Annotated in this window: 47 protein-coding genes (1 of these 47 running past the window's edge); 32 read left to right on the forward strand and 15 right to left on the reverse strand. The window is 39.4% G+C overall.

The features are described from left to right. The 7 genes from ABD009_RS06935 to ABD009_RS06965 form a co-directional block, all read left to right on the forward strand. A partial coding sequence (locus tag ABD009_RS06935) for a VCBS domain-containing protein (protein ID WP_343823948.1) occupies nucleotides 1-3,089 on the forward strand: 3,089 nt, incomplete at its 5' end. A 48-nt stretch (nucleotides 3,090-3,137) separates the two neighbouring features. After that, complete coding sequence (locus tag ABD009_RS06940; RefSeq protein WP_343823950.1) at nucleotides 3,138-5,285, forward strand: type I secretion system permease/ATPase; 2,148 nt, start codon at nucleotides 3,138-3,140, stop codon at nucleotides 5,283-5,285. After that, nucleotides 5,285-6,661, forward strand: a complete 1,377-nt coding sequence (locus tag ABD009_RS06945) for an HlyD family type I secretion periplasmic adaptor subunit (protein ID WP_343823952.1) — start codon at nucleotides 5,285-5,287, stop codon at nucleotides 6,659-6,661. The genes ABD009_RS06940 and ABD009_RS06945 overlap by 1 nt, the downstream gene beginning before the upstream one ends. Before the next feature lie 17 nt (nucleotides 6,662-6,678). After that, nucleotides 6,679-7,998: a TolC family outer membrane protein gene (locus ABD009_RS06950; protein ID WP_343823954.1), complete on the forward strand. Its 1,320-nt coding sequence runs from the start codon at nucleotides 6,679-6,681 to the stop codon at nucleotides 7,996-7,998. Nucleotide 7,999: 1 nt separating this feature from the next. Next, entirely contained in the window at nucleotides 8,000-9,190 is a 1,191-nt protein-coding gene (locus ABD009_RS06955) for an OmpA family protein (RefSeq protein WP_343823956.1), read from the forward strand. 15 nt (nucleotides 9,191-9,205) lie between these two features. Further along, nucleotides 9,206-9,868 carry a transglutaminase-like cysteine peptidase gene (locus ABD009_RS06960; protein ID WP_343823957.1) on the forward strand — a complete coding sequence of 221 codons (663 nt, stop codon included), beginning with the start codon at nucleotides 9,206-9,208 and terminating at the stop codon, nucleotides 9,866-9,868. A gap of 8 nt (nucleotides 9,869-9,876) precedes the next feature. Next, nucleotides 9,877-11,829, forward strand: a complete 1,953-nt coding sequence (locus ABD009_RS06965; RefSeq protein ID WP_343823958.1) for a bifunctional diguanylate cyclase/phosphodiesterase — start codon at nucleotides 9,877-9,879, stop codon at nucleotides 11,827-11,829. A gap of 155 nt (nucleotides 11,830-11,984) precedes the next feature. On the opposite strand, the gene ABD009_RS06970 is transcribed toward ABD009_RS06965, so the two are convergent. The 8 genes from ABD009_RS06970 to cysZ form a co-directional block, all read right to left on the reverse strand. Continuing rightward, entirely contained in the window at nucleotides 11,985-12,389 is a 405-nt protein-coding gene (locus ABD009_RS06970) for a type 2 periplasmic-binding domain-containing protein (protein WP_343823960.1), read from the reverse strand. A 9-nt stretch (nucleotides 12,390-12,398) separates the two neighbouring features. Further along, on the reverse strand, nucleotides 12,399-13,583 hold the full coding sequence (locus ABD009_RS06975) for a hypothetical protein (protein WP_343823962.1): 1,185 nt from the start codon (nucleotides 13,581-13,583) through the stop codon (nucleotides 12,399-12,401). 213 nt (nucleotides 13,584-13,796) lie between these two features. Beyond that, a complete protein-coding gene (locus ABD009_RS06980; RefSeq protein ID WP_343823964.1) occupies nucleotides 13,797-15,041 on the reverse strand; it encodes a glutamate-5-semialdehyde dehydrogenase in 1,245 nt (414 codons plus the stop codon). Further along, complete coding sequence (gene proB / locus ABD009_RS06985) at nucleotides 15,041-16,150, reverse strand: glutamate 5-kinase (RefSeq protein WP_343823966.1); 1,110 nt, start codon at nucleotides 16,148-16,150, stop codon at nucleotides 15,041-15,043. The genes ABD009_RS06980 and proB overlap by 1 nt, the downstream gene beginning before the upstream one ends. Nucleotides 16,151-16,481: 331 nt before the next feature. After that, nucleotides 16,482-16,955, reverse strand: a complete 474-nt coding sequence (locus ABD009_RS06990; protein ID WP_155694125.1) for a MarR family winged helix-turn-helix transcriptional regulator — start codon at nucleotides 16,953-16,955, stop codon at nucleotides 16,482-16,484. A gap of 34 nt (nucleotides 16,956-16,989) precedes the next feature. After that, a complete protein-coding gene (gene putP, locus ABD009_RS06995; protein ID WP_343823970.1) occupies nucleotides 16,990-18,480 on the reverse strand; it encodes a sodium/proline symporter PutP in 1,491 nt (496 codons plus the stop codon). A 281-nt stretch (nucleotides 18,481-18,761) separates the two neighbouring features. Continuing rightward, the gene (locus ABD009_RS07000) at nucleotides 18,762-19,694 is read right to left on the reverse strand and encodes a hypothetical protein (protein WP_343823972.1); all 933 of its coding nucleotides are present in this window, start codon (nucleotides 19,692-19,694) and stop codon (nucleotides 18,762-18,764) included. A 117-nt stretch (nucleotides 19,695-19,811) separates the two neighbouring features. Further along, nucleotides 19,812-20,558 (reverse strand): sulfate transporter CysZ, encoded by a 747-nt coding sequence (gene cysZ, locus ABD009_RS07005; protein WP_343823973.1) that lies wholly within the window; start codon nucleotides 20,556-20,558, stop codon nucleotides 19,812-19,814. A 149-nt stretch (nucleotides 20,559-20,707) separates the two neighbouring features. Here cysZ and smc point away from each other — a divergent pair, with 149 nt between their 5' ends. Then, nucleotides 20,708-24,169, forward strand: coding sequence for a chromosome segregation protein SMC (gene smc / locus ABD009_RS07010; RefSeq protein WP_343823974.1), 3,462 nt, complete (start codon nucleotides 20,708-20,710; stop codon nucleotides 24,167-24,169). A 33-nt stretch (nucleotides 24,170-24,202) separates the two neighbouring features. Then, complete coding sequence (gene zipA / locus ABD009_RS07015) at nucleotides 24,203-25,162, forward strand: cell division protein ZipA (RefSeq protein WP_343823975.1); 960 nt, start codon at nucleotides 24,203-24,205, stop codon at nucleotides 25,160-25,162. Nucleotides 25,163-25,234: 72 nt separating this feature from the next. On the opposite strand, the gene flgN is transcribed toward zipA, so the two are convergent. From flgN to flgA, 3 genes are all read right to left on the reverse strand, one after another. After that, a complete protein-coding gene (gene flgN, locus ABD009_RS07020; RefSeq protein ID WP_343823977.1) occupies nucleotides 25,235-25,654 on the reverse strand; it encodes a flagellar export chaperone FlgN in 420 nt (139 codons plus the stop codon). 22 nt (nucleotides 25,655-25,676) lie between these two features. After that, a complete protein-coding gene (gene flgM, locus ABD009_RS07025) occupies nucleotides 25,677-26,003 on the reverse strand; it encodes a flagellar biosynthesis anti-sigma factor FlgM (protein WP_343823979.1) in 327 nt (108 codons plus the stop codon). Between the two features lie 68 nt (nucleotides 26,004-26,071). Further along, a complete protein-coding gene (gene flgA / locus ABD009_RS07030; RefSeq protein ID WP_343823981.1) occupies nucleotides 26,072-26,782 on the reverse strand; it encodes a flagellar basal body P-ring formation chaperone FlgA in 711 nt (236 codons plus the stop codon). A 148-nt stretch (nucleotides 26,783-26,930) separates the two neighbouring features. Between flgA and ABD009_RS07035 the strand changes: the two genes are divergently transcribed. The 6 genes from ABD009_RS07035 (at nucleotide 26,931) to flgE (ending at nucleotide 31,793) form a co-directional block, all read left to right on the forward strand. Then, a complete protein-coding gene (locus ABD009_RS07035; RefSeq protein ID WP_343823983.1) occupies nucleotides 26,931-27,863 on the forward strand; it encodes a chemotaxis protein CheV in 933 nt (310 codons plus the stop codon). 31 nt (nucleotides 27,864-27,894) lie between these two features. Then, nucleotides 27,895-28,716 (forward strand): CheR family methyltransferase, encoded by an 822-nt coding sequence (locus ABD009_RS07040; protein ID WP_343823985.1) that lies wholly within the window; start codon nucleotides 27,895-27,897, stop codon nucleotides 28,714-28,716. A 69-nt stretch (nucleotides 28,717-28,785) separates the two neighbouring features. Further along, nucleotides 28,786-29,184 (forward strand): flagellar basal body rod protein FlgB, encoded by a 399-nt coding sequence (gene flgB / locus ABD009_RS07045; RefSeq protein ID WP_155694106.1) that lies wholly within the window; start codon nucleotides 28,786-28,788, stop codon nucleotides 29,182-29,184. Nucleotides 29,185-29,186: 2 nt separating this feature from the next. Beyond that, nucleotides 29,187-29,600 (forward strand): flagellar basal body rod protein FlgC, encoded by a 414-nt coding sequence (gene flgC / locus ABD009_RS07050; protein ID WP_343823988.1) that lies wholly within the window; start codon nucleotides 29,187-29,189, stop codon nucleotides 29,598-29,600. An 11-nt stretch (nucleotides 29,601-29,611) separates the two neighbouring features. Then, on the forward strand, nucleotides 29,612-30,295 hold the full coding sequence (locus tag ABD009_RS07055) for a flagellar hook assembly protein FlgD (RefSeq protein ID WP_155694102.1): 684 nt from the start codon (nucleotides 29,612-29,614) through the stop codon (nucleotides 30,293-30,295). A gap of 22 nt (nucleotides 30,296-30,317) precedes the next feature. Continuing rightward, on the forward strand, nucleotides 30,318-31,793 hold the full coding sequence (gene flgE / locus ABD009_RS07060) for a flagellar hook protein FlgE (RefSeq protein WP_343823991.1): 1,476 nt from the start codon (nucleotides 30,318-30,320) through the stop codon (nucleotides 31,791-31,793). 187 nt (nucleotides 31,794-31,980) lie between these two features. Here the strand turns inward: flgE and rsgA are convergent, their stop codons facing one another. Continuing rightward, nucleotides 31,981-33,039 (reverse strand): ribosome small subunit-dependent GTPase A, encoded by a 1,059-nt coding sequence (gene rsgA, locus ABD009_RS07065; protein WP_343823993.1) that lies wholly within the window; start codon nucleotides 33,037-33,039, stop codon nucleotides 31,981-31,983. Between the two features lie 359 nt (nucleotides 33,040-33,398). Between rsgA and ABD009_RS07070 the strand changes: the two genes are divergently transcribed. Both ABD009_RS07070 and trhO read left to right on the forward strand, forming a co-directional pair. After that, nucleotides 33,399-34,964 carry a SulP family inorganic anion transporter gene (locus tag ABD009_RS07070; protein WP_155694096.1) on the forward strand — a complete coding sequence of 522 codons (1,566 nt, stop codon included), beginning with the start codon at nucleotides 33,399-33,401 and terminating at the stop codon, nucleotides 34,962-34,964. A gap of 214 nt (nucleotides 34,965-35,178) precedes the next feature. After that, nucleotides 35,179-36,165, forward strand: coding sequence for an oxygen-dependent tRNA uridine(34) hydroxylase TrhO (gene trhO, locus ABD009_RS07075; RefSeq protein ID WP_343823996.1), 987 nt, complete (start codon nucleotides 35,179-35,181; stop codon nucleotides 36,163-36,165). A 102-nt stretch (nucleotides 36,166-36,267) separates the two neighbouring features. On the opposite strand, the gene hemW is transcribed toward trhO, so the two are convergent. From hemW to ABD009_RS07090, 3 genes are all read right to left on the reverse strand, one after another. Next, entirely contained in the window at nucleotides 36,268-37,488 is a 1,221-nt protein-coding gene (hemW, locus tag ABD009_RS07080; RefSeq protein WP_343823998.1) for a radical SAM family heme chaperone HemW, read from the reverse strand. A 1-nt stretch (nucleotide 37,489) separates the two neighbouring features. Beyond that, a complete protein-coding gene (locus ABD009_RS07085; protein ID WP_343824000.1) occupies nucleotides 37,490-38,119 on the reverse strand; it encodes an XTP/dITP diphosphatase in 630 nt (209 codons plus the stop codon). Nucleotides 38,120-38,255: 136 nt separating this feature from the next. Then, nucleotides 38,256-38,837: a Fe-Mn family superoxide dismutase gene (locus tag ABD009_RS07090; protein ID WP_155694092.1), complete on the reverse strand. Its 582-nt coding sequence runs from the start codon at nucleotides 38,835-38,837 to the stop codon at nucleotides 38,256-38,258. Between the two features lie 223 nt (nucleotides 38,838-39,060). On the opposite strand from ABD009_RS07090, the gene ABD009_RS07095 reads away from it, so the two are divergent. The 15 genes from ABD009_RS07095 to ABD009_RS07165 form a co-directional block, all read left to right on the forward strand. Then, entirely contained in the window at nucleotides 39,061-39,405 is a 345-nt protein-coding gene (locus ABD009_RS07095; RefSeq protein ID WP_343824002.1) for a Grx4 family monothiol glutaredoxin, read from the forward strand. A gap of 184 nt (nucleotides 39,406-39,589) precedes the next feature. Beyond that, nucleotides 39,590-41,218, forward strand: coding sequence for an Lcl C-terminal domain-containing protein (locus ABD009_RS07100; protein ID WP_343824004.1), 1,629 nt, complete (start codon nucleotides 39,590-39,592; stop codon nucleotides 41,216-41,218). Nucleotides 41,219-41,261: 43 nt separating this feature from the next. Further along, entirely contained in the window at nucleotides 41,262-41,804 is a 543-nt protein-coding gene (locus ABD009_RS07105; RefSeq protein ID WP_343824006.1) for an Lcl C-terminal domain-containing protein, read from the forward strand. Nucleotides 41,805-41,887: 83 nt separating this feature from the next. After that, nucleotides 41,888-42,664 (forward strand): DUF2884 family protein, encoded by a 777-nt coding sequence (locus ABD009_RS07110; RefSeq protein ID WP_343824007.1) that lies wholly within the window; start codon nucleotides 41,888-41,890, stop codon nucleotides 42,662-42,664. Nucleotides 42,665-42,691: 27 nt separating this feature from the next. Beyond that, nucleotides 42,692-43,075 carry a diacylglycerol kinase gene (locus ABD009_RS07115; RefSeq protein ID WP_343824009.1) on the forward strand — a complete coding sequence of 128 codons (384 nt, stop codon included), beginning with the start codon at nucleotides 42,692-42,694 and terminating at the stop codon, nucleotides 43,073-43,075. A gap of 9 nt (nucleotides 43,076-43,084) precedes the next feature. Continuing rightward, nucleotides 43,085-45,103 carry a sulfatase-like hydrolase/transferase gene (locus ABD009_RS07120; RefSeq protein WP_343824011.1) on the forward strand — a complete coding sequence of 673 codons (2,019 nt, stop codon included), beginning with the start codon at nucleotides 43,085-43,087 and terminating at the stop codon, nucleotides 45,101-45,103. A 134-nt stretch (nucleotides 45,104-45,237) separates the two neighbouring features. Further along, a complete protein-coding gene (locus tag ABD009_RS07125; protein WP_343824013.1) occupies nucleotides 45,238-46,734 on the forward strand; it encodes a peptide MFS transporter in 1,497 nt (498 codons plus the stop codon). Nucleotides 46,735-46,997: 263 nt separating this feature from the next. Further along, nucleotides 46,998-49,799, forward strand: a complete 2,802-nt coding sequence (locus ABD009_RS07130; protein WP_343824015.1) for an SLBB domain-containing protein — start codon at nucleotides 46,998-47,000, stop codon at nucleotides 49,797-49,799. A gap of 42 nt (nucleotides 49,800-49,841) precedes the next feature. Beyond that, nucleotides 49,842-50,855: an NAD-dependent epimerase gene (locus ABD009_RS07135; protein WP_343824017.1), complete on the forward strand. Its 1,014-nt coding sequence runs from the start codon at nucleotides 49,842-49,844 to the stop codon at nucleotides 50,853-50,855. After that, nucleotides 50,855-52,033, forward strand: a complete 1,179-nt coding sequence (locus ABD009_RS07140; RefSeq protein WP_343824019.1) for a nucleotide sugar dehydrogenase — start codon at nucleotides 50,855-50,857, stop codon at nucleotides 52,031-52,033. Before ABD009_RS07135 ends, ABD009_RS07140 begins: the two co-directional genes overlap by 1 nt. After that, nucleotides 52,033-53,064, forward strand: coding sequence for a UDP-glucose 4-epimerase GalE (gene galE / locus ABD009_RS07145; RefSeq protein WP_343824021.1), 1,032 nt, complete (start codon nucleotides 52,033-52,035; stop codon nucleotides 53,062-53,064). Before ABD009_RS07140 ends, galE begins: the two co-directional genes overlap by 1 nt. Before the next feature lie 16 nt (nucleotides 53,065-53,080). Then, complete coding sequence (locus tag ABD009_RS07150) at nucleotides 53,081-54,166, forward strand: Wzz/FepE/Etk N-terminal domain-containing protein (protein ID WP_343824023.1); 1,086 nt, start codon at nucleotides 53,081-53,083, stop codon at nucleotides 54,164-54,166. 1 nt (nucleotide 54,167) lies between these two features. After that, nucleotides 54,168-55,286 carry a non-hydrolyzing UDP-N-acetylglucosamine 2-epimerase gene (wecB, locus tag ABD009_RS07155; RefSeq protein WP_343824025.1) on the forward strand — a complete coding sequence of 373 codons (1,119 nt, stop codon included), beginning with the start codon at nucleotides 54,168-54,170 and terminating at the stop codon, nucleotides 55,284-55,286. A 43-nt stretch (nucleotides 55,287-55,329) separates the two neighbouring features. Next, a complete protein-coding gene (wecC, locus tag ABD009_RS07160; protein ID WP_343824027.1) occupies nucleotides 55,330-56,601 on the forward strand; it encodes a UDP-N-acetyl-D-mannosamine dehydrogenase in 1,272 nt (423 codons plus the stop codon). Next, a protein-coding gene (locus ABD009_RS07165) for an O-antigen ligase family protein (protein ID WP_343824029.1) crosses the window boundary here: on the forward strand, nucleotides 56,601-57,671 show its 5' portion. 117 nt of this gene lie beyond the right edge of the window; 1,071 of the gene's 1,188 nt are visible here — the first part of the coding sequence; the start codon lies at nucleotides 56,601-56,603; its stop codon lies off the right edge, out of view. The genes wecC and ABD009_RS07165 overlap by 1 nt, the downstream gene beginning before the upstream one ends.

A 57,671-nucleotide genomic window follows, 5' to 3' on the forward strand; every position in this document is an offset into this window, starting at 1 on the left:
TTGTCGCCGGCACCATAAATGGTACCTACGGTGACTTAACGGTGGATGCCAACGGCGTTTGGAGTTACTCCTTAAATGCCAACGCGGAAGTACTAGCGCAAGGTGAAACGGGCACCGATGTCATTACTATCACCTTGAATGACGGCAGCACCACATCAGTCACCATTACCGTCACAGGCACCGACGACCTACCGGTGATCAGCACGGGCGTTGGTGAACTAACAGAAGATTTACAAACCGTACTGGCTGGTAAATTAGAGGCGACGGACCCGGATAACTCCGGTTTATTATTTGTCAGTGGCACAATTGCCGGATTGTATGGTGATTTGTCAATTGATGTGAATGGATTGTGGGTATATACGCTAAATGCAAACGCACAATTGCTCGGAGCTGGTGAGCAACAGAATGATGTGTTCTTAATCACTCTCAATGATGGCAGCACGACCAATATTACCCTTACAGTTAATGGTACCGATGATTCACCTATAGTGAGTTCAGGTTCGGGAAGCATATCGGAAGATGCAGTAGGAGCCTTAAGCGGATTGTTAACTGCCACTGATAGCGACAACTTAGGTTTAACTTTTGAGCCTCAGACTGTTAATGGACTATTTGGAACATTCATATTGAGCGCCGGTGGTAGTTGGACTTATAGCGTAAACACATCAGCGCAATTCCTGAAAGCAGGAGAAACGGGTACCGAAGTGTTTATGGTCACACTTAGTGATGGTTCAACAACTCAAGTTTCGGTAGATGTTATAGGCTCTTATGACAGCGCACTTACGTTGAGTGTTCTTGGTCTAGTAAATTCGGTACTGGGTATTACAGTAGATGGAATAAACAGTTTAACAACTGCACTGGGCACAGTAATTACAGACGCACTATATACAGTGGCTGGCGAACTACCAGACCCGAACGCTGGAGATGGTAGTATTTTATATGTTGCTACCGAAATCACAGGGGAATATGGAACTTTAATTATTGATGCAAGTGGAGCTTGGAACTTTATTGTACGTGCCGGGGCCAATTTATTAGGCGTTGATGAAACTCAGCTCGAAGTATTCTCGTTGCCGCTGAGTGATGGCAGCTTTGCAAGCATTCAACTTTCTGTAACCGGTACGTTAGATGTGCCTGTGGTAGGAACTGCAGTTTCAACACTGGTTGAAGATATTCTACCCAACCTAACCGGTGAAGTTGAGGTTAACGATCCAAGCAATGGAAGTTTAGCAGTTGTTGCAGTAACTTTGACAGGCTTGTATGGCACTCTAATCTTAGCTTTGGATGGAACTTGGGATTATACATTACACGCTGGTGCGCAAGTTCTTAAAGAGGGGGAAATTGGCAACGAATTATTTAATATACCATTGAACGATGGTAACACTATGGAGCTTGCCATCAATGTACTAGGTAAAGATGACGCTCCTATTATTAGTTTAGGAGTTGGCTCTGTAATAGAGGATACTCTAGACACGGTAACTGGAGTTTTAACCGCTAGTGATATAGATAATGATACGTTAGCTTTTATAGCCTGCACAGTGGCGGGTAATTTTGGTGACCTTACGATAGATGCATTAGGGGCATGGACTTATGTTCTAAATGATAATGCTCAAGCATTGGAAAATGGTGAGATTCAGCAAGATGTTATTGTTTTAACGTTAAGTGATGGTAGTCAAACAACGGTTACAATCAACGTTACGGGTACCGCGGAAGCGCCTGTTGCAATTGCTCCTGTAATTATGGATGAAGACTCAGGGCCATATACATTGGATGTGTCCAACAGTTTCGCTGATATATTGTTAACTGGAAACTCTTTAAGCGTCACAGTTCTTGGCTCAACTAATTTAATTGTTAATGTGGATGCGTTCGGAATCGCAACAATTACTCCGATACTCGCTGATTGGAACGGCTCAGAAAATATCACTCTTGAAGCGACAACCCCTTTAGGCTTAACCATCAGTCAAACGTTTAGTATAACCGTTAGGCCTGTGGTTGATATTACAGATAATAACATCAGCATAAACGAAGACACTCCCACAATATTTAATGTATTGGCCAATGATAGTTTTGAAAACGTACTACCAATAGTCACAATTTCGAGTTTACCTAATCATGGAATTGTCGTTGTTAACATAGATGGGACAATCTTATACACGCCCGATTTAAATTATGCAGGGCCAGATAGTTTCGAATATACAGTTACTTCAGGTGGCGTAACGGAAACAGCTACCGTCAATGTAGATGTTCAACCAGTGAACGATCCGATAGTTGCATTGGCAACTTCTATTAGCCTGAACGAAGACTCTACCCATATTTTCTCAGCAGGAGATTTTCTTTATACCGACACCGAAAATGATTTGTTAGCGGTTGTTAAAATCACGGTGTTGCCAGTTAATGGTTTGTTAACACTAAACGGAATTGCAGTCGCATTAGGGGCAGAGATATCGATAGTCGATATTAATGCCGGGCTATTAATATTTACACCCGAGCCTGATCAATTTGGTCTAGCGTATGCGCAAATTGGTATAGAGCTGAGTGACAATGGAATAGATTTTAGTGCAGGGGTTTTGGTTACTTTAAATGTTAACGACGTTGCCGACGCTGTCTCCTCAATAGATGAAAACATAGCCAGTAATCTCGCATCGGTCAGTAATTATTCGGAGGTAGATAGCGAGACTTCAAATGTTAATGCAGATTCTAATTTATCGACTAAAGTTATTAACTTAGTTACTCCAAATGAATCTATATCTATTAATGACCAAGCCGAGATTTTCAAATTTGTTTCTGCTGATACGGGAGATGTAAATAACTTTGTGATTAACGATCTGAGCAACGAAGTGAATATAGATGAAGCTTTGGAGAAGTTTGACCTTAGTGATCTACTTCAAGTTGAAAATAGCAGTAGCAATGACCCTTTAAGTAGTTACCTAAAGGTCTCATCAGATGGAAGCGATACAAAAATTTCTGTAGACGCAAACTCTAACGGTCAGACAGATTCTGAAATTACACTGAAAGGAGTCGACTTAATGGGACTTTATGGAAGTGAAGACATTATAAAGTCGCTCTTTGATCAAACAACAACTAAAGACTTTTAAATCTAATTAACGCTCGAGGTCATAACATTGATCAGGGTTGAGGTGTGAATGGTAGAAAAGAAGCAGGTCGTTGAGGAGCTAGAGCTTTTGCAAGAAAAAGACGATGCTCTTTTGAATTGTATTATATTTATGGCGAAACACTTCGCAAAGCCATTCTCCACTCATGCTTTAACCGCTGGGTTGCCGTTAGAAGATGGAAAATTAACAGTAAAATTGGTAACACGTTCAGCCGCTAGGGCCGGCTTAGACGCTCATTTATCTAAAAAGCATTTAGATGATATTCCAGATCTTCTGTTGCCTACTATTCTAATTTTGAAAGATGGTAAAGCTTGTGTACTTTTATCAAAAGGTGAAGACAGTGCAACCGTAGTGTGGCCAGAATCTAACGGCGGTGAAGATACAATTGAGCTTTCAGAGCTTGTTGAACTCTATAGCGGGTTTTGTTTTTTTGTACGTAAAATGCATCGCTTTGACGGTAGAAGTACGGAAACACTAACTAAAGCTGAGGGGCATTGGTTTTGGTCAGTCATCAAGAAGTCATCGCCTTTGTATCGTGATGTTTTGATAGCATCTTTTTTTATTAATTTATTTGCGATTGCCCAACCTTTATTTGTCATGAATGTTTATGATCGCGTTGTTCCAAATTTAGCATTTGATACACTCTGGGTATTAGCAATTGGCATGTTGATAGTCCTTACGCTTGATTTCTTTTTAAAAGAAACTCGTGCTTATTTATTGGAGTTGGCCGCAAAAAAATCAGATGTTTTGTTATCTTCTGAAGTCTTTTCTAAAGTTATAAATCTAGAGTTGGCAAGCCGGCCTCAATCAGTTGGAGCATTTGCGAGAAACGTACAAGAGTTTGACTCAATTCGAGAGTTTATTACGTCTGCAACAATCGCAGCACTGGTAGACGTGCCATTCGCTTTAATTATTCTTTTCATTATATTCATAGTAGCGGGCCCTATGGCCTTTATACCTATTGCAATGATTGTAATAGTACTTGCTTATTCACTTTGGATGAAAAAGCGAATTAGATTGGAAGTTGAAAAGGGCGCTCGGTTTTCAATGCAAAAAAATGCCCATCTAATAGAGACCCTAACCGGTGCGGAAACCATTAAAATTAATGGTGCAGAAAGTCAATTTCAAAGCAAGTGGGAAGCTTTAGTTGGGCATATCGCAGCCTGGAACATCCAAATAAAGCGTTATACATCTTCAGTATCAAGCGTCACTACCTTTCTTAATCAGTTTACATCGGTTGTTATCATAGTTGTTGGTGTATACCAAATAATGGATGGCAACATTAGCATGGGAGCACTTATAGCATGTGTCATGTTAACAAGCAGAGCACTTGGGCCTTTTAGCAGTGTAGCGTTGCTTGCAACCCGTTATAACCAAGCGGAGTCTGCATTCAAAACCCTTGACGAAATTATGGCAATGCCAAGTGAAAGTTATGATAAATATTTACATAGGCCATTTTTAGATGGTGCCGTGCGATTTAATCACGTCAGTTTTAGTTATCCCAATAGTGATCATAACGTATTGCATAACATTTCGTTTACGTTAAACCCTAAGGAAAAAGTAGCAATTATTGGTCGCATTGGCGCAGGAAAGTCATCAATCGAAAAAGTATTGTTGGGAATGTACAAGTTAAAAGAGGGCAATATAAAAGTTGATAACATAGACATAAATCAGATTAATCCAGCGGACTTAAGACAAAAAATCGGATGTTTACCTCAAGATATAAACCTGTTTTATGGGTCAATAAGAGACAATATTACTTTGGGCGTACCGCATGTGGATGATGAATTAGTACTCAGAGCAGCTCGTCATGCAGGAGTGACTAACTTCACAGATGCTGAGAGTAGTGGCCTTGATAGACAGGTTGGAGAGCGGGGAGCATATTTGTCAGGTGGTCAAAGGCAAGCCGTGGCGCTAGCACGAGCTCTTTTATTCAACCCTCCGGTTTTAGTGCTAGATGAACCTTCTAGTAATATGGATAGCTATACCGAACAAAAACTAAAATCTCATTTAGCTTCATTGGTCCAAGAAAAAACATTCATATTAATTACTCATAAATTTAGCATGCTGGACTTAGTCGATCGCGTCATAGTTATTGAACAAGGGCGCATAGTGGCAGATGGACCAAAAAATATTGTTTTGGACAAATTAAAAAATGCGACGAGTAAGGAGGTGTAATGCTTTCATCTGATATCAAACAAAAAGAACTAAAATATATAGATGATATTAACGCTGCTTTGCTATTAGCCAGTGCGAAGAAACCTAGGTACGTGCTCTATCTAGTTGTATTGACAATTATATTGGGCGTTACTTGGGCAGGCTTTGCAGAAATTGATGAAGTTACCGTTGGCGTGGGCAAAGTGATTCCTTCGCAACAGGTGCAAGTAATTCAAAACCTCGAAGGCGGCATTTTAAAAGAAATTTTAGTTCAAGAAGGTCAGCGTGTAACGGCAGGAGAAACCCTACTCAGTATTGACAGCACTAAGTTTTTATCCGAATACAGGGAGCAAGCTACTCAGCGCGATAGTTTGCTAGCAAGAATTGGCCGATTAAAGTTAGAAATTGAAAACGTAAATGTAATGTCAGTCGATGAACTGAAAACACTGTTAGCCAAGTCAAACAGTCTGTCAATAAAACTCACTTCTCTTAGCATCCCAAAAGAAATTCGGGCACAGCAACACTCCGTTTACAAAGAAAAATTAGCAGCGCTATTAGATAGAAGCAGAGTTATAGATCAACAAGTTAACCAAAAAAAAGCCAGCCTTGAAGAGCTCAACTCTAAAGTTTCATATTTAAACAGAAGCTATGAACTAGTAAAAAAGGAGATTGCAATCACAGTACCGTTGGCGAGAAATGGCGTGGTCTCTGAGGTTGAAGTTATCAAACTACAACGTGCAGGAAATGACGTAAAAGGCGAGTTAGAGGGGGCTAAATTAATGATCCCCAAGTTACTTGCTGAAATTCAAGAGGCGTCTAATAAGCGGACCGAAATTTTTTCACAATTTCGCAACGAATCTCAAGAAGAGCTAGTAGAAGCACAAGAAAAGTTCAATGGGATAGAGGAAGTTTTAATCTCACTGCAAGACAGGCTAGAACGAACAACGGTGACCTCACCAGTCGATGGCACAATAAAAATGATTAAGATAAATACAGTAGGCGGAGTCATTCAACCAGGGATGGACTTATTAGAAATTGTCCCCTTAGAAGACAGCCTGCTGATTGAGGCCAAAATAGCACCTAAAGATATCGCGTTTTTAAGACCTGGATTGGATGCCATTATTAAGTTAAGTGCTTACGATTTTGCAATATATGGCGGCCTTCAAGGGAATGTTGAACACATTAGTGCAGACACAATTAAAGATGAAAAAGACGAAAGTTACTACTACATTAAAGTAAGGACTTCAGAAAGCTATTTAGACAGTAATAACAATCCGTTACCGATTATTCCAGGCATGACAGCAAACGTTGACGTTATCACCGGCAAGAAAACAGTTTTAGATTATTTACTAAAGCCGATTGTGAGAGCTAAACATAATTCATTAAGAGAAAAGTAAAAGGTAGTCGTAAATATATGAAATTAAAAATCGTAATCAAATTTATTATTGTTAATGCTGCCTTATTACTGGGTTTTTCAACTCAAGCGAAATCTTTGGAACAAGCAGTAGCAAAGGCCTTAGAGATCCACCCTGAGGTACGGGCTTTGTTCTACCAATTTAAAAGTATGGAGCAAGATATAGAGATAGCGAAGTCCGGTTACTACCCTACTGCAGACTTATATGCCAATGCTGGCATTGGAGAGCGGGACAATGTCCAAAGTAGATTAGGCAGTGAAGACGAAGAGTTTGAGCCCGTAAGTTATGGTATATCCATAGAGCAAATTCTTTTTGACGGATTCTTCACGCAAGAAAATGTAAAAAGAACAAAAGCTGAAGCCAAAGCAGAGTTCTATACACTAATATCAAGCGCTGAAAATACAGCTTTAGATGTTGTAAAAGCTTATTCAAGCTATTTAAGTGCAGAAAAAATAATAGAGTTGGCGGAACGAAACTTGGCGTCACATAAAGAAATATATGGACAAATTGAAGAGAGAACCAACAGTGGTCTTGGGTCAAAATCAGACCTGTCACAAGCTGGAGGACGACTAGCTAGAGCCAATGCAAACTTGTTAGCGTCAAAAAATCAGTTGCAAGATGCCAAGGCTGCTTATTTTAGATTAGTTGGAGAAGTGCCAGATGCTTTAGTTATGCCTTACCCAGACAAATCTATGCTACCTCGCTCTAAAAATGAATTATTAGTTAAAGCCAGAGAAAAGCATCCAACTATATTGTCATCAATTTCTGACATCAAAGCCGCACAAGCACAACTAGATGGAAACAAAGGAAGTTACTACCCTAAAGTATCTTTAAATTTAAGCCATTCAAAAAACGAATATAACAATAATGGCGATAACTATGTAGACGAGTCAAAAATAAGCCTAAATGTGACATATAACTTGTTTAATGGCTTTGCTGACCAAGAGCTAAAGAAAAAAGGAATTTATCAAAGAGAGCAAGCTTTAAACTTGAGGACATCAGCTGAATTTCAGGTGATAGAAGGCGCAGAGTTCGCATGGAGTAGCTTTCAATTTGTTCAGGAGCAATTAACGTACTTGCAACAACACGTTGAGTTTAGTTACACCACATTGCAAGCCCACAAAAAGCAATTCACATTGGGAAGAAGAACCTTACTTGACTTACTAGATACAGAAAATGAACTGTTTGAGGCAAGAAAGAACTATGTAAGTGCCGAGCAAGTCGCACTCGTTGCCCACTATAGAATTTATAATGCGATGGGTGTTCTGCTGTCTAGTTTAAGAATAGATGTTAACGACTTTCAGACGCTTGGAGATTAAAATGAAAAACCATGCTCATAAAGTATTAATAGTCACTATTTTTCTGTGTTCTTTTTTAGTGGGGTGCGAATCTAGCACAATTGATCGTTGGGGAACATTAAATGATAAGGCAAAAGCCAAGCTAATTGATGAAGACGGAGATGGTGTAATCGCAGAACGTGAAGCGTGTGTTGAAACACCTATGTCACACGAAGTGACAAATGACGGTTGTGAGGTTGAAGAGGAAAAGCTGTCGGATTTAGTTAAAGATATTGAGTTTCAGCAACGGAGTGTAGAACTGTCAAATGTACAAAAACAAGAACTAACGAATTACTTCCGTGAATTAGCCGTGAATAAACAATGGAATTTCATTGTTATGGGTTACACCTCAAAAGATGGTGACATGCTTCTGAATGAAGTCATGGCTAAAAAGCGAATGAAAATCGTAGCTGATTTTGTTCAAGAAAGAACAGGGTTACCACTGAGTAAAATTAGCACTCAATTAATAGATGGAGATAAGCTTGCTGTCGATGGAAACGCTCAAAATTATGAGTCAAAAGTAGAAAATGACAAAGACCATGATGGCGTAGCTGATGATTTAGATCAGTGTGGAAACTCTGGTTATGAAGTCGTAGTAGATAGTAAAGGTTGTCCTGTTTTTGAAACAAAAGAAATAAAGAAAAATATTACCGTTCGATTTAACGTCAACTCGTCAAAAATAGCCGAGATTTATCTACCTCAAGTTAAAGAAGTTGCGGCTTTTATTAATACCTATAACGCAAAAAAAATAAAGGTTGTTGGCCATGCAAGTTTAGTGGGAAATGAAAGCTATAACTTAAGCCTCAGTGCACGTAGAGCAAACTCTGTTGTGAATATGCTTGTGAGTGAGTTTAACATTGATCCTAGCTCCTTAGAGTCCTATGGGAAAGGGGAGTTAAGTCCCGTCGTAAACGAAGTGTCGGAGTATGCAAACAACCTAAACCGCAGAGTTGAGATTGTTTTATCAGAAACTCTTAAGGTCGAGAAAACCAAAGAATTAGATCTGCTAGATGCGAATGCTTTAAATCGAAAAGTGACATTAGTAGCGGAAACCTTAGAAATGGCCAGTAAACAAAGGTGGCATATTTTTATGATGGAAAATAAACCTGAAGAAGTAGTACCTGAATTATCAGAAGCTGAGGCAATAAAGGAAGCTCAGGAGTCTGGTTGGTAAAGGCAACTAGCTAACATGACCAACAGGATGAAAAGTGCAGCGGCTGCTTTTCTGGTGCTATTTTCACTAATAACCCTCTCCAGTCCTAAATTAGATATGGACAAGTTGGTAGCTTTTACTCGAGAAAAATATGATGAAGATGCTGTTAAGAGAATTATTGCTTGGAGAGCAATGATTGACAATAAGCAACAACTGCCTGAGCAGGAAAAGTTAAAGTTAGTTAATCGATTCTTTAATTACTTTGAGTTTGTTGATGACATAAGACTTTGGGGAAAAGAGGATTATTGGGCAACACCACTTGAGTTTATTGGCATTCGAGGTGGAGATTGTGAAGACTTTGCTGTTGCCAAATATTTTACGCTACTTGAACTTGGAATACCTATGGAGAAGTTACGCCTAGGTTATGTAAAGTCTTTAACGTTAAACCAGTTTCATATGGTACTCGCTTATTACCCCACAAAAACATCAATGCCGTTAATCTTGGACAACATAGACGGCGAAATAAAACCTGCCTACAAAAGAAAAGATCTAGTTTTAATAGTTTCTTTTAATGGTCAAAAATTGTGGCTGAACAAGCAAAAAGGTAAGGGTAAAACAGCCAGTTCGAGCGCTCGTATGGCCGACTGGGATAATCTATCAAATCGTTACAGCATGGAACAGTTCATGTCCGATGAATAAGGTGAAATATGACATTATTTAAAGAAATTGTTGCCGTAATAATACTCACGTTTTGTATAAACTTAATGGGAGTTTTGTGGTTGCAATTTGACTCAACAAAAGAATATTTAACGAACCAACTTGAGTCTGATTTGGAAAATATGTCATCGTCTTTGACCAGAGCTGTAGCTCCTCATTTGGAGTCCGGTGACAATGTAATGATAGATGCAACGCTCAACGCCTATTTTGATGGTGGTTACTATAAAAAAATATCAATTACCAAGTTCGACACGAATGAGATCATAACTAAAGAGATGGAAGTTGTTGTTGATGGTGTTCCACAATGGTTTTTAGATCTAGACATACTTTCGCCGCCATTTATTGAAAATGAGATCACTTCAGGTTGGTATCAAGTTGGGAAAATTAAAATTGTTGGTCATCCTGGGTTTGCATATAAGCAATTATGGACGTCATTTATACAGACGATTATTTGGTTAGGAGGTTTAGGGCTTTTTGTAATATTTGTTTGTTCCTATGCCATTAACTTTGTTTTAAGACCTTTGGTTAGAATACAAGAGAAGGCAAAACAAATTCAGTCTCATTACTTTGGAGACCCTTTACCGGTACCAACTACCAAAGAACTCAGGGATGTAACGGTTGCTGTTAATCAGATGACGGACAAACTAAAAGAACAGTTTGAAGAAAAGGCGAAACTACATAGTAAACTAGAACAGGCCGCTTATGTTGAGCCAGTTACAGGCTTTGGCAATAGAAACTACTTTAACCGAAGGTTGGATGCTTGGTTAAAAGAGTCAGGAAACGGGGTTTTAGTTCTAATTCAAATAGCAAGTATTGAAGAAATGCGGAAATCACATGGTTGGCAAAAGAGGGATGAGTTGATGGTGGTTATTGGCCACTATATAAATACTATATTTGATAATGATGAGACGGTTATAAAAACACGCACCTCGGAGAGAGACTTTATATTAATCGTTCAGGAAAGCGATAAAAGGGACGTTGAGTTAAAACTAAAGCAGCTCGGTACTTATTTTTCAACGGTTGAAATTCAAGAGTTGTTCGATAATAAAAATATATATGCTGCGGCGGGTGTAAAGGTTTCCCACAAAGCGGATAAAGAAAGCATAGTCGCTTTACTTGACCAAACACTCAGTGCGGCAAAGGAGTCAGCCAGTGGTGTTTCTGTGGTAGAGATTGAACCAAACTGCGGACATATACACACTCGAAGTGAGATTAAAGAGGCATTGGAACTTGCAATATCTGAGTCACACTTGTCGTTCCGCCACCAGCCAGTCTTTCTTTATAATAGTATTAAGCCTGAGCACTTTGAGGTATTTACTCAAGTTCATATTGAAGGTTTCAAAAATGTAACTTTGGGAACATTTATATCTGTTATGAATGAGCATAAATTAGGTTCAGATTTTGATAAAAATATTATTGAAAAAGCGTTTGAGTACGCTAAAGGTAGTGAAACTCAGGTACTGGCGCTCAATATCTCAAAGTCAGCAATGAAAAATTATCAGTTTATTATGTGGCTTTGCAATAAAGTGAAAGACAATTTTGAGAGTAAAGACAAAATTGTCTTTGAGTTTAATGAAGACTCAGTGTTAAACGACATGGATAATGTAAACACTCTTTGCGAGTGTTTAAATGAATTGAATTTCAAATACGGCATCGATAGAGTCGGCAGAAATTTTGAATCTCTCTCATACTTAAAGTCAGTTCACCCGGACTATGTCAAAGTTGATCATATTTATACTGAAATGGTGTTAAAAAATGATGATGACGCTTACTTTGTAGACTCTTTGTGCACGACAATCCACAATTTAGATATAAAAGTTATAGCAACGCACGTAGAGAATGAAATGCAACTCGAGAAGTTAAGGAAATACAATTTTGATGGGTATCAGGGATTTGTTATTCCAGCAAAACCATTGGATTTGCAAGTAAATGTAGATTATTAATTATAGAATATACACATAGAGGACAGCTTTATATTGGGTTTGAAAAGAGGGCTTTCAGAATACAGAGTAGAAGAGTGGAGACTTAAAATATAGTTTTTCAAAGTTAGACAATATAAAACATCCCTGTTCTATATATTTTATGGCATCACTAAAAGTTAAAAGCTAGCAACTACCTTTACCGCGCCGCCGCCATCACCTTGAATATAGCCAATCATATCAGGGTTTTTTGAAACCATATCAATTACCGCAGCATCATTATCTACCTTTTTAGGTGGTGTGCCTTTTCCAGTAAATACAAGTTTTGACCAGTAAGCTTTAAGTTGGCTACCAGAGCGACTTAAAACTTTATCGTTAAACTCATTGGTTACGGCTGAACCCTCAGCTTGATCAATAGGTGTTACTGCTCCGCCACCTGGAAAGGACTTTGCTTTACCTAAGAATATTCTAGAGATGGCCGTTTTATCAAGTGCATCTGCATTCGACGGGTGTACTACTACATTAACAGCCAAAACATTTGAGCTAAATAAAGCAAGCACTAACGCAATTGTCGATTTTTTCATACAACCTCCTTAAAATACAACGTCAACAGCAAATGCAATAGAATCAGCATCCCAAGCATCGTTGTAGTCGTCATCAAGTGTTGTGTATTGAACCTTAAAGGCAGCACTTGGGTGGAAGTTATAACGTACACCTACTGATGTTGCCGTGTATTCATCACGGTTTGTAGCATTTACTATTGCTTGAGTAGCAATGTTTACTGGAATGCCATCATATGCAGTACCTAAAGCAGGAATTACGGTGCCAGGCATTGCCGCTGCAATACTTGAATTCGCAGGCGTTTCAAAGCTTTCAAACATAACAAAAGGCATCGTTTTTTCATTTACACGATAACCAAAACTAATATAGCCACCTTTGTCTGCTTCTTGCAGAATTGAGTCGTCTGTATTGCTTTCAGAGTACTCTGCAATAATTGACCAATTTTCATAATCAATATTAAAGCCGGCACCTATAAATGTACCTGTATCACCATCAATACGAAGCTCATCAGCGGCAGATTGCGACGCACCTAGAGCTTGTGCAAGGCTAGCAAATGACTCAATGCCCGCCACTGGAATGTTAATTTCACCAGATATATAGGTAAAGTAGCCGCTAAACCACTCTCTGCTAAAGCTTGTAGCTAAGCCGTACATATTGTTCAATGAACCATCTGTTGGAGAGGTTGTTTTGAAGAACGTGTCGGAAAGCTCACCAAACATAAAGTTGAATGAGAAGTCCCACTCGCCAATTAGTTTATTGTGTACAACACTAACGCCGTCGTAGTTATTGAATGGCAGACTATACATAGCACCTGCTGGTCTTACCCAAGGGTATGCATAACCAACATCTAAATAATCTGAATATAGATAAAAAGGAATACGAAGTCGTCCAGCTCTTACTGTTGTGTAGTCGCTTGCTTCATATGAGATATATGCCCAAGAAAACTTCGTATCAAAGTTTTCGTTACCTTGAGCAACAATTTGTGCAGTTGCTGAAAGACCATCACCTAAATCACTCATTGCTTGAAGAGCAAAAATTGACTCATTTTTGAATGAAAGGTCATTATCATAACCAAGGTAACTCTCGTTATCGCTAAGAGTTTGTCCCGCAACTATCGACGCAAATCCATTGAAGCGAATGTCGGCATTGGCATTAAAACTAGCGGTGGATAAGGCTATAAGCCCAATTGGAAAACCAAGTTGCAATACTTTTTTCATAGTACCCTGTCTCATTGTTGTTAAATACAATGAAAGTGTAGACGACACTAGAGAATTTGCTTAAAAAACAGTGAATCAAATAAAAAAAAGCCTCAAAAGAGGCTTTTAAATGTAAAAAAAGGTTGTTCTAGGCGCTTGGTTCAAGTTCACATTCGCCCAAATTATACATACCTAATAAGTATAAAGTTTCCCTATTTGGATACAGTAGTAACGTTATCTAACCTGGCCTTCACCTGTAACTACAAATTTTTCTGCAGTTAAAGACTCTAAACCCATAGGGCCGTAGGCATGCAGTTTTGTTGTCGCAATTCCTATTTCAGCACCAAGGCCTAGCTGAGAGCCGTCAGAGAATCGTGAGCTTGCGTTAACCATAACAACCGATGCATCCACGGCAAGTTGGAACATTTGCGCCGTTTTTTCATTCTCAGTACAAATAACTTCCGTATGGTGGCTACCAAACTCATCAATATGGTCAAGGGCTTGCTCAAAGCTATCTACCGTTCTGATGGCTATCTCAAGACTTAAATACTCTTGTCCAAAATCAGAGTAAGGTAAAAGAATAGGGCTAAGGAAAAAACCATGTGAGCGCTGACAAGCATTCACTTTCACGCCTTTTTCTTGCAACATTTTAGCTGCTATTGGCAAAAAGTCTTCAGCGATATCAGCATGCACTAGTAAACCTTCAAGCGCATTACAAACACCTGTTCGCTGAGTTTTACCGTTCTCTAATATTCGTAATGCTTTTTCAAAGTCGGCATCTTTATCAACGTATAAGTGACAAACACCTTTAAAGTGCTGAATGACTGGTATTTTACTGTTATCACTAACAAATTTAATTAAGCCTTCACCACCGCGAGGAATAACTAAATCAATGCTGTCCACCTGAGAAATTAACTCTAGTACTAATTCTCTAGCAGGGTCGTCAATAACCGCTACAAGTTCTTTAGGTAGGTTATGCTCCTCTAGTGCCTTGTGCATCGCAGCAGCAATAGCCAAACTTGAATTTAATGCTTCTTTACCGCCTCTAAGCACTACACCATTACCAGACTTGAAACACAATGCGCCGGCATCAGCTGTTACGTTTGGTCGAGATTCATAAATCATACAAATAACGCCGAGTGGAATACGCATTTTCTCTATTTCTAAACCGTTAGGTCTAGTGGTGACGGCTTTTCTGCTACCAATTGGATCATCAAGAGCAACAATCTCTTTAATGCCAGTTACCATGTCATCAATACGTTCTGAATTTAACGTTAAGCGATCAACAAACGAAGCTTCAAGTTCCATATCAGCTGCATTCTTAAGGTCAATTTTATTTGCCTCTAAAATAGCTGGTTGCGCTTCTTTGATATTTTTAGCCATAGCTAGTAGTACAGCGTTTTTTTCTTGCTCTGACAAAATCGCTAATTTTTTTGACGCAGATTTTGCAGCTTGTGAAATTGTTTTAATATAGCTCATTAGGCCTCCTTTAATACGGCAATGTTCTTATCTTCGATAAGTGACTCAATAGTTGGAAACGCAGTTTCGTTAGGCTCATGCTGGTCAGAAATATAAGACATTAAGCAACTACTATAATTGGCAACGCCTTTTGCGACTCGGTTACCATTCTCAGTCTTAACTAAAACGGTATCACCAATATTAAAGTTGCCTTTTACATCAACTAATTGGTCACTAGATAGCGTCTTTTCATCGTCAAGTACACATACTGCACCGCGTTGATCTACAATAATTTCGCCTTGCGCTCTTGTTGTATGAGTCAACCAATGCAAGTCATCCTGCATTGGATTTTTATAAGGTGTAAACACGGTTCCAGGGTTTTCACCTCGAACTAATTTTGAGAAAGTTTCTGCTTCAAATCCATTAACAATGTAAGTTGTAATGCCATGAGCCGTTGCTTTTTCCGCAGCTTGGAGCTTAGTTAACATACCGCCAGTTCCGGTTGAACTAATAGCGCCTCCAGCCATTTCTTTGATGTTTTCAGTTATTTCACTTACAACACTAAGTAATTCCGCATCTTCATGTATTTTAGGGTTCTTGTTATAAAGACCATTAATGTCAGAACACATGATTAAGGCGTCTGCTCCAGCCGCGGCTGCCACCATTGCAGATAAGTTGTCATTGTCGCCAACTTTTAAACCGTCGGTTGTGACCGTGTCATTTTCGTTAACAATCGGCATAACACCGTGTTCTAAAGACGTCATGATTGTGTCACGAATACTGTGATAACGCTCTTGGTCGCGTAAATCACCATGTGTTAGTAATATTTGTGCAGTATGGAAATCAAATAAACGATCCCATGTCGATACCATTTCAGACTGGCCAGCAGCTGCCATGGCTTTCTTTAATGCTAGCGAAGGGTTGTCAGGGTTTGAAAAAACGTGACGTCCTGCCGCCACTGAACCCGAAGAAACTAGCACAACCTGCTTACCTTGCTTTCTACATTCAATAATAAACTGGGCGATTGGAAATAATTGGTGTGCACTGCAACCGTTCCCACTAGGAGCGATTAACGCGCTGCCTACTTTAAGAACTATTCGGTTCCAGTCATTCCAAGAATTTGTATTCATTACGTATATCCTATTGCTCGAATCAGGTTGTAAAGTATACGGATAAATAATTAGAAGTCTAATCATTATTGTACTAATCATATTTTAACTGCTTATAGTTACTATCACGCCTCTTTATAGTTATTAGTATAAATTAGCCTTTAACTTCCCTTTAAAGCCATGCTGTATCGCTATTTCGTTGCTTTACTCGGTTATTAATATCGCCGTGAGGTCAGGTTAAAATGAATAGGTAGTCATGTAGATTTAAAGAAGGGAGTGACGGAAAGAGTAAAACCTAGGCGAAAAAAAACCGACAATAAAGTCGGTTTAATTAGAGATGAAAGTATCTATTTTATTTTGGTGTAATATCACCAATGTTTAAAATAGGTGCAGCATCTAAGTCATTCGCATCCATCATGTTTGCAACACGCTGAACGCTTGAGAGTAAAAGAGACTGCTCCCAATCTTCTAGCGTACTAAACTTATCGATAAAGCTATCTTCCATTGATCTTGGTGCACTTTTAAGTGTGCTTTTACCTAAGTCAGTTAAATATAAAGCTATACGTCTACGGTCAGACTCACTTCTAACTCGCTCTACCATACCTTTACTTTCCAGGCGGTCTAGAATACTTGTCACCGTTGCTTGGCTCAGGTTTACAATATCTGATACTTGTTTAGCAGTAATGCCAGGATCAGCGCCCAACTCTTGAATAACTAAAAGTTGAGGGCCAGTAATGCCAACATCTTTACTTAGTTTTTTTGAGCGTAAATCAATGGCGCGAATGACGCGCCTAATAGCTACAAGTAACTCTTCGTACTTTTCCAAATTAAACCCTACCTACAATCTTTTTACTTATGTCTTATTCGTTAATGATGCTTTGAGTTTTGTCGAATTGACTCAAGGTCTTTTCGCTTGGCTCATCAGTCATTAAACTCACTGCGTATATCGCAATAGATGAAACGATGAATCCTGGTAACAACTCATAAAATACTGAGCCTAAAGCATCGCCATTGGCTAATACAGGGGCGTGTTTCCAGAATATTACCGTAATTGCGCCCGCTAATACACCCGCAATGGCACCTTGGTTAGTCATTCGCTTCCAAAGTAACGCAAATAACACCACTGGGCCAAACGCCGCACCAAATCCTGCCCACGCACTAGATACGATATCTAAAACTCCGCTATCAGAATTAAAGGCAACACCGGTAGCAACAGCGGCAACCAACACAACACATAAACGACTGGCGAATAGTAACTCTTTGTCAGAGGCTTCTTTGTGGATGAAAATTCGGTAGCAGTCTTCAACTAATGAACTAGATGAAACCAATAATTGTGATGAAACCGTACTCATAATCGCAGCAAGAATTGCAGCTAATAACCAACCCGCAATAAGAGGGTGGAAGAGGATTTGTGATAGTAATACAAAAATGGTTTCCGGATCGTCAATCGCAACATTGTACTGCTGGGTATAATGCAATCCTACGATGCCTGTTAACACAGCGCCAATAATAGTTACTGTCATCCACGACATACCAATATTTTTTGCAGTTTTTACATCTTTATGAGAGTTGATTGCCATAAATCGGACAATAATGTGAGGCTGACCAAAGTAACCAAGACCCCAAGTCATTAAACTTAGTACACCAATCCATCCTAGTGCATCTTTGCTGGCGACTTCTGTGACAAAATCACTCGTTATCATAGAGGTAATGCCAGATAAATTATCAAGTTGACCCATGGCAAATAGTGGCACCATAGCAAGGGCGATAAACATGATACAGCCTTGCACAAAGTCCGTTAAACTTACCGCTAAAAAGCCACCTAATACTGTGTATAAAATGACAACTGAAACGGTAATTAGTACACCGGTTTCGTAACCAAGATCAAAACCGCTTTCAAATAACTTACCACCTGCAACTAAGCCCGAAGAAGTATAAAGTGTGAAAAACAGGATGATAACTAAGGAAGCGATGATTCGAACTGAACTGTTGTTTAATGAGAAACGTTTAGAAAAGAACTCAGGAATAGTTAAGGAGTCGTCAGCTACTTCTGTATAAACACGTAGCCTAGGAGCAACTAAGATGTAATTTACGTAGGCACCAATTAGTAAACCTAATGCTAACCAAACGCTGTCTAAACCATTTATAAAGGCGGCGCCAGGCAAACCCATTAACATCCAGCCGCTCATGTCCGATGCACCAGCAGATAACGCCGTTACCTTTGGACTAACATTACGCCCACCAAGTAAATACTCGCTATTGTCAGACGTTGATGTACGCATTGCATAAAAGCCAATCGCAAGCATCAATATGAAATACAGTAAAATTGATAAAAATGTAAAACTAATCAAGGGACACCTTTATTATTAGAGTTCTAATGTTTATAACTAAAATTTAATTGGCGACGAGGGTAGCATGTACGACTCAAAAAATCGAATTTCGCTTACTTTTCCTGCAGTAATATCTGTATGTAGCGTATTTGGGAAGATTTTTGAATGAAAGTGTAGGTAAGCAGTGCATGAAAAATAATTCTAACACTAAGTATTTACGCTTAAAAATCTACACCTAAGAATTTACACCTAAAACTCTACACCTAAGTTTTTTACCTTTAACTAGCCATCACTAGCTAATTTTAGCTAATGATGGCTGGGCTAAATCGCTTTTCAGCCTCTTCTTGATAGTCCTCTGGCGTCGGGAGTTCATTAAATAGGGTCTCAATTTTGTCTTTCATTAACGCACCAATGATTTCACTATCAAGTATTACATCGCCCAACTTGCCGCTGACCAACTTCTCTAGCACATTATGAACAGCACATTTGATTTTCCACAGCTCTGCATCTGTAATTAATCCAACATAGTTTAACGTGGCTACGGCTTCAACATGTTCGGTTATAGACTTAACATAAGGTGAAATATATACCCAACCTTTGTTTTTAATTAAAGACTGACAAATGTAAATTTCATGATGAATATTATGCAAATATTTAGCGATAACTTTAGCGTCTCTATCGTGTCGAAACTTAATTGTTAAGGACTTGTTATGTTCAATATCTTGCTTCCAAGAGTCTATGACATTAAACAAGCGAGTTTCATGCGGTAGTTTGTTATCAAAGTTAATTATGTCGACATAAATGTTTACTTTGGTATTTAGGATTTTGTCTGCTTGTTCAACCAAGCTAATCAAAGCTTTTGCGCTAGACTCCAGCTCAAAATTGGTATGCGAACGGTTAAGCAGTTCATGATTAGAGTCGGCCAGTTTATTTTGTACCTGAGCTGATTTATCAATGGCAAGTCGAAGTAATCGGGTTTGTTGTATTTGAAATCGAATAGTAAAAATTAACAGTATTGCAACAAACAGCCCAAACAAAGGCGATAACCAGCCCCCAAAAAACTCGCCAATTTGACCAATTTGATTTGGAGAAACAACGCCATAAGTAAAGAATAGATAGGCAAGGGCAGCCACGGCTACAGGTATAAAAAGAAATCCTAAGATCAGTACTAGCGAGAAATTTCGCTCATCCTTGGCACTAATATTAGTTAATTCAGTTTTAGTAAACGAACCCATATCGGTTAAAAGTCCATATTAAAAATTATTGGAGACTAAAATACAGACATTAACCGAATCAGGCAACGCAATTTTTAACGCTATAAACTGTTCAGAGCACTCAGCTAATTGAACTTATTATTGCTGTGATAGGCTTTGGTTTCTAGTTTGTTCTTCTAAGTTTTCGACCCACATTATAGTCGCACCACAAATAGCTGCAGGCATCACAAATAGATTAATGAAGGGTAAGGTTGTCAACACAGAAACTGTAGCGCCAAAACCAAAACAAGCACTCTTATTTTGACTTAAAATATATCGCATAAAGTCAAAACTATAGCGATTGTTATCAAAGGCGTAATCGCAATATTGAATTGCTAAAACCCAAGCAATAAAGGCAAACCAAATTAACTGTCCAATAATTGGGAAAAACCACCCAATTAGAAAAAAGCCAACCATTCTAGGCAAAAAATAAACAAGCTTTTTCCATTCTCGTTTTAACGTGTGTGGTGTTGCTTTTATTAAAGCTGCTAAGGAATCTTGACGCGGAGCCTGACCAGTTAAATGCATTTCAACTCGTTCAGCAAGTACACCATTAAATGGTGCGGCAATCCAATTGGCAACCGTGGTAAAAAACATACCAAACAGTAAAACCATCAGCAAAATAACAAAAGGATAAATAATAAACTCTAACCAGCTTAACCAATCTGGAATTTGTTCATGCAACCAAGCTATGTTGGTCCCTAAAACATCAAACAAATAATAGAAACCGCTGAGAAACAAAATAAAATTGACTATCAAAGGTATTAATATGAAGCGTTTCAAACCTTTAGTCTTTAATAAACCAAAGCCACGAAAAAAATAACTAACACCGTCACCAACTGTCATCAAAAAAAACCTCAAACAAACTTTATTTTACAAAGTCTTAAGTATAAAGTTGTTTGCCTACTAAGCAAGCCGCCAGTTGTTACAAATTACAACAAAATTTGCTATCGTTTAGCCCTATAAAAATAACTATAATCAAGTATCAATTTTAAATGCGCTTAAAACATATAAAACTCGTTGGATTCAAGTCATTTGTTGATGCGACAACCGTCCCTTTTCCTCAACAGATGACGGCTATTGTTGGACCTAATGGCTGTGGTAAATCCAATGTAATCGATGCGGTTCGCTGGGTGCTTGGTGAGAGCTCGGCAAAAAACCTTCGCGGTGATGCCATGACCGACGTTATTTTTAATGGCTCAACTAATCGCAAACCTGTATCTCAAGCCAGTGTTGAGTTAGTTTTTGACAATACAGAGGGCAAGTTACAAGGCCAACTGGCGGACCGAAGCGAAATATCAATAAAGCGCTCGGTAACAAAAGAAGCGATTTCAACCTATTTTCTTAATGGCACAAAGTGCCGACGTCGTGATATTACCGATATTTTTCTAGGTACAGGTTTAGGACCTCGAAGTTACGCCATCATTGAACAGGGCATGATTTCAAGACTTATAGAGTCCAAACCTCAAGAGCTACGTGTATTTTTAGAAGAAGCCGCAGGCATATCAAAGTATAAAGAGCGCCGTAAAGAAACGGAAACCCGTATTCGTCACACCAGAGAAAACCTAGAACGACTTGCAGATGTGCGCGAAGAACTTGGTACACAACTAGACAAATTAAAAAAACAAGCGGCCACGGCAAGGCGTTTTAAAGAGTTAAAAAAACAAGAACGACAGTATAAAGCAGAGCTAGCTGCGTTAAAGTGGCATAAATATAACGAGCAATTTAACTTTCATACTCAGCAGCAGCGTCTTAAAGAAACAGAATTAGAAGCATTTGTAGCGCAGCAACGAGGTGGTGAACTTGGGTTGTTAACCAAAAAAGAACAACTTCAAGAGCTCACTGATCAAATTCAAAAGAGCCAACAGCTTGTTTTTCAGGCCGGTAATACAATTACAAAATTGGAACAGCAAATTGTTTTTGAACAGCAAAATAAATCACGTTATCAAGAGCAGCTCAATCAAATTGAAACCAGTTTAACGGAAAGCCAACAGCACCTAGTTGTTGAGCAAACGTCCTTTGATGAAATAAGCGAACAACTCCTTTCGTTTGAGCCAGAGCAAGAGTTACTGCATGAAAAACTAGCCCAAGCAGAGCAAAACCTCTTTGATCTTGAGCAACAGTACGAGCGTTATCAACAAGGCGTAAACACTGGCGTCCAAGCACTCGCAAAGGCACAGCAAGCGATAAAAATAATAGATACAAGGTTGCATCATCAGCAACTGGAACTGTCTAAAAATAATCAAAAACTAAGTGGTTTAAAAATAGAATTGCATGACTTATCTAGTCACGACCTAGATAGCCAAGTGTTGGAGCAAGAAAACCAACTCGATGAATTAAAAAGCTCTATTAACTTGTTGTCAGAGCAATACGCAGAAGCCGCACTAAAAGACGATCAGCATCAACAAAGTCGTCAAGAAGCAGAAAACAATTTACAACAGACCATTCGCCGACAAGAACATTTACAGATAAAACTAGAGCAGCTTGAACAGTGGCGACGTGAACTCTCGAGTAACGAATCAGGTTCTAATAATAAAGAGTTACCAACAAAAGGTTTGTTATTAGCTCAACTTAAAGTAGCCACGCAGTGGCAAAATGCAGTGGAGCAGCTTCTTAGTCATCAAGGTGAGGTGATGTTAATTGACTCGTTGCCTAGTCATGAGCTGGCAAAGTCCGGTCAATATGTAAGTGACAGCAAAAATGTAGCAGTGCAACCAGGAAGTGTGATGTCGGTGATCCGCGATGGTCAAGCACCGCTATGGTTTAATAGAGTCGCTATCGCAACATCGTTAGAGCAGGCAAATCAATTACTTAATAATAAAACCTGGGCGGCGGTTATATTGCCATCAGGGCAATTAATTGGTGAAAACTGGACCGGACTAGGTGGTCCATTAGGAAAGGGCGATTCCAGTGCGTTAAAACGGTTAGCCGAAATAGAAACAATAAAGAATTCACTAGCAGATATTGAATTACAGGTTTTTGATAAGCAAAATATTTTAGAGCATACGCTAACCGAAACAAAAGATTCGCAAGCCCATTATCAGGCAGTAAAAGCAAAACTTGAGCTAGAAAAGCAAGCGTTACAAAAATTAGAACTAGAATCAAAATTTGCTCAACAACAGGCAACACAAACGAAACAGCAGCAAAGCAAATTGCAGAGCCAAATTGTAGAAACGGAATTGCAAATTGAAGAGTCAAACTTGTCCATAGAGGTGCTACTTGAAGAGCAATTGATGGCACAAGAGCAGGAAATAGAAGTGCAAACGGCGGCGGAATCAACTGAAAGCCAAAAGACCGAACTTCAAAACCAAGTTGCAAATGCGAAAATGGCGTTGGAAAGCGTAAAACAAGACTCTCATCAAGCGTCGTTAAAGCTACAGTCTTTGCAAGATACCAAAACAAATTTACAACAAAATATACAACGAGCTAATCAGCAAATTACGCAGTTAAAACAACGTCAAAAAGACATTGCCAACACTAGCCAAAATGAGGCTGATAATGATTTACTTAATGAGCAACTTGAGCAAGCGCTGGTACAGAAGCTAGAAGCGGAAGAGAAACTACAAGCGTTGCATGGCTTAGCAGCCCAGGTTGATGAAGAAATTAAAGAGTTAGAGTCTGGTCAGTCTGGAGTAATAGCTAAACTAGATAAGATGCGCGACGCAATATCCGATATTAAAATGGACGCTGAAGGGGCAAGGATCCGAGCTCAGAACATGCTGGAATCACTAAAAGATCAGGAACAAGCATTAAAGCCATTGTTAGAGAATATGCCAGAGGAAGCTGAAGAGTCACTGTGGAGTGACAACCTTGAGAAAGCGTCGAACTCTATTCAGCGTTTAGGAGCAATAAATTTAGCGGCTATTGACGAATATGATGTTCAAGCTGAGCGAAAAGGCTATTTAGACGAGCAGTACACCGATTTAAATAACGCTTTAGAAACGTTAGAGTCAGCAATTCGAAAGATTGATCGAGAATCACGTAGTAAATTTAAAGAAACATTTGATAAGGTAAACGAAGGCTTACAAACTTTATTCCCCAAAGTATTTGGTGGCGGGGCGGCTTATTTGGAACTAACAGGCGAAGATTTACTCGAAACTGGGGTTTCTATCATGGCTCGACCTCCAGGTAAGAAAAACTCGACAATTCACTTGCTTAGTGGTGGCGAAAAAGCGCTGACCGCATTATCATTGGTGTTTTCTATATTTAAGCTAAATCCAGCGCCTTTTTGTATGCTAGATGAAGTTGATGCCCCTCTTGATGATGCAAATGTGGGACGATTCTGTAAACTGGTGAACGAAATGTCGGAATCGGTACAGTTTATTTATATAAGTCATAATAAAGTAGCAATGGAAATGGCGACTCACCTAACAGGTGTAACAATGCAAGAGCCTGGGGTTTCTCGATTGGTCGCAGTGGATATTCAACAAGCAGTAGAAATGGCAGATGCCGTTTAGTGCAATGGAACGTAAAAAAGGTTTTTAATTAACATGGCAGAAGAACTTAGGTTAGCACTTATTTTATTAGGATCATTGGCTATCGGTGCCGTGGTGCTTCATGGTATTTGGACAGTGCGTAAAAACGTTAATGAAGAACGAAAGCTACAGGCCCAAGATGCAGAGCCTGAAGAAATTGTATTAAATGATGAAGAGTTAGAAATACAGTCGCTTAAAATAAAGCAAATGGAAATGGACTTTAATACACTAGCCAGTAGCGGCGAGAGCCAAGGTTTACCCGTTGTAGATGTGGACGTTGATTCTATTTATCAGGAAAACAAAGAGCACCTTACAAATATAGAAGTAGAGCCACAAGTTGAAGCTGCTTGTGAGCGTGAAACATATAATGAAAATCAAGGCGTATTGTTAAATGACGATATGCCAAGCTTTTCTGCTGTTGACTCTGAACGCACTGAACCTTCGTTTAGTGACTCCGCTGTTCATGGTATATCCGCTCATGAATTATCAGGCAATGAATCGTCAACGAGTGAAAACTTTGCTTTTGAATCAAACGCCGCGTCTAAGCCAAGCACACCAGCTGAGCCAGAAAAAAGCGAAGTGCTTATCTTATACGTAGACAAACCTGAAGGTGAAGCTATAGACGGCGCCAAACTACTACCTATTTTATTAACGCTCGGCTTTAAGTTTGGTGAAATGGACTTTTTCCATCGTCACGAACAAAGCTCTGGGCATGGCGAAATATTATTTAGTTTAGCTAATATGTATAACCCTGGAACCTTTGATATAGACAATATGGAGCAGGTTACCACGAGAGGTTTGAGTATCTTTATGACATTGCCAAACGCTGGTGAAGCTCTACAGACATTTAATATGATGCACAATGCGGCGAAAAAGATTGCCGATGAGTTTGGTGCAAATGTATTGGATGCAAATAGAGAACGCTTAGACGTATTAAAAGTAAGGCACTACGTAGAGAAAATTAGGAAGTTCTAACGCTGAAGGATTCGCAACGGAGGTATAAAGTGAAGTCTTTATACCTTTTTAAGCCTTTAGGAGGTTAAGCCGTTAAGCTTTTATACCTTTAGTTAAGCTTGGTCCAGAACGTTTCTGACCGTATGCATCATAAGTTGTATTCTTACTACCACCAATTAATAACTGCTTAACTTGCTCAATAACTACTTCGTTTTGTTTTGCTGTTAAATAAATAACTTCATTCTGAGTTTGACACTCTTCTAAAAGCTCAGTGATCGAACTTTTTACAGAATTTTGAGTATCACTAACTTCAATACTAGCGGCCTCTGGATGGCTACTAATTTGTTGATCATTCTGTTGAATGGCGACTAACAATTTTTCTTTATCTTTCGACATTTCTACAAGCACACTACCATTTCTGTTTTTAACAGCGTCTAGTTCTTTATCGAGTAAAGATTTTAGCTGGTTCAATGTATTTAGCTGTGTATTTAGCAACGCATCAATTGAACTCATGTTAGTTTGCTCATTTGTCATTTTATAAATCAAACTCAAAAGCTGACAGCTTTTCCGCTAGCTTGTCATAGTTAATCTTATATTCGCCACCGGCAATGGCTTTTTTAATGTCATCAATTTTTTTGCGATCAAAACTCTCAGACTCTGAAATTCTCTTCTGCAAATCTTTTAATTGTTTTGCTTGCGGTGTTAGCGCCACTGAGTCTTTTTCAGCAGATTTAGAACTGCTAGATTGTTGCGACGACTTAGCGACAGAATCCTGCTTCGCTTGCTCAAGTTTTTGATTTTGAGACTGATAAACAGAATTGTTATTTCCGCTTACTGATTTGTTATTTACGTTATTTACCATAAATCACCCGAACTATAAAATTTCTCTGTCATTGGTATCGGCATCTGTGCCCAATACTTTAACATTTTTTACAGTTTTATAAATATTTGTCTAAGGTCCCCAATTACGCCTTTAACTATACGTTCAGAGGAGTTGTTCTGGACTTGAATAGATTGGCCAAAGGAACCATTTTCTAGTGCTGTACCAGAGGTTTTTATCGTTAGGTTATTATAGTCTGCAATAATTGCGACGCTATCGCCTTTGCACACTAAACACACGTCGCTACCAGAAACTTGAAAACCCCTTGTGATATTTCTCATCGCTCGTCCACCAACAATATTGCTCATTGAGTCAGTAGATTTAGCTCTAACTTTATTTCTATCAACCAACGCAGTTTCAATCATATCCGATGAAATCACTTCACCTTTTGCAATATGAGTAGTTGTGACTATAGTTTCTATGTATTCGTATACTCTTACTTGGACATAAGCTTTCCAAGACGCGCCTTCATCAAAGCAGCTAGCTTTTATGGGGAAGTGTCGAGTAAAGCGCTGTCTACTGGGCATGTCAAACTGTAATTCAGATTGACAGTGCGAAATCCGTATTCGGCTATCAAGAGGCATTGCTTTAACGGTAATGTTTGGCGTATTGTTCGGGTTTACTTGGCCCTGAACAAATTCAGAAACTTGTTTTAAAAGAGCATCATGGGCTAAAGAATTAGCGCTTTTAGCCGATACCGGAAATACGACAAAATTTAAAGTTATATTAAATAGAAGAATTATTAACAAATTTTTCAACATATTAATCGCCTTTTTACTATGCTGTAACTTATAGTTAAAGATATGAAATTATTGAATTTCGAAAACGCCGGTTTATTGACGGTAATTATCGATAACAGTTTATAAGTACTAGATAGCAAGTATCGTTCCTAGTTTTGGAGAAAAATTTATGGCGGGTATTCTTGACTCAGTCAATCAAAGAACCCAATTAGTCGGTCAGAACAGACTGGAGTTATTATTATTTAAGTTGAAAGGACGTCAACGCTACGGAATCAACGTATTTAAAGTGCGAGAAGTATTGCAATGTCCGCCTTTAACTTCGATGCCAAGACTAAACTCGTTTGTTAAGGGTATTGCGCATATCCGTGGGCAAACTATATCGGTTATTGATATGGGACTTGCTACTGGTGGTCGTTCTATTTCCGATGTAGAAAACAGCTTTATCATCATCACAGAGTATAACCGAACCATTCAAGGCTTCTTAGTAGATTCAGTTGAGCGTATTGTGAATCTCAACTGGGAATCGGTTATGCCACCGCCGCAAGGTTCAGGGCGCAGCAACTATTTAACCGCCGTAACAGAGATTGATAAAGAATTGATAGAAATTTTAGATGTTGAAAAAATTCTAGAAGAAATCGCACCGTCAAGTACTAAAGTAAGTGACGGATTGATTTCGGATTCTGAAGAAATGAAAGAAGAGTTGGGCGATAGGACCATTCTTATTGTTGATGATTCTTCAGTTGCAAGGAATCAGGTAAAACGCGCATTAGAAGCTGTTGGCCTACCAATTGTTGCGAAAAAGAACGGAAAAGAAGCGTTGGACTATTTAGTTGAAATTGGAGGAGACTGTAAAAACTCAGTCACTGAAAAAATTGGCTTGCTCATTTCGGACGTTGAAATGCCAGAAATGGATGGTTATACGCTTACAGCTGAAGTAAAATCTAGACCCAAACTTACTGATTTACATGTGATTTTACACACATCGCTCAGTGGAGTATTCAACCACGCGATGGTAGAAAAAGTGGGAGCAGACGATTTTATTGCGAAATTTAACCCAGATGAATTAGCTGGTGCAGTTCAGAAATGGCTGCATGCAGATTAAACATTGAGGAAACGAACTAGAGTGTTTAATAGTGGGAAATAAAAATTTAGCTGATAATGAATACCGTACTTTTTGTGACTTTTTGGAACAGCAGTGCGGTATAGTATTGGGTGATAACAAAATGTATTTGGTTAAGAGTAGGCTGTCGCCACTTATGACCCGTTTTGATATTGAATCTTTAACTGAGTTAGTTAACAGAACGTTAAAACCAACAGAGCGTCAACTGCGCTCTGCAGTGGTAGATGCCATGACAACGAATGAAACGTTATGGTTTAGAGATACCTATCCATTTGAACTGTTGAAGAATAAAATCTTTCCTGAGTTAGATTCAGGCAGAGGCGTAAAAATTTGGTCCGCTGCGAGCTCTTCAGGTCAGGAGCCGTATTCGATTGCTATGACAATTACAGAGTACAAGACTAAACAAAAGAGTCGCAGCAACTTTTCTGTAGTAGGCACGGATATTAGCAATACGATGCTGGACCTTTGTAAAAATGCGGAATATGACAACTTGGCTCTGTCTAGAGGCTTGTCGGATGAAAGGCGTAAAGCGTTTTTTGAAGACAGCGGAAATGGCATGATGAAAGTTAAGGCAGATATTCGCCGCATTGTAAATTACAGACACATGAACTTATTAGACAACTATAGTTTGATGGGTAAATTCGACATTATTTTTTGTCGTAATGTTTTAATCTATTTCTCGCCAGAAATAAAATCGCAAATTATTAACAAGTTTGCCGACCAATTAAATCCTAACGGTTTCCTTATCTTAGGTGCATCAGAATCCATGTCAGGCTTAAGTGATAAGTTTGAAATGATAAGGTGTAATCCGGGTATCATTTACAAGAAAAAATAAGCGCCAATAAAATTTGGCCTTTTTTTTGCATTTCTTTTGTCATATAGAATTTCCGCTGGTGGAGCACTTATGGCAATTAGTCTTGATAAAGCATTTGGTATACATCAACACGCACTTTTAGTTCGTTCTGAAAGAGCTGAGGTGTTGGCGAGTAATATCGCAAATGCAGACACTCCTGGTTATAAAGCAAAAGACATCGATTTTGCAGATGCTTTAGCGAATGCCCAAAAAAAGTCTGGCTACTCAATGAGTAAAACTCATGAAAAGCACTACGACTTATCCATCGATATTAATACAAGCGGAAAATTTCGTAATCCAATGCAGCCTGATACCGGAGACGGTAACAGCGTAGACGTGCAAATGGAGCGAAACCAATTTATGCAAAATACCATGGAATACCAAACAAGCTTACGCTTCTTAAATGGAAAAATTCAGGCACTTAATAAAGCATTAAGTGGAGGGCAGTAATCATGAGTTTATATAACATATTTAATGTTTCTGGGTCTGGCATGAGCGCGCAGTCTGTTCGCTTGAATACCACAGCTAGTAACATTGCCAACGCAAATACCGTTTCAAGCAGTGTCGATGAGACTTACCGTGCGCGTCATCCTGTTTTTCAAGCAGAAATGAGTAAAGCACTGAGCGATCAATCTGCAGGCGTCAATGTACTTGGCATTGTAGAAAGTGATGCTCCGCTTAAAGTTGAATACAGCCCAAATCATCCGCTTGCTGACAAAGACGGCTATGTTTACAAGCCAAATGTAAATGTAGTTGAAGAAATGGCTAACATGATTTCTGCATCTCGTTCTTATGAAACCAATGTTCAAATTGCCGACGCTGCCAAAACTATGTTGAGTAAAACATTGCAAATGGGCCAACGATAGGAAAATAAATAATGATTAATAATACTATTTCAAATCCTGCCGTTGACAATTTACGTTGGCAAGATGATGCCGTAACAACCACAGAAGTTAACGGTGAGTTGGGTAAAGAAGACTTTTTCAAATTGCTTACTACGCAATTGTCGATGCAAGACCCAATGAACCCGACAACCAATGAAGACATGATTGCTCAAATGACTCAGTTCACTATGGCTGAAGGTATTTCTGACTTGGGTGACCAAATGAGTCAGCTGACAGCATCAATGACGTCAAATCAAGCGTTAGAAGCTTCTTCTTTAGTTGGCCGAAATATTCTAACCGCTAGCCCTGTTGCCTATTCTGATGGCTCTGGGGTGAGTGGACAAGTTCCGTTACAAAGCTCCACCCAAAACGTGTTAGTTGAAATTAAACATGAAAATGGTGCGGCCATGGTTATCCCATACGGCAATCAAAGTGCCGGCATGATGGATTTTTCTTGGGACGGTAAAGGACCAGATGGCGAAACATGGCCAGCAGGTCAATATGAAATTAGTGTAACAGGCTTACCTTCTGGCGCAGCAGAAGCGGAAAGTATGCCTGTATTAAGTTACGGCAACGTAAGTTCTGTAACTTTAGGCCAAAATGGCACAGGTCTTGAATTAAACATTCAAGGTTTAGGCTCAATCCGACTTGCTGATGTTTTAGCGGTTGGTGAATAGATTAGTAAAATAGGAGAATCCTATGTCTTTTAATATCGCCCTTAGTGGTTTAAAAGCAGCGCAAAAAGATTTAGATGTAACCGCGAACAACATTGCCAACGTTAATACGTATGGGTTTAAAGAGTCTCGCGCAGAATTTGCGGATGTATATTCTTCATCCATTTTTACTAACGCTAAAACGGCGAATGGTGAAGGTGTTTTGGTTAATGACGTCGCACAGCAGTTTGGTCAGGGTAGCCTGTTATTCACATCAAACTCGCTAGACATGGCAATTTCAGGTGGTGGCTTTTTTGCCATGACAAATGATTTGTTAAGCCGAGATATTACTTACACTCGTGCCGGAGCTTTTAAACTAAATTCCGAGAACTACATTGTAGATTCAAACGGCAGTTTCTTGCAGGGCTTCCCAGTAAATGATGATGGTTCAGTTAAGTCTGTTAGTTTAAGTACGACAAACCCGATTGAAGTTCCTGATACTGCCGGCGCACCTCAACAAACAAGTCAAATTGATATGTCGTTTAACTTAGACAGTAACGAATTTCCAATTGACCCAACAACGTTTGATCCAACCGATACAAATACCTTTACGTCTTCTACTTCAACGGTTATTTATGACTCGTTAGGTAATAGTCGAATCGCTTCTGTTTACTATGTGAAGGCAGCTTCGCCAACGAACGTAGATGCAGCGGCAACGGCAGATGGAACATCGGCAACGGATGGTTTTGTTGGTGGTTTAGCAGCGGTTCCTGCGGCGGAACAGAACAACGCAAACAGTTGGATTATGTATGCAACAGTGACGGATGAGCAGGGCAATACGGTTCCTGTTGATTTACAAAATGATAATGTATTAGGTGCTACCGGCGTAACTTTTGAGTCACGTACTGGACAGCGCGGTATGTTATTACAGTTTGATAGTGCGGGTGCAGTTGTAGACTCAACTTTTCCATACCCACAAACAGAACGTTTAGGTGAAACGACTGCAGCAACAACGATTGCTCCACCTCCAGTTGCTCCATATGACGGTGCCGGAGCAATAACTAACGGTGCTGATCCGGATCAACGTATTAACATTAATATGACGAACTTAAAGCAGTTCTCAGCGCCATTTGAAGTGTCAGCTTTAAGCCAAGATGGTAAAACTGTTGGTCGATTAACGGGTGTAACTATTGGTACTGATGGTTTAATCGAAGCTAAGTATTCAAACGGTGATTCGGTTCCAGTTACTAAAATTTCACTAGTTCGTTTTGCTAACGATCAAGGTTTAACTCAGATTGGTAATACGTCTTGGACGGAAAGCCAGGAGTCTGGCTCACCATTAGCGGGTGAAGCTGATTCAGGTACCTTTGGTCAGATTCGTTCAGGTACACTTGAGCAATCAAATACAAACTTAACGACAGAGCTTGTTGATCTAATTACCGCACAGCGTAATTACCAGGCAAACTCAAGAGCACTAGAAGTTAACTCAACGATTACGCAGGCAATACTGCAGCTTCGTTAAGGTAACTAAACAATTTAGCGCACGACTTTGGTTGTTGGCTTTACTACTAGGATCTAATCCAGAATGACTTTCGCCATGGAGGTGGGGTTGTTCAGTAAAGCCAAACAACCCACTTTTTTCAAAACTTCAAAACTTCAAAACTTCAAAACTTCAAAACTTCAAAACTCAAAACTTCAAAACTCAAAACTCAAAACTCAAAACTTTTGTTTTTCATTTGCCGAGACTCAGCCTGCACTCGGTGGATCATTTTGCCTAAACTTTTATCTTTTGAGCGTTTCTCAGCAATAGTTGCGCTATTCAACTCTTGCTCTCGATGCAACTTATTAAAGCTTTGTAAACGACGGAGTTCTAGCTGGCCATTTTCAATGGCTTTTTGAACGGCACAGCCGGGCTCACTATTATGAGAACAATCACTAAAGCGGCATTTTTTAGCCAGGTTTATAATTTCGCTAAAAGTTTCATTCACACCTGTTTCACAATCAACCAACTGCAGTTCGCGCATTCCTGGTGTATCGATAAAAATACCGCCGGCGGGTAACCATTTTAGCGAACGCGCCGTAGTAGTATGTCGTCCTTTGCCATCGCTTTCTCTAATTTCAGCGGTTGCTTGAGCATTAATTCCCATCAAACCATTTATCAATGTTGACTTACCAACACCGGATGAACCTAACAAAGCTAAGGTTTTTCCAACTTTACAATATGGTTCTAGCTGCTTTAAATCATTTGAGTCTAATGCATTAATTGCATGCACAATTATCAGTGGATTTAGCTTTTGAACTTGCTCAACAGGCGTATCAATATCGGTGCACTGATCCGCTTTAGTAAGAATAATAATCGGCTCTACTTCAGCTTCTTTTGCTATTGCTAAATATCGTTCAATACGATTTAAACTGAAATCCGAGTTAAGAGAGCTAACAATAAAAAGTCGGTCCACGTTGGCAGCAATTAATTGACTATTTACTTTTGTTCCCGCAGCTTTTCGCTGAAACAAGGATTGTCTCTCCAATACTCTTACCAATCTATTATTGGTGTCATATAACACCCAATCACCAACACAAACAGGCACGTCGCTAGGTGTTGAGACTAAACTCAGCTGGCCTTTTTCCGTTAATAAAACATTACTGTTTCTATGCTGTTCAGAGATTCGACCTATCTGATACTGTTCAAACTCTTCAAGTGAAAGTTGTTGTTGAAAGTAAGGCCGCCAGCCCAGCTGATTTAAAGATGGAGTTGTTTCAGTGTTCATTTGCTTTCCGCAGTTAAAACTAAATGTTAATAAAAGGATGTTACAAAACTTAAAACTTAAAACTTAAAACCGACAAGTGTTAATGATGTGGCTTTATTGTTCGGATCAACAAATAATCCAAAAGTTAAAAATACGCAAGAAATAGCGTTCTAAAAAGTTAAATATTTATGACTATCAATTGAACAAGTCAGAACAAGTTAGCTGTCAATCTCAGTGATTACGATTTCATACAACTAGGAAGCGATTTAAAGCACCAAAATTTGAAGATTGAACTAATATAAATTGACTTAATTAATGAACACTTAAGCTGAATTTGATAGACTCTCGCGCCTAAAAATTCGCTCAAAAACGGAGTTGTCATGTTTAACCTGATCACGAAAAGTGATTCAAACGTAAAAAATGACGTGTTGTCTGGTATTACCGTTGCGCTTGCATTGGTTCCAGAAGCCGTCGCCTTTGCTTTCGTAGCAGGGGTAGACCCAATGGTTGGTTTATATGCCGCCTTTATGATGGGCCTTATTACTTCTGCAATTGGTGGCCGCCCAGGTATGATATCTGGTGCAACGGGCGCAATGGCAGTGGTTATGGTGGCACTTGTTGCCCAACATGGTGTTCAATACCTCTTTGCTGCGGTCATACTGGCCGGCATACTGCAAATACTGGCTGGGGTCTTTAAGCTAGGCAAATTCATTCGTCTAGTGCCATACCCAGTAATGCTCGGATTTGTAAACGGTCTAGCTATCGTTATCTTTCTTGCTCAAATGGGGCAGTTTAAAGTACTAGATGCTTTAGGTAACAGCGAGTGGATGTCAGGAACAGCTCTATACATCATGCTTGGCTTAGTTGTTTTAACAATGGCGATTATTCACTTCTTACCAAAAATCACTACAGCCGTGCCAGCGTCTTTAGTCGCTATCTTAACGGTGACGGGTATTGTTCATGGTATGGATTTAGACTCAAGAACGGTTATCGACTTTGTTCGTGACATGTTACCTGAAGCAGAAAAAGCCACAGCAACCTTAGCGGGTGAGTTGCCAAGTTTTGCTATTCCTATGGTTGAGTTTAATTTACAAACTCTGTACATCATTTTGCCTACAGCCATTATTTTGGCACTTGTTGGTTTAATTGAATCTTTGTTAACACTAACGTTAATTGACGAATTAACCGATACACGCGGTAGTTCAAACAAAGAATGTATTGGCCAAGGCGTTGCCAACGGCGTTAATGGTTTCTTCGGCGGTATGGGTGGTTGTGCCATGATTGGTCAGTCAATGATCAACATTAACTCTGGTGGACGCGGTCGTTTGTCAGGTATTACAGCTGCTATCGTTCTACTAGCGTTTATTCTCTTCTTAGCACCATGGATTGAAATGATCCCACTAGCAGCGTTAGTTGGTGTTATGTTCATGGTAGTAATAGGCACGTTTGAATGGGCTTCTTTACGAATTCTTAGAGGTGCTAACAAAGAAGACGGTTTTGTACTGTTATTAGTAACAGGCGTAACAGTTATTGCCGACTTAGCTATTGCGGTTATCGTAGGCGTGATTGTGTCTGCTTTAGTATTTGCTTGGAAACATGCATCTCACATAAGCGCTAAAACACGTATAGACGACGAAGGCTGGAAAGTGTACGAGCTAGACGGACCGCTATTCTTTGGTTCAGTTTCTTATTTCCGTAACTTATTTGATGTGGAAAATGACCCATCAGACGTTGTTATCGAATTTGAAGGTTCTCGCATTTGGGACAGCTCTGGTATTGATGCGCTTGATGGCTTAGCTGATAAATATCAGAAAGCGGGTAAGAAATTACATATCCGTCACATTAGCCCAGAGTGCCGTACGCTATTAGTTAAAGCACAAAAGTTTGTTGAAATTAACGTTAATGAAGATCCGCGCTACAAAATTGCCACGGATAAGCTAGACTAGTTAATGAAAAAAACTGCTCGGTCAGATTAAGGCATTAGCCAAAGTTTGATCTGAAACAAGTAAAATCCAAATCGTGTCATAGCGGTTTGGATTTTTTTTATCTGGCGTTTGTCACACTCGCGTTTTATCCGTATAATCCGCGCTCGTTTTATATCCAATTAATTTTTCCACAATGCTCCGGATTTACGATTCGGGGGGCAAAGAGGACCTTAGTATGTCGCAAGTAGTAGTCTGCGCAATGTATAAATTTGTGCGCTTAGAAAATTTCCAAGAATTACGTGAACCATTACAAACAGTAATGGAAAACAATGGCGTTAAAGGTACGCTGTTGTTAGCCGAAGAAGGTATTAACGGTACAGTAGCGGGCAACCGCGAAGGTATTGATACCGTATTAAACTGGTTACGTAACGATCCTCGTTTAGCCGATATCTCAAGCAAAGAAAGCTTTGATGCAGAAATGCCGTTTTATCGCTCTAAAGTAAAACTTAAAAAAGAAATTGTGACGATGGGCGTACAGGGCATTGACCCACGTGAAGTTGTTGGTACTTACGTTAAACCAAAAGACTGGAATGCATTAATTTCAGACCCTGACGTGGTATTGGTCGATACAAGAAATGATTATGAAGTTAAGATTGGTACCTTCGAAGGTGCGGTAAATCCAAATACTGAAACCTTCCGTGAATTCCCAGACTATGTTGCTAAAAACATGGATCCTAAAAAGCAGAAAAAAGTAGCCATGTTCTGTACTGGCGGTATTCGTTGTGAAAAATCAACTGCTTACATGAAAGAGCAAGGTTTTGAAGAAGTGTATCACCTTGAAGGCGGAATTCTTAAGTACCTAGAAGAAGTACCAAAAGAAGAAACCATGTGGGAAGGTGAGTGTTTTGTTTTTGACAATCGCGTAGCCGTTGATCACGACTTGAACAAAGGTCAGTATGACCAATGTCACGCTTGTCGTATGCCTATCACAGAAGACGAAATGAAGTCTGAGCAATACGAAAAAGGCATTAGCTGTCCACATTGTTTTGACAAAGTAACCGATGAGCAACGAGCTCGTTTTGCTGAGCGTCAAAAGCAAATTGACTTAGCTAAAGCCAGAGGCGAAGAACACATTGGTTCAGATGCAAAAGAAGCGATTGCAGCTCGCCAAGAAGAGAAGCGCCAGCAAAAAGAAGCAGCTCGCGCAGCTCAGAAGAAGTAGCTGACTTTCAGGGCTAGCTTAATAACATTAATAAAAAAGCGACCGATAAGGTCGCTTTTTTGTTCTTTCTTTCTTTTGTTATTTGTTTTTATTTGGAGTTTTTTACAAAAACAAATCCACGAGGTTGTTATAGTACCTTAAGCCTTTAGTTGTTGTTTTGTAGCAGTCACTATCCGTTTCCTCAAGTAGCCCTAGCTCTATCGCTTTGTTCAAGGTCGCCAGTTGCGTAGCTTTAGGCAAACCAGTGCGTTGCTCAAATTCTTCCATGCTGAATGCAGACTTCAAGCGTAAACGATTCATAAAATATTCAAAAGGCAAATCGTCGGCTTCGACTCGCCAAGACTTGTATGTATATGGCTTTGTGAAGTCCATATAACCTTTAGGGTGTTTTACTTTTTCAGTTCTAATTACTTTAATTTGTGCGCTTATTTGAGGTGCGGCTTGGGTTGACTCAACCCCGTCCGTTTGCACGGTGATTTTGCCATGCGCGCCACAACCAATTCCCAAATAATCACCGAACTTCCAGTAATTGAGGTTATGACGACATTGATGATCTGGTTTTGAGTAAGCTGAAATCTCATACTGCTCATAGCCAGCTTCGGTCAATAGTTCGTGACCATGTTGCTGAATGTCCCACAAGGTATCGTCTTCTGGTAAAACCGGAGGTTTAGAGTGAAAAAGAGTGTTTGGTTCAATGGTTAGTTGATACCAAGAAATATGAAAAGGATTTAACGCGATAGCCTGCTTAACGTCGGCTAAGGCTTGCTCTAATGACTGATTCGGTAATCCATGCATCAAGTCTAAATTAAAGGTCGATACTGAATCATGAGCAAAGCCAGCTGCCTTTAAGGCTTCTTCACTGTTGTGAATACGGCCTAATTGAACCAGCTTCTCGAGTTCAAAACTTTGCACGCCAATGGAAATACGATTGACACCGGCTTTGGCAAAGCCTTCAAATTTATTCGTTTCTAACGTACCTGGATTCGCTTCTAATGTAATTTCAATATCGTCAGCAAAGGGCACACGCTCTTCAATGCCTTTTAACAATGTCGCCATGGCCTGTTCTGATAACAAGCTTGGTGTGCCACCACCAAAAAAGATGGTACTAATTCTACGGCCCTGAACGTATTGTAAGTCAGCGGTTAAATCATCTAACAAATGCGCAACGTACTCAGTTTCTGGAATACCGCCTTTTAAAGCATGCGAGTTAAAATCGCAATAAGGACACTTTTGAACGCACCAAGGGATATGAACATACAAAGAAAGCGGCGGCAAGGCAGGTGTCGATAGTGATGTCGATATTGAAGTCGAAGGTAATGACAATTTAAATACCCAGCTCTTTAAATTTAGCAACAAGCTGTTTTAAAGCCTGGCCACGATGGCTAATAGAATGCTTTTCAGCAGGCGTCAATTGAGCGGCGCACTTGTCTAATTGTGGTTGATAAAATACCGGATCATACCCAAAACCGCTGTCACCTGAACGTTCCGTAGCAATTACGCCGTTCCAGTAACCCTCACAAATAATAGGGCAAGGATCGTCAGCGTGACGCATAAATACAATAACGCATACAAATCGAGCCTTACGTTCGCTTGCCGGTTTGCCTTCTAAGGCAGAAAGCAACTTATCAATGTTAGTGCCGTCTGTTGCGCCTTCGCCAGCAAATCTTGAAGAGTAAATACCCGGTGCGCCATTTAAAGCGGCTACTTCTAGGCCAGAGTCATCAGCAACACAAGGTAAACCTGTTACTTTTGCGGCGTGCCTTGCTTTAATAATCGCATTTTCGACAAATGTAGTGCCAGTTTCAGGAACCTCTTCAACGTTATAATGCTTTTGCGGTACAACATTAAAACCAAAAGGGCTTAAAATCTCTTTCAATTCATTTACTTTGCCTTGATTACCTGACGCAAGTAAAAGCTCTTTAATTAACTTTTCTGATACAACCGCATTTGACATAGGAGGAGTTCCTTTGGCCTAATTTAAACAATATGAAGGGTATTATACGCAAAAAAAAACGCTAAGTTCACAATAAACTCAGCGCTTTATATTTATGAAAGAATAGCTTTAAAGCCTATTCTTCATAAAAATGGGATTATGCGAAGTTTTTACCTGCAAAGTCCCAGTTTACTAGTGCCCAGAAACCTTTTAAGTATTCAGGACGAACGTTACGGTAGTCAATGTAGTAAGCGTGTTCCCAAAGGTCTACTGTCATAAGAGGTGTAACACCTGCTTCAGTAATTGGAGTGCCCGCGTTTGACGTGTTAACGATGTCTAAAGAACCGTCAGCTAGTTTAACTAACCAAGTCCAGCTAGAACCAAAGTTGTTAACCGCTTTGTCGTTAAATGCAGCTTGGAAATCTTCAAAAGAACCCCATTTTGCATTGATAGCGTCAGCAAGTGCACCAGTAGGAGCGCCACCGCCATTTGGACTCATAGAGTTCCAGTAGAAAGTGTGGTTCCAGATTTGAGCAGCGTTGTTGAATACACCACCTTCAGAAGTCTTAACGATGTCTTCTAAAGACTTACCTTCAAACTCAGTACCACCGATTAGGCCGTTCAACTTTACTACGTAAGTATTGTGGTGCTTACCGTGGTGAAAGTCTAAAGTCTCAGCTGAAATGTGTGGTTCTAATGCATCTTTTGCATAAGGTAGAGCTGGTAATTCGAATGCCATAATGGTTGTCTCCGTTGGCTTTGTTTATGTTTGCTGATAAGATTATAAAAGTTGAGTAATTTACTCAAGTATCGTTTTATATCTTTCATTTTATTTAATCATTAATAAATATGACTTAAAGTTTGTTTTTCAAGTCTAAAGTTATAAAACGACGCATTTTATTTTTAAGATCAGACATAAGTCTAGTCGTCGTGTAAAAATTTACCATAAAGAAGAGGTAGCAATGGAAACCATTGATAAAATTAAAAAACAAATCACAGAGAACCCAATTCTGATCTACATGAAAGGTAGCCCTAAATTGCCATCTTGTGGTTTTTCTTCTCAAGCCTCTCAAGCATTAATGCAAGTTGGCGAACCGTTTGCGTACGTTGATATCCTTCAAAACCCAGATATTCGTGCAGAACTTCCTGGTTATGCTGAATGGCCAACATTCCCACAATTATGGGTAGACGGCGAATTAGTTGGTGGTTGTGACATCATCATGGAGATGTTCCAAAAAGGTGAACTTCAACCACTAATTTCTGAAACAGCAGCAAAATACAAAACAGAAGACGATTCTGCAGAGTAAGCTAGCCAAGCTAGGTTGATAAAAACCAAGCTGTTAAAAGAAAGAATAAAGAATTAAAAGGCCTGAAAGGGCCTTTTTTCATTTTCGCTTAAATGGCTTAGAATTTGCTTTGTTCTTAACTTGAACTTAACTTGAGCTTAAGTTGTGATGTCTCAACCTTTTGTAGTGTAGGTGCATATTTAATATGAAAAGCCCAGTGTTTGTAATTACTCTGTTTATTTTAGCTATCTTATCTGGTTGTTCTGGCAGCGAATCAAGTGATCCCTCTGGAAACAATCTAGCAAGTGTAAACATAGGCTCCGACATAACGGTATTAGAGGGGCAAACATTTGCCTTAACGGCGTCAGTTTATCCTGAAACGGGCTCTGCAGTATGGACGCAAGTTCAAGGCCCAACCATTGAAGACTTTCCCGTTGATCCTGCGCTAGAAATTACACTTGTCGCACCAACCATCTACATCGACAGCGTAATCATCGTAAAAGTAACCTACACCACAGAAGATGGGCAACGTGTTGAAGACGAAATAAATATTTCAGTAACTAACGTAAACGAAGACCCAATTGCGCGTATCACCAATAATACCGACGCAGTGGCGCCATATGAAACATTTGAAGTTATTTCATTGTCGGCTGAAGATAGCAGTGACCCTGATGGTGAAATTCGCTATTACCAGTGGACTCAAATAGATGAAAATCCGTCCCTTCAATTATTATCACCCGCCACGTTAAGTGAAATCACATTTCAAGCGCCTTACGTTACTCAAATTACAAATTACAAATTTGAGTTGCAGGTGACCGACAACTACGGTTTGAGTGCTACCAATACAATAGATATCCAAATTGCAGCAGCAGAGGGCACGGTAGCCACAGCTGGACAAGATCAAATAGTTGATGAATTCACCAAAGTCATTTTAGATGCGTCAGACAGTGTATCTATCGACAATGTATTGTCGTGTGAGTGGGAACAGCTTACGGGTTTGAGTGTAAGCATAACCAATGCAGACCAATGTGTTGCTGAATTTTTTGCGCCAAACGTAGACTCCACGGAATTGTTAACCTTCCAAGTAACGGTCATCGACAATGCCAGTAATAGCGAATCAGACACCGTAAACATTACCGTTAACCCGTTGAACTTAGGTAGCTTACATGACTCAGGCGTTATTGAATGTTATGGCGCAACCGACGTAGTACCGTGCAACAACGTAGACTACCCAAATCAAGACGCCGACACTGGGCGAGACTCAGTAAGAGACGCTATAGATAAAAGCGGCTCAGGCGACAAAACCTTTGATTTTACAAAATTTGATATCAATGGCGATGAATTGCCAAGTGACTCTTTAGTATTTAGTTGCGTAAGAGACAACTTTACTGGCTTAGTATGGGAAGTAAAAGTAGATAACGCCAGCCCACAATATAGTGAGCTTCACGGTGTTGAAAACTATTACAGCATTGACGACACCTTGCCAGGACAAACAACTTGTTCAAATGTAGGCAGTTGTGGCAGCGAAACCTTTATTGAAGAGGTGAACGACTCTACCTTTTGTGGCGGCGCAAACTGGCGCTTGCCAACATACCTAGAATTGATCCAAATACTGGATTATGGCGAACTAGATCAGTCCAATCTATTTCCTACAGATTTTTTCCCGAACTCACCGGATGCGGCAACGTTAAACCACTTATTTTATTGGGTATCAGAAATTAATATTGAAGGCGAAAATGAATCATTGCAGTGGGTTATAGACCTCAGAACGGGAGATGACTCAGCAATCAGTGTTTCAAAAGGTGCGTACATTCGTTTAGTAAGAAACCCATGAAAATAATCGTTAAGATAGATTTGAAAAATAGGATCTCCGTTTTATGAAAAAACTTAAAGCGTCCATTATTGCTAGCTCAGTCATTATTAGCTCAATGCTTTTTTGCACAAACGCTGTTGCTCAAGAATGTCCTGGGACAAGCACAACCTCGCCAACTGATAACTTTATTACAGAAGACATTAGCCAAGAAATGGTGATTGACTCAACAACGGGTTTAGCATGGGCAAGGTGTGTTGTAGGCCAAACATGGAATGGCACAACAGAAACCTGCACAGGTGAAGCGTTAAGGTTGACCTGGCAAGAAGCGCTGCAAGCGTCGTCTAGTTATCAAGCTGGCAATTATGATGACTGGCGTGTGCCCAATATAAAAGAGCTGGTTTCAATTGTAGAGCGAGCCTGTGTTGACCCAGCGACAAACTTAACAATATTCAATAGTGCGCCAGCACAAAACTACTGGTCATCAACGCCAAATACAAACGCAACCAAAAAAGACGAAGCGTGGGCAATGGGTTTTTATAATGGCCGAATAGACAGCAACAATAAAAATAGTGATTTCTATGTACGAATGGTCAGGTACGCTGAATAACATTGATTTTATTTCGGCTTGCTCACAGACTAATCATCATGTCTAATTGCGTCTGATTTTCGCATCAATAAATGGTTGCCGTTTTGCCTACAAAAGTTTTATTTTTAACATTCATTTTATTATTAAGTTCTGTTTTTTCCTCTCAGGCACAGGCTGAACAGTGTCCTATTCGCCTTAAATTTGGTTTATTAATTTCCCCAGATCATATTCGCATAATGGAAATGGGCCGCACTCAAATGCAAATTAACAATGACGCTGAGTTATTTATAAGAGGCGAGTTAATTACGCTGACGGACCAAGAACGTTACATGTTGCAAGAGTTTAGTATGGGACTTCGCAAAGAGTTACCGGAAATTGTTGCCATTGCGATGGACAGTTTAGACATAGGCTTTGATGCGCTTAATAAAGTAATTAAAGGGTTTGCAGGAACCGATGCCGCCGCGGAAATTGAAGATCACTTTATGGAATTGCGATTTGGATTACTTAAACGTTTTGCTCGTAGTGGTGACAATTTTTACATCGCACCTCAAGGTTTAAATGAATTGGATGACTTTTTTACCGACAAATTGTCAGGTCAAATTTCTAACGTAGTTACCGACTCAATGCGCGTAATGCTTGGCGCAATGGGCGAAGCCTATCGTCAAAGTGAGGGACTAGTAGAAGGGCAAGTTTACGATGTTAACGAAAGCGTTGAAAAGCTAAGCGCCAGTGTTGAAAAGTCACTCGCTTTTAATGCCAATAGACTTGCAGGACAGGCCGCTAAGTTTTGTGAGCGTTTTGAAAGTTTAGACCGAACAGAAGCCAGACTGCAAAATCAGATACCTGAACTTAGAAAATATGATATTTTAGGTCGCCAATAAACAAACCATAGAAGTAGAACGTTACTCATGAGTGCAAATCAAGCGCCGTTAGACAAGCCTAATGGTCAAGGCTTTCGCCGCATTTTCAAAGCTACCTATTGTTCAATACTAGGATTCAAAGCTGCATTTAAGCATGAAGCTGCTTTTAGGCAGGAGTTACTACTGTTTGTTTTATTATCCCCACTTGCCTGGTTCATCTCAGAGTCTTTAATGGACTTTGTATCGCTAATAGTAGTGATGATTTTAGTTTTGATTGTTGAGCTCTTAAATTCAGCGATTGAAGCTGTTGTGGACCGAGTAGGTTTAGAACGTCACGAATTGTCAGGGCGAGCTAAAGATTTAGGTAGCGCCGCTGTAACTTTGTCACTGGTTATTGCCGGTATTGTTTGGATTGCACACATCATAAAGTAGTAAATATAAATGGATTTTTTTGATATAAAAAAGAACGGTTCGCTTAGCTATAAGTTTCTGTTAGTGAGCTTTGCCTTTAGCTTTTTACTGCTCATCGGTTTTACTGGTTTAGCAGGCTGGCCATCAAGTATTTGGGGTGGCATTTACGCTTCACTGACTCCGCTTTATTACTTCGTTATACTTTTGTTTATCACCACGTTACTGCAGCCACTGTTATGGTTTAAACAGACCATTTGGGTACTAGTGGCGGGCAAAACGTTAATTGATTTGGCACTTATCGCTGACTTTTTCTTATTCCGAGTTTACCGTTTTCACGGCGACTTAATGTTTTTTAATATGCTAATTAATGACTTTAAAGGCGTTGGCATTTCTATTGGAATGGTGTTGGCATCAATTGTGGTTGCCGCTTTAGTTTTTGCAATAAATGCCCTGGTTGTTATTTATTTAATAAAAAAAGCACCGCGGCTCAAGCCTTTAAAAGTTAATGGCATAATGTTTGGCTTGTTTTTAATAAGTCAGCTTATTCATATTGTTGGTTTTGAATATAAAGTGAATGCCGTTACTAAATACACGCCATATTTGCCATATTATGCACCTATTACATCAGGCAGCTTGATGGCAAAGCTACAAGCTAAATGGCCGTCGGTATTTCCAAAAATTAACCACGAAGAACAAGCCTTGTTATCCAACTTAGTAAATGACAGTAGTAAAGGTGGACTGTTCAAATACCCTAAATCTGAACTTCAGTGTCAGGTTGAACCCCGTGATAGATCTGCTGCTGGCTCTAAGAGTGATTCTGAGGTTGATTCTAGTAGTGATTCTAACGTTGATTCTAGTAGTGATTCTAAAGGTGGCTCTAAAAGTCAGTCTATGGGTGAGGTTGTTGGGCTTCGTCCAAACATCTTAATTTTTGTTGCAGAAAGTTGGCGACAGGATGCATTAAATGCAGATGTGACACCAAAAATACACGCCATAAGCGAACTGCCTAATAGCAGCCAGTTTAATAATCACCTTAGCGGCGGCAGCGTTACCGTCAATGGCATGTTTTCATTGCTTTATGGTCTAAACCCAACCTATCGCCCATTTGCAGAAAGTGCACCTATGGCCAACAGAAGTGCGTTTATAAAACAGTTAGAAAACTTAGGTTATGACATTGGTGTTTACACCTCGTCTAACTTAGAGCCATTCTCATTGCAAACCATGTTATTTGGCCAATTAGATGAGTCGCAATTTTTTAATCCAATGGATGCAGACGTTGACGTAAATGATGCCGTAGTAACGGAACGAGTTATTCAAGATATACGGGCAGGTAACAAATCAAACAAGCCATGGTTTAAACTCGTGTTTTTAACCTCGTCGCATCATGCTTATAACTATCCAAATCGTTTTGAAAAGTTTACACCGGTTGAACAAAACCCAGAGCGCTTTGTATTTAATCCTGGAATGGAACCGGGTCCGCTAGTTAATCGTTATAAAAACTCCGTGCACTACATTGATGACTTATTTGGTCAAATTTGGTCGAGCGTAGCGGAATCGCAATACGCTGAGAATACACTAACAGTGATCACGTCTGATCATGGCGAAGAGTTTGATGATAACAAAATTGGCTTTTGGGGACATGGCAATAACTTTAGTCGTGCCCAAGTTGCCGTACCTATGGTTATTCATCAAGGTGCAAAACTAAAGCAAGCATTGGTATCACAGGGTAAATCATTAATTAAATCAACAAATCAGCTAACTGGTCATGTAGATTTAGTGCCGACTATTATGGCGGATGTTTTGGCTTGTAAAAATCCAGTAAGTGATTACGCAAGTGGCTTTTCATTGTTTAATGAAAGGCCAGACCGAGACGGCTTAGTGGTGGCGAGCTACATTGATACCGCTTATATAATGGACAACTCCGTGTTTTCCACAAACTTGGCGTTGGGTAACTATAACTTTAACGACATGAACAAAAGCGCAAGCGAAGTAAACTTTCAAAAGTTGAATAAATTAAAAATACAATCCACGTCAATGCTCAATCGATAAACAGTTTGTCTCATATTTATGCAATGTACCGCTATAGCCTTGCAACCTAGCGTTGATGACTGTATAAATCTTGAGGTTAAATTTTTAATATAAAAATAATATATAAATATTATAAAAATAAAAAAGGGTAAATTATGAATAAATCTGCATCAGCAGGGGAGATGTTAGGCCATCCTAAGGGCCTCTTCCTGCTATTCGGAACGGAAATGTGGGAGCGCATGAGTTACTACGGTATGCGTGGTATCTTCGTCCTTTATTTATCAAGCCTTGCAACTGCAACCGCAATGGGTTGGGACATGGCTTACTTTGGTATTGATGCGGCGGCCGCTGGCGCTGACGATTTATACCAAACTGAACTTCAAAAGAAAGCACTAGGTATTCTTGGTACTTATGCGATGTTAGTTTATGTAACACCAGTACTTGGTGGTTGGATGGCTGACAACGTTTGGGGTCAACGTAAATCTATTATCTTTGGCGGCATCGTAATGATGTTTGGTCAATTCGCTTTAGGTACTCCACACGAGTACATTGCTGGCATGGAACAAACATTCCTATGGTTAGGCCTAGCGCTTCTTATTGTTGGTAACGGTTTCTTCAAACCTAATATCTCTACCATGGTTGGTGATTTGTATGTTGAAGGCGACAAACGTCGTGACGCAGCATTTACTATCTTCTACATGGGTATCAATACTGGTTCTATCTTAGGTTACTTTGTTGTTGGTACAGTTGGTGAGAAATTTGACTATCAATACGGCTTCTTAGTAGCGGGTGTTGGTATGTTACTAGGTGTGTTACTTCAGTTAGCTCTATCTAACAAATACCTTGGTAACGTTGGTGTTGAGCCATCTGCAAAACAAACTTCTGGTAAAGATGCCGTTGCAAACAAACCATTAACACCTGAAGAGCGTGACCGCGTTAAAGTAATTTTAATCATGTCATTCTTCACTATCATTTTCTGGGCAGGCTTTGAGCAAGCTGCTGGTTCAATGAACTTATTCGCAAAATACAAAACTGACCTAGTATTCTTTGGTTGGGAAATGCCTGCGTCATGGTTACAGTCTGTTAACCCAATTTTCATTATCATTATGGCACCAATGTTTGCTGCTATGTGGTTAAAAATGGGAGCTGCAGAGCCTAACTCGCCTAAGAAATTTGCCTTGGGTATGTTCTTCTTAGGTCTCGGCTTTATCTCAATGGTAGGTGCAGCACTTCAAATTGGTGACGACGCCAACATGAAAGCACACGTTATCTGGTTAGTAATGGCGTACATCTTCCACACAATGGGTGAACTTTGTTTATCGCCAATCGGCCTATCAATGGTTTCTCGTTTAGCACCACTTAAATATACTTCATTACTAATGGGTATGTGGTTCTTGTTCTCTGGTTTAGGTAACTATGCTGCAGCGGCTATTGGTCAGTTAGTTGGTGACGCTGGTCCACTATCTACATTTGGTGGCGTTGCGGTTATGGCGTTCTTAGGCGGCATTTGCTTATGGTTATTAAGCGACAAGCTTGTAGACTGGATGCACGGCGCAGAAGATTTCCAATCAGCGGATGACCTAGAGTCTAAGCTAGAAGAAGAAATGTCTGTTGTTGGTGACCATGAAGGTACACAAGAGAAACACATCTAATTTTAAGGTGTGAAGGTAGCAGAGTAATCATTGTTCCTGCTACCGAGTTAATTTAAAGAAAAACCAGCTTCGGCTGGTTTTTTGTTATTTAGGCAGTGTGTTTTACAAAGCGGTTAAAATCAAAGCAGGAGACCATAAGAGCGAACAAAACTAATGCATCTAATAATCACATGCTGTATTATTCAACGTCGATTTTAAGGTGAAGGACTACGCATGAATGACTTCACCGCACATGCTTAAATAGTTCGGTTGAGGAAATTTTTATGTATAAGGCCTTTTCTAAAGGGTTCGCTTCTTTATTTTGCAGTAAACGTTTTTGCAGTAAACGCACGTTAAAAACAACGACTGCGGCCGCATTATTAACAACAATGTTGTCTTCTGCTGCTTTTATTTCCCCAAGCGCAACTGCGCAAATTACCACCACGCCATCGGCTGCCCAAATAGAACAGTTTAAAAAACTGCCTAAGTCACAGCAGGAAGCATTAGCCAAACAGTTTGGCATTGACATCAACAGCTTTGGAAATCTTGGTGGCAACCAAAACAATCAGCAAACTCAACCTGCTCCTGAACAGCAATACGTTAATGACACCGGCAGCGATGCATTTGGTGCTGCTTTACTAAAAGAATCGAAAAAAGTAGATAAAAACAACCTTAACGAATTAAAACCTTTTGGTTACGACATGTTTAAAGACATGCAAACGTCCTTCATACCGGGTGAAAGCACTGCCGTACCAGCGGATTATATTGTAGGCCCTGGTGATTCATTAGAAATTGCGTTATATGGCAAAGAGTCATCAACGGAACAAGTGACTATTGATAATGAAGGTAAAATTACTTTTGCTGAACTGCAGCCTCTAACGGTAGCAGGTTTAACTTATCAAGAAGTAAAGCAACGTATTGCTGATGTAATTGAAGTAAGCATGATAGGTATTAAGTCATCGGTTTCTATTGCTGGCTTACGCTCAATTCAAGTTTATGTGGTTGGTGATGTACAAAAGCCAGGTGCTTATCAATTATCAAGCTTGTCTACCATGACCAACGCCATTTTTATTAGTGGTGGTCCAACGGAAGTCGGTTCACTTCGTGATATTCAACTTAAACGAGCAGGCAAGCACGTTTCAACCTTAGATTTATACAAATTGTTTACACAAGGCGATGTTACTTCAGATCAGCGTTTACAACAGGGTGATGTGGTATTTGTAAACTCAGTACAATCACAAGTAAAAATATACGGTGAAGTTAGACGCCCAGCTATTTATGAAGTAAAAAGCTCAGACGATATTCGCAGCGCAATAAAACTAGCTGGCGGGTTAACCTCGCTGGCCTATCCTAAAAATGTATTGGTTACCACGTTAGATGAAAACTACCAACGTGCCGTTAAGCGCATTGATTTAACTGATAAGCGCAAGCAGCAAGCAAACAATCGCCACGCACTAAAAGCGGGCGATGTAGTGCGCGTATTACCAATTTCACAACAGTTCAGCAAAGTGGTTCATGTAGGTGGTGCTGTATCTAGACCAAGCAGCCATGGGTTTTACGAAGGCATGAGCTTAAGTGATCTTATAAGCAGCGCTGATGATTTAACACAGTCAACCGATATGAGTTACGCACTGGTAGTATCTGAAGATGAAACTGGCAGTATTAGTATTCAACACTTTGCACCTAAAGCAGTTCTTTCTGGCTCTCAAATTGATTTAAACGCCAATGATTTAGTCTTGTTTTTTAATCGTTACGACGAAGCAGAGTTTTTAGTTAACAACCTAAATAGTGATAAAAATACTCAGGCTAAGCTTAGAGAAGTTAAAAACCTGTCGACTAATGAAAAGATTAACTTGGCCAACGAAACAAGCTCACAATCAATTGATGCCTTTAAAAAGCAGTGGTTAGCTAAGCGTAAAGAAGTCATTACAGAAAACGAAGGCTTTAATTATATTTACGAATTAAAAACGGGCGATTTTCAAGCACAACAAGAAGCGTTACTAAAAACCAAAACATTAACAAGGCAAGAACTTGTTTTGCCTATTATTAAGCTGATTGAGGCAAACGTTTTACCGGGCCAATATGTACCAACCGCTGAAATTAACGGTCAGGTAAACTTCCCTGGGGTTTATCCAATTTCAAAAAATGCGACGGTGTTAGAACTAGTCGCTGCTGCTGGTGGCGTGCAAGAGTCAGCTAATTTAGAAATAGGTGAAATCTCTAGAACACAGTTTAATTCTACTGACTCTGAAAAAACACATATTCGCTTTTCACTTAAAAACGCACTAAACGGCGACAACTCTCAAAACCTTCAAGTGACACCAAAAGACGTGGTTAACGTATTCCAGCAAGCTAATTGGCAAAAAGAATCAAAAATCACCTTGACGGGTGAAGTGGTATTCCCTGGTACTTATACTATTCGTGAAGGTGAAGGCCTAGCAGACGTTATTAAACGTGCAGGCGGCTTAACTAAATTTGCGTCGCCGGACGCGGCATTTTTCACTCGTGAATCACTTAAAGAGTTAGAGCAAAAGCAAGCTCGCGACTTAGCGCGCAACTTGAGCAAAGAGTTAGCCTTTAAGTCTATCTCGTCTTCTTATGCAAACATTGCCGTAGGTGAAGTTCAAACCCTGGTAGACCAACTTACTACAGTAGAAGGTGTTGGACGTTTAGTAATTGACTTAGACAAAGTCATAGACACTTCTAATCAATATGACATTCAGCTTGAGAACGGTGACAGTTTAATGGTGCCTACGTACCGCCGTGAAGTAAACGTTATTGGCGAAGTGCAGGTAGCGACGTCTCATATTTATAATGACAACTGGAAGTTAGATGACTATTTACGCTCAAGTGGTGGCTTTCGTCAGCAAGCTGATGGCGATAGAGTTTACATTATCCGCGCCAATGGCCTAGTGGACATCCCTGACTATTCTTGGTTGGGTGGTAACGATACTGTGGTTCATCCTGGTGATACAGTAGTGGTGCCGTTAGATGCAAACTATACCGACAAGCTAACCTTATGGGAAAAATCGACGTCTATTTTCTATCAGTTAACCGTAGGTTTAGCCGCTTTAGGGCGTTTGTAATCTAATTTAAAATAAGCACGGTTAGGACAAGGGATTAATGCAATGAAATATTTAGTAACAGGTGCCGCTGGTTTTATTGGTTTTCATGTTGTCCGAGCATTGGCTAATCAAGGTCATGAAATTATTGGCCTTGATAATCTTAATGCCTATTACGACCCTGCTTTAAAGTTAGCAAGACTAAAAGAGCTTGCGCCAATTCAAGAGTTTTCTTTTGTTAAATTAGACCTAGCTGACCGTGAGGGTATGGCAACTCTATTTGCAGAGCATCAATTTGATATTGTTATCCACTTGGCGGCCCAAGCTGGGGTTCGTTATTCAATAGACAACCCAATGGCATACGCTGATGCTAACTTAGTAGGTCATCTAACGGTGTTAGAAGGGTGCAGGCAAACTAAGGTTAAGCATCTTGTTTATGCATCTTCTAGTTCTGTGTATGGCTTAAATACTAAAACCCCTTTTAGCTGCGATGACAGTGTAGATCATCCTATTTCCTTATACGCCGCCACCAAAAAAGCCAACGAGTTAATGAGCCATACTTATTCTCATTTGTATAACTTGCCAACCTCAGGTTTACGCTTTTTTACTGTGTATGGTCCATGGGGCCGTCCGGATATGGCACCATTCAAATTTACAAAAAAAATTATCGACGGCGAGTCCATCGATATATACAACAATGGCAACTTAAGCCGCGATTTCACTTATATTGATGACATCGTTGAAGGCATAATCAGAGTTGCAGGTAAAATACCGAGCTCAACTGAAAACTGGACGCCAGAAAGTGGCAGTGTAAAAAACAGCTCTGCACCTTATTGTTTGTACAATATTGGTAATGGTAATCCGGTTCAGCTATTAGATTTTGTACAAACTATTGAAACGGCTATCGGTATTACCGCCACAAAAAATATGAAACCAATGCAACCAGGCGATGTATACAAAACCTGGGCGGATACCGCAGACTTATTTGAAGCGGTAGATTATAAACCAAGCGTTGATTTAACCACAGGTGTCACTAAGTTTGTGGCTTGGTATAAATCATTTTATGGAGTAGGGAAGTAATGGCTAAAAAATACAATATTGCAATTGCCGGCACTGGTTACGTTGGCTTATCTAATGCGATGCTATTAGCGCAGCATAATAATGTAACTGCGGTTGACATAATTGCCGAAAAAGTAGAATTACTAAATAATAAAAAATCCACCATAGTTGATGCCGAAATCAGTGATTTTTTAGCTAATAAGCCACTTTCTTTTTCTGCTACTTTAGATGCAGAAACAGCATACAAAAATGCAGACTTTGTGGTGATAGCCACACCAACGGATTACGACGTAGAAACTAACTATTTTAATACGTCATCGGTGGAAGCTGTAATCAAACAAGTAATGGCCATTAACCCTAATGCCGTCATGGTAATAAAATCTACGGTTCCGGTAGGCTACACTTCACAAATTAGTGAAGAACTTAACTGCGACAATATTTTATTTTCTCCGGAATTTTTACGTGAAGGTAAAGCCTTACATGACAATTTATACCCAAGCCGCGTTATCGTTGGTGAGCAATCAGAAAGAGCCAAAGTATTTGCAGGCTTGTTAGAGCAAGGTGCTATAAAACAAGATATCGATGTTTTATTTACTGATTCCACGGAAGCGGAAGCCATTAAGTTATTTTCAAATACTTACTTAGCCATGCGTGTTGCTTATTTTAACGAGCTAGACAGCTACGCAGAAATCAATGGATTAGATACCAAACAAATTATCCAAGGGGTGAGTTTAGACCCTCGTATTGGCGATCACTATAATAATCCATCTTTTGGTTATGGTGGCTATTGCTTGCCTAAAGATACTAAGCAATTGTTAGCCAATTTTAATGCCGTACCTCAAAACCTAATACGCGCCATTGTTGATGCCAATACTACCCGTAAAGATTTTATTGCCGACGCCATCATTCGACGCAATCCGAAGCGTGTTGGCATGTACCGTTTAATCATGAAAACCGGGTCAGACAACTTTAGAGCTTCAGCAATCCAAGGCATTATGAAACGCATAAAAGCCAAAGGCATTGAAGTAGTTGTATACGAGCCTGTTTTAGAAGAAGACGAGTTTTATCGTTCACGTGTAGTGAAAAATTTGAACGAGTTTAAGCAGAAGTGTGACGTGATTGTTGCAAATCGCATGGTAGATGAGTTGTTAGATATTGCAGACAAGGTTTACACTCGTGATTTATTTGGGAGTGATTAATGAATAAGCAAACAGTACTAGTAACGGGAGGCGCCGGTTACATAGGCTCCCATACTATAGTAGAATTATTGTCAGACAATAAAACAGACTACCAAGTTGTTGTTATTGATAACTTGTGCAATTCCTCAATAGAAAGTTTAGCGCGAGTGAAAGAGATTACAGGGAAGGGTTTTCATTTTTACGAAGGTGACATTCGAGACCGCACATTGCTGCAGCAAGTTTTCACTGAGCATAACAACATTAAGTCAGTTATTCACTTTGCTGCATTAAAAGCGGTAGGTGAATCTACTCAAATCCCCCTAACTTATTATCAAAACAACGTTACTGGTACGCTGGTACTATTAGAAGAGCTGGAGAAAGCGGGCATACGTCAGTTTGTTTTTAGTTCATCGGCAACGGTTTATGGTGATCCCGCTTCGGTTCCCATTACTGAAGATTTTCCAACATCGGCAACCAACCCTTATGGGCAAAGCAAGCTAATGATGGAGCACATCCTTCAAGACTTAGCAGCGTCTAATAATAAATGGAGCGTATCCATATTACGCTACTTTAATCCTATAGGCGCACATGCTTCTGGATTAATAGGTGAGGACCCTAAAGGGATACCAAATAACTTAATGCCGTTTATCGCTAAGGTAGCAGCGGGTGAGTTAGAAAAGCTGAGTGTATTTGGCAATGACTATAATACGCCAGATGGTACTGGCGTTCGTGACTATATTCACGTAGTTGACTTGGCTAAAGGCCACTTAAAGGCCCTAGAAAAAATTAATAATGGTAATGGTGTTTTAATTCATAACTTGGGCACCGGCCAAGGTTATTCAGTGTTGGAAATGGTTAAAACATTTGAACAAGAAACCGGCCAAAAAGTACCTTATGAAATAGTAGCACGACGACGAGGTGATATTGCCGAGTGTTGGGCAAATCCAGAAAAGTCTGAGAAAGAACTTGGCTGGAAAGCGGAGTTTGGAATGAAAGAAATGCTAAGAGATACTTGGCGTTGGCAAAGTAAAAACCCAAGTGGTTATAATTAATTAGGTAGGAAATACGATGTCAAAAGACACCGATTTTGATTCAAATAAAAAAGCTGAAAGTTCATTGGATGAAGCAAAACAGCTAACGGCGGCTCAAAGGTTGGAACGAATTGAAAACGCACTAATATACAGTAGTCAGTGCACGGTAGCTTATGGGAACTACGAGACTGACGAAGATGAAATTGACTTGGGCCGTCTACTCTCAATTATTTGGAATGGCAAGTTTAAAATTATTGCTATTGCACTACTAATTGCAATTTTTGGTTTGTTATATGCTTTATCGCTACCGAATATCTATACGTCAACATTAAAGCTAGTGCCTGCTCAACAGGAAAGTGAAGGTGGTTTGTCTTCGCTTGCTGCTAAGTATGGTGGACTAGCATCGATGGCGGGTATAAATCTAGGTGGTGGCGATTCAGGTAACAATATTGAACACGCAGTAGAGTTGATGAATAGTTGGCCGTATGTAGAAACGTTTGTTGAAAAGTATAATTTAAAAACCACCTTCATGGCTGCTAACGGTTGGGATGCATCTACTAATCAGTTGAAGTTTGATATTAATAAGTTTGATAAAGATAAAAATCAGTGGGTGCAGGACTCAGGATTATTTTCTTCTGATTTAGAGTCGTTGGAGCCAACGAGCTTTGAAACTTATAAAGCTATCAAAAAAGATTTTTTTTCTATTAGTTTTGATGATGAACTCGGTATTTTTAATATATCAGTAAATCACTTTTCTCCATATGTTGCATATGAAATGGCAAATAAACTAAAAAACGATATTAATGAATACTTTAGAGCACAAGATAAAAAACAAGCGCTCGATAGTATAAGTTTTATCGAAGATAAGATTAACTCTACAGCAAATTCTCAAATGCGCGAAGTGTTTTACAACATGATAGAGTCGCACACACAAAAAATCATGATGACTGAAATAAGCGATGAATATTTGCTTAAAACACTGATACCAGCAAAAGTTTCAGAGCCTAAAGAAAAGTCCAAACCCAAACGCGCGATTATAGTAATAGTCAGTTTTATTCTAGGCGGTATGCTTGGGGCTTTATTAGTTTTAATCTCAGCATTTAGAAATTCAAAAGAAGTTTAAAATGAAAAAAATATTAACGGTATTCGGAACTCGCCCTGAAGCTATTAAAATGGCTCCGCTAGTAAAGGCATTAGAGTCGGACTCCCGAATAGAAGCTAAAGTTTGTGTGACAGCACAACATAGAGAGATGTTAGACCAGGTATTAGCGTTGTTTGATATCGTGCCTGATTACGACTTGAATTTAATGAAAGCAGGTCAAACGTTACCGGAAGTAACAAGCCGAATCTTATTGGAGTTAACTCCAGTACTTCAAGAGTTTAAGCCTGATGTTGTATTAGTTCATGGCGATACAGCAACTACGTTTGCTGCTAGTTTAGCATCATATTATGAGCAAATATCAGTTGGTCATGTTGAAGCAGGTCTACGAACGGGCGATATTTATTCGCCTTGGCCTGAAGAGGCAAACCGGAAATTAACCGGTGCAATAACGAAATACCACTTTGCCCCAACGGAAACCTCCAAACAAAACCTGTTAAAAGAAAACTTTGACTCTAGCAACATCTTTGTAACAGGTAATACTGTGATTGATGCTTTGTTAATGGTTAAAGAAAAGGTCGAAATTGATTCAAGACTGAAGCTATCTATGGAAAAAAACTTTGGTTTTTTGAATAATAACAAACGTTTGGTACTTGTTACAGGCCACAGAAGAGAAAGCTTTGGTGGCGGTTTTGAACGAATTTGTGAGTCTATTAGCAAACTTGCGTTGCAGTACCCTGATGTTATGTTTTGTTATCCTGTTCATTTAAATCCAAAGGTACAAGAGCCTGTAAATCGACTGCTAGCTAATTTAAACAATGTTTATTTGATTGAACCGCAACAGTATTTGCCGTTTGTTTATTTAATGAATCGCTCAAGCATAATCCTAACCGACTCTGGTGGCATTCAAGAGGAAGCGCCAAGTTTAGGTAAGCCAGTATTAGTCATGCGTGATACAACAGAGCGACCAGAAGCAGTTGAAGCTGGCACCGTGAAATTAGTCGGAACAGGTGTAGAAAAAATTACCTCTGAAGTATCTAGTTTGTTAAACAACGCTAATTCTTACCAAGAAATGAGCTTTGCCCACAACCCTTATGGTGACGGTCAAGCTTGTCAAAGAATTTGTGACATATTAGCTAAATAAGCTCATCACAAAGTTAATAAATATATTTATAAAGGAAATGCCAGTGTCTTTTGAAACGGTATCAGTTATCGGTTTAGGTTATATCGGTTTGCCAACCGCAGCCATGTTTGCATCACGTAGGAAAAAAGTAATAGGTGTTGATGTTAACTCACACGCGGTAGATACCATTAACCGTGGAGAGATTCATATTGTAGAACCTGAATTAGATATGGTCGTTCATGCTGCCGTTACGGAAGGTTATTTAAAAGCAACATTAACACCAGAACCAGCAGATGCCTTTTTAATTGCAGTGCCCACACCTTTTAAAGCCAACAATAGTGAAATTCCAGAGCCAGATCTTTGTTATATTGAGGCGGCTGCTAAGTCTATAGCGCCGGTTCTAAAAAAAGGTGATTTAGTTATTTTAGAGTCGACTTCTCCAGTAGGCGCAACAGAAAAAATGTCTGGATGGCTAAAAGAATCAAGAACAGATCTTTCATTTCCGCAAGATGATAGTGTAAACCCAGATATTAATGTAGCACACTGTCCTGAACGAGTTTTACCTGGGCATGTTGTTCGTGAATTGGTTGAGAATGACCGGGTTATAGGCGGAATGACACCTAAGTGTTCGGAACGCTCAATAGAGTTGTACAAAACATTTGTTGAAGGTGAATGTGTTGTTACTAATGCAAGAACTGCAGAAATGGCAAAGCTTACAGAAAACTCTTGTCGTGACGTACAGATAGCCTTTGCAAATGAGCTATCTATTATTTGCGACAAGTTAGACATTGACGTATGGGAATTGATATCACTAGCTAATCGTCATCCACGCATTAATATTCTACAGCCTGGCCCGGGAGTTGGAGGCCATTGCATAGCAGTTGATCCATGGTTTATTGTAAGCGAAACACCAGAGGAGGCTCAGCTGATTCATACAGCTCGTAAAGTTAATGACATGAAGCCTGAATGGGTAATTAACAAGGTGAAATTAGCGATTGCAGACTTCTTGATTGCCAACCCAGAGAAAACAGCAAAAGATGTTACGATAGCATGTTATGGCCTGACGTTTAAGCCAGATATTGATGATCTTAGAGAAAGCCCTGCTTTGAGCATTGCAAAACGTATATTAAAAATAAACAAAGGTAAAACTATTGCTGTAGAACCCAATATAGGAAAAGTTATAACTGAAGGTTTGGTGTTATTAAGTATTGAAGAAGCAAAATCGGAAGCTGACTTATCCGTGATTTTGGTCAAGCACAAAGAGTTCTACTCTATAGGGTTTGATAAATTGTATGTAGTTGACACTGTAGGCATTTTAAAAGACAAGGTAAGTTAGTGTCAAAAGGACTAATTTATGGAATTGCATTGTTTTTGTTTGCAATTATACCTTTATTTGATTTTATAAATGTGTACGGCGCAGGTGGACGTTACTCAATATTTATTCGGGCAGTCTTTTTGTTTGTTGTGCTTTTGGGGGCTTTAAAAACGAAAGAGAATATCCAGATTATTTTCACTGCTATTTTAGCTATTTTATTTGGAACTTTTATTTCGTTCTTTAATCTTTTGACTGGAACTATCAGCGAGGTGGAGTTTAGTGAAAATATTATTTTTTTAATAAAAATATTTTCACTGCCAATCTATTGTTGTTTTTTTTCTAGCCTTAGTCTCCATCGTAAGATGAAAGTATACAAAGTAAGCATGGTTGTTATTTTCTGTTACGTTAGTGCCGTTATAATCGGTGCAGTGTTTTCCATCGAGTACTTAAGCAACTATGGGGAAACCGAGCGATTTGGCTTTAAAGGTATAATATCCGCTGGAAATGAAACTGCTAGCTTTTTTTTGATTGCATTATTCTGGGCTTGTACGGTTCATTTAAAAAAACAAAGCTTAATATCTCTTTTTTTTCTATGTTTAGTAATTGTAGGAAGCCTTATGACTGGAACTAAGTCGGCGATATTAATGAATGTTATACTATTAACTGCGATTGCCTATAAACGGTTTGGGTTAAAAGCTTTTGTTTTTCATGCTCCCGCTTTCCTCAGTGTATTTTTTATTAGTATTTATATTTTCTATTTAAACCTTTCTCCATTAGCATTATTAGTAGATGGTAGTATCGCATATTTCAAATTTCAACTTTCAAATAGCGCCAGCGGGAATTGGCTTACATTGTTGTTGTCAGGAAGAGATTATAAGTTAGAGCAGGTATGGAGCGGTTTTATTGCTCAGCATCCGCAAAGTTTGATTTTAGGAGGCTACCCTTTTGGTAGGTATAGTGTGGAAATGGATTTTTTTGACCTCATATTCACTGCTGGTGGGGTGTTAACCAGTATTTATTGTGTTTTAGTTTTTGAGGTGTTGAGAAAAAATCAATTTTTAAAGAAAGGTCCGAATAGGCCGATAAACGTT

This window comes from Psychrosphaera haliotis (assembly GCF_039523615.1).
GTDB classification, from domain to species: Bacteria; Pseudomonadota; Gammaproteobacteria; order Enterobacterales; family Alteromonadaceae; genus Psychrosphaera; species Psychrosphaera haliotis.

Excerpts from the sequence above, each read along its gene's own strand:
- ABD009_RS06940 (WP_343823950.1), top strand. The coding sequence starts at position 3,138 with ATGGTAGAAAAGAAGCAGGTCGTTGAGGAGCTAGAGCTTTTGCAAGAA.
- ABD009_RS06945 (WP_343823952.1), top strand. The coding sequence starts at position 5,285 with ATGCTTTCATCTGATATCAAACAAAAAGAACTAAAATATATAGATGAT.
- ABD009_RS06950 (WP_343823954.1), top strand. The coding sequence starts at position 6,679 with ATGAAATTAAAAATCGTAATCAAATTTATTATTGTTAATGCTGCCTTA.
- ABD009_RS06955 (WP_343823956.1), top strand. The coding sequence starts at position 8,000 with ATGAAAAACCATGCTCATAAAGTATTAATAGTCACTATTTTTCTGTGT.
- ABD009_RS06960 (WP_343823957.1), top strand. The coding sequence starts at position 9,206 with ATGACCAACAGGATGAAAAGTGCAGCGGCTGCTTTTCTGGTGCTATTT.
- ABD009_RS06965 (WP_343823958.1), top strand. The coding sequence starts at position 9,877 with ATGACATTATTTAAAGAAATTGTTGCCGTAATAATACTCACGTTTTGT.
- ABD009_RS06970 (WP_343823960.1), bottom strand. The coding sequence starts at position 12,389 with ATGAAAAAATCGACAATTGCGTTAGTGCTTGCTTTATTTAGCTCAAAT.
- ABD009_RS06975 (WP_343823962.1), bottom strand. The coding sequence starts at position 13,583 with ATGAAAAAAGTATTGCAACTTGGTTTTCCAATTGGGCTTATAGCCTTA.
- ABD009_RS06980 (WP_343823964.1), bottom strand. The coding sequence starts at position 15,041 with ATGAGCTATATTAAAACAATTTCACAAGCTGCAAAATCTGCGTCAAAA.
- proB (WP_343823966.1), bottom strand. The coding sequence starts at position 16,150 with ATGAATACAAATTCTTGGAATGACTGGAACCGAATAGTTCTTAAAGTA.
- ABD009_RS07000 (WP_343823972.1), bottom strand. The coding sequence starts at position 19,694 with ATGGGTTCGTTTACTAAAACTGAATTAACTAATATTAGTGCCAAGGAT.
- cysZ (WP_343823973.1), bottom strand. The coding sequence starts at position 20,558 with ATGACAGTTGGTGACGGTGTTAGTTATTTTTTTCGTGGCTTTGGTTTA.
- smc (WP_343823974.1), top strand. The coding sequence starts at position 20,708 with ATGCGCTTAAAACATATAAAACTCGTTGGATTCAAGTCATTTGTTGAT.
- zipA (WP_343823975.1), top strand. The coding sequence starts at position 24,203 with ATGGCAGAAGAACTTAGGTTAGCACTTATTTTATTAGGATCATTGGCT.
- flgN (WP_343823977.1), bottom strand. The coding sequence starts at position 25,654 with ATGAGTTCAATTGATGCGTTGCTAAATACACAGCTAAATACATTGAAC.
- flgM (WP_343823979.1), bottom strand. The coding sequence starts at position 26,003 with ATGGTAAATAACGTAAATAACAAATCAGTAAGCGGAAATAACAATTCT.
- flgA (WP_343823981.1), bottom strand. The coding sequence starts at position 26,782 with ATGTTGAAAAATTTGTTAATAATTCTTCTATTTAATATAACTTTAAAT.
- ABD009_RS07035 (WP_343823983.1), top strand. The coding sequence starts at position 26,931 with ATGGCGGGTATTCTTGACTCAGTCAATCAAAGAACCCAATTAGTCGGT.
- flgB (WP_155694106.1), top strand. The coding sequence starts at position 28,786 with ATGGCAATTAGTCTTGATAAAGCATTTGGTATACATCAACACGCACTT.
- flgC (WP_343823988.1), top strand. The coding sequence starts at position 29,187 with ATGAGTTTATATAACATATTTAATGTTTCTGGGTCTGGCATGAGCGCG.
- ABD009_RS07055 (WP_155694102.1), top strand. The coding sequence starts at position 29,612 with ATGATTAATAATACTATTTCAAATCCTGCCGTTGACAATTTACGTTGG.
- flgE (WP_343823991.1), top strand. The coding sequence starts at position 30,318 with ATGTCTTTTAATATCGCCCTTAGTGGTTTAAAAGCAGCGCAAAAAGAT.
- rsgA (WP_343823993.1), bottom strand. The coding sequence starts at position 33,039 with ATGAACACTGAAACAACTCCATCTTTAAATCAGCTGGGCTGGCGGCCT.
- ABD009_RS07070 (WP_155694096.1), top strand. The coding sequence starts at position 33,399 with ATGTTTAACCTGATCACGAAAAGTGATTCAAACGTAAAAAATGACGTG.
- trhO (WP_343823996.1), top strand. The coding sequence starts at position 35,179 with ATGTCGCAAGTAGTAGTCTGCGCAATGTATAAATTTGTGCGCTTAGAA.
- ABD009_RS07085 (WP_343824000.1), bottom strand. The coding sequence starts at position 38,119 with ATGTCAAATGCGGTTGTATCAGAAAAGTTAATTAAAGAGCTTTTACTT.
- ABD009_RS07090 (WP_155694092.1), bottom strand. The coding sequence starts at position 38,837 with ATGGCATTCGAATTACCAGCTCTACCTTATGCAAAAGATGCATTAGAA.
- ABD009_RS07095 (WP_343824002.1), top strand. The coding sequence starts at position 39,061 with ATGGAAACCATTGATAAAATTAAAAAACAAATCACAGAGAACCCAATT.
- ABD009_RS07100 (WP_343824004.1), top strand. The coding sequence starts at position 39,590 with ATGAAAAGCCCAGTGTTTGTAATTACTCTGTTTATTTTAGCTATCTTA.
- ABD009_RS07105 (WP_343824006.1), top strand. The coding sequence starts at position 41,262 with ATGAAAAAACTTAAAGCGTCCATTATTGCTAGCTCAGTCATTATTAGC.
- ABD009_RS07115 (WP_343824009.1), top strand. The coding sequence starts at position 42,692 with ATGAGTGCAAATCAAGCGCCGTTAGACAAGCCTAATGGTCAAGGCTTT.
- ABD009_RS07120 (WP_343824011.1), top strand. The coding sequence starts at position 43,085 with ATGGATTTTTTTGATATAAAAAAGAACGGTTCGCTTAGCTATAAGTTT.
- ABD009_RS07125 (WP_343824013.1), top strand. The coding sequence starts at position 45,238 with ATGAATAAATCTGCATCAGCAGGGGAGATGTTAGGCCATCCTAAGGGC.
- ABD009_RS07130 (WP_343824015.1), top strand. The coding sequence starts at position 46,998 with ATGTATAAGGCCTTTTCTAAAGGGTTCGCTTCTTTATTTTGCAGTAAA.
- ABD009_RS07135 (WP_343824017.1), top strand. The coding sequence starts at position 49,842 with ATGAAATATTTAGTAACAGGTGCCGCTGGTTTTATTGGTTTTCATGTT.
- ABD009_RS07140 (WP_343824019.1), top strand. The coding sequence starts at position 50,855 with ATGGCTAAAAAATACAATATTGCAATTGCCGGCACTGGTTACGTTGGC.
- galE (WP_343824021.1), top strand. The coding sequence starts at position 52,033 with ATGAATAAGCAAACAGTACTAGTAACGGGAGGCGCCGGTTACATAGGC.
- ABD009_RS07150 (WP_343824023.1), top strand. The coding sequence starts at position 53,081 with ATGTCAAAAGACACCGATTTTGATTCAAATAAAAAAGCTGAAAGTTCA.
- wecB (WP_343824025.1), top strand. The coding sequence starts at position 54,168 with ATGAAAAAAATATTAACGGTATTCGGAACTCGCCCTGAAGCTATTAAA.